Source organism: uncultured Ruminococcus sp., from assembly GCF_937915125.1.
Lineage (GTDB): Bacteria > Bacillota > Clostridia > Oscillospirales > Ruminococcaceae > Ruminococcus_C.
On the sequence record NZ_CALDMP010000086.1, the window covers coordinates 1 to 43,639 of the forward strand.

A 43,639-nucleotide genomic window follows, 5' to 3' on the forward strand; every position below is an offset into this window, starting at 1 on the left:
GATTCTGCTCTACTACGCACGTGTTTCTGTCGGGTCTGACGTGACCTGGGAGGATTTGATGCAGTAACTGTCATAATTGCATAACAACGACACCCTCTGTCTGCGCAGATTTGCAGGCAGAGGGTGTTTGTCCACCCCATCGATGACAGCAATAAAAATGAGTTCAGACTGCTTTGCAGCTGCAAAGCAGAGATGAAGGTGGAGTTATTCGATATCAGAGCGAATCGGTGCAGATACTTTTGTATTGTTTGACTGGATGCTCTGATATCGGAGAAGCTTTTCAAACGTTTTTTTCTGTATATGTACCTGATCCTGCTCCCATTTTTTCAGCGTGCCAAGAGGCGTGTCTAAATATTTTGCGAGCTAAGACTGCGTGAGCTGCAAAGACTTGCGCAGTCTTTTTATTTGCTGTCCCTGCCCATGATAGAGAAATAAATTGTAGTTATCCAGCAGAGCGGTTATCTCAATGTAAAACAGTTCTGCCGCATTTGCAAGCTTGTCCAGCGGATAGGCTTCCAGAACATTTTCCTCATATCGGGCATAGGTAGTTCTGTCCACACCCATAGCAATTGCCACATCACGCTGTAAAAGTCCACTATTTGCCCGATACCATTTTAATTTGTCTGATACAGTGACAAGTTTTTCGGAATTGGGATTCTCATATAAGAAAATCTGAGACTTCGTCAAATGCCGATTGGTAATGAATCGGAAAGAGTGAATATACAAAGGCGCATAAGTCACTCCGCCACGCTGAGAACGGTAGAGAATATAGAAACCATCGCCGACCTTCCGATAAACTTTCCATGGATTAGAATAAGGCTTTTGTTTTACCTCCTGAGGTATCATAAAAGCCGCATTGATATAGTTGTATTTTCAATACATCTGCTTGCATATGTGGCAAATCGTGCCCCTTTGCTGTTGTCAAAGGAGTCCACAGCTTTTACCAGTCCCACCGTGCCAATGGAAATGAGTTCTTCCTGTTCCGGCTGGGGCACACCGTATTTTTTCGTGATATGCGCCACAAGCCGCATGTTATGCAGGATCAGTTTTTCTCTGGCTTTACGGTCGCCCTGTGCCATTGCTTCGAAACAGTCCGCTTCTTCCTGCTTGCTCAGGGGTTTCCGAAACGAGCCGGCATCGCCTACATGCAGAAAGAAAAAGAAAATGTGTTGGAAAAATTGTAAAAACATCGAATCACCTCATGAAAAAATATGCAATGTCGCTTGTACGGTATGCGGTGACAATGGCAAAAGAAAAGGATCCGGATCAAATCAATGCCCCGAATCCCTTAAGGCAACACCGCACAAAGAGCGCCTGGCGGCTTTGCAAGTCATATGCTTGCATATTTTCCGTCATATTTTACAGAAATGCTCGTGAATACACAAAGTATTCACTGCACTTTTTGCTTCATCTGACGCACAATCTTTGTGCGGTATTGCCTTTAGTTTTTTCGAAGAACAATTGCGATAAAATTCAGATAGGTTCCGCCGCCTGCCTCTATGGTTTTCCGGTCACCCCGGGCATACTCGTTGTCCTGTTTCAGCCAGTCTGCCCAGACTTCTTCGTTGCTCTCCATTTCATGCACGGAAATGACCTGCGCCGAGCTTGCACTGACAATAGCGTCCCAATACTTCACATTGTGAATATAGTCCAGCTGTTCTGGCGTCCAGGAGAGCAGAAGCTCCGGCGGAAGATGATCATGGCAATCCTGTTTCATGCCCGGAATGGCAATATAGATGTATCCGCCGCTTTTCACAAAGGGCAGCAGGCACTTGTCCAGATAGTGTTTGTCTCGTCCGAAGTAGTTGTAAGAATCCGTGCTCACAACTGCATCAAAAAAATCGTGCGCAAAGGGGAGTTCTGCCGCGTCTGCCTTTACGGGGGTGATTTGCGTATCGGAAAGACCCATGCTGTGGAAAAACTTGCGGTTTTCCTCCGGGTCACTCCAGAGGTCGGCGGCATAAACCTGGAATCCATATTCTTTTGCCAGAAAGACAGAGGTCAGTCCCTGACCGCTGCCCAGATCCAGAACGACTGCATGTTCCGGGATTTTGTGTAATTCCAGAAGTTCTTCTGTCAGCTTTATGGGATTTGGTCCCATGATTTTTTCCATGAGTGCGGGCGTACAGTATTTTTGGCTTTTGCTGTAATTCATTGTGCTTTTTCCTCCAGTTCAAATATGTGGATATGCTGTTCCAGCATATGGTTGATGTCCGTTTTCTCTTTTGCCGTGTCGTACAGCTGTATGAGCAGAAACATAGGTGCATAAAACCGCAGTGCCTGTTGCTTCGGATGCGTGCAGCCCATTTCACGAAGAAGATCTTCTACATAAGCCAAAGGTCCTGCGGAAAGATACTGCTCATAAAGCTGCACCATTTTTGCATTGCGGTATTGTTCCAGGGTCAGTAGTTTCCGGAAAGATGACGCAAAGGGATCCTGTGTCCAGTAGCGGAACATGGCACATGCAAACTGTTTGAGATTTTTGAGCGCTGTGTTTTGATATGCGGCAGGTGTGTCCTGGAATGTCTGTTCCGGCAGATTGTGGCTCTGAGCTTGTGCGGCGTCCTGTTCTTCCATGCGGCGTAGAATACTGTCGAAAATATCCTGCTTGTTTTTGTAGTGCTTGTACAGTGCCGCCTGGGTAATGCCCAGTTCACCTGAAATATCCCGGACGGAAACAGCGTCAAATCCACGCCGTGCAAACAATCGCAGCGCTGTCTGTAGAATCTTCTCCTTTGTATGGATATATCCGGCGTTTTTGACAACAGCTGTCACATAGTGAATATGCTCAAAGGCAGTGATATCGGCATCGTTCAGGAGCTGATAGTCGATCTCATCGGGTGTCAGTTCCTCGTATATGAGAAAATGGCAGTCCTCCAGTAGTTTTGTCAAGGTCATGCCATCACAGCAGAACTGCATGGGCTCGCCGCAAGCCTGTGCCATGGCGAGCATATTTCTGACACGCAGAATGTCAGAGCAGAAAAGCCCATCGTCAGCATAGTCAAATACAATGGTACTGCCTTCTGCGGCGAAGCCTGCAATTTCTGTCAGCATGTTTCGTATCTGCGGCTCTGTGAGATAATAACTCACCCCGAGCCAGCTGAAAAAGGTCTTCTTCGTGGCATCAAAACCGTTGGCAGTAAGTGCGTCTTTTAAGCTGTCCGTTGTAAAGTCCACAGGGACAAAGTGCAGATTGGACGGTGATTCCAGCCCGGCACGGGAAAGCCGCTGTTTTTTGTCAGCCTGGGTGAGAGGGTGGTCTGTTTCGAATACTGTCAGCTGTTCTGCCAGTTCCGGTTCACGCCATGCAAAAGTGTCATAGCCTGCGCCAAGGATGACATACTGTTTTGTGCCAGTCTGAACGGCAGTTTTCAGACAATCCTCGCAGTATCTTGCCCGGGCAATGGGCGTGGGAGCAAGCTGTGTGTTGACGATAAAATCCAGAAGAGCTTCCTTTGTAATATCCTTGCCCTTCAGCTTTGGCGCAAAGAAATCCTTTCCGCTGACAATATATTCTGCCATCTGTGCATATTCCGTGTCGGTGAAGAGATTTCTCGCCACATGATCTGAAAATACAGGGGATTCCGCATGCTTCGTATGGTATGCACGTACGAATGCGGACATTTTTGCGGTAATGCTTGCGTTTTGTTCCATAGGGCCTCCTTTTTGGGTAAACGATTGTTTACTGCTATAATTCTATTATAGTAAACAATCGTTCACTTGTCAAGTGGTTTTTGAAAAAAAGACAAAAAAATCCGCACACAATGGTGCGGATAGGAAATTGTCATGTAGTATCAATAAATTCCAGGTTGGCAAGACCTTGCTGTATGATTTGTTCTGTTTTGGATGTTTCTACCATAGGTGTCTCACTTTCTGTTCGTTGTGCTACTTTATTGATTGTATGCGCTCTTGCTTGTAGAGACGTTATTATTATAGGGCACCTCTAAATACCCCGAATCCGTCAGATGTGGTGCAGATTTGCGACAGATTCACTTGCGGAAAAATGCAGGAATACTTGGTGTATTTCAAGTTTTTCCGCAAGTGAAGATGGCACAAAGATGCGCTGCAGATGGCGGGTGAGCGGGTTTTTAGAGGTGATCTATAGCATAAAATACCTTTCCGCAAGGAAAATGCTGAAAACAGCATTGATTCTGGTTAGATTTTATGGTATACTGAAACAGAGAATATAATCCTTCAAAGGCAATAAAACAAATTTCAACCATAATTGAAAAGGAGCAAACCTATGGCACTGCCTGATTTTAAACAATTAGAACAAAACAAGACCGCTATACCAGAATGGGCAAAATATCTGAAAGACGGAGAATTTATCAGCTATTCCAATACGTTTAAAAGCAAAATTTACTTTGACCTGTTTGACCGATATGTTTACCCCTGTGCGGAGACAGGAGATATCCGGTACTATGTCTATGATCCAGTGAAGCACGGAGCCGACCCTGCCGGGAAATATCCCGTTCTCATGTGGCTTCACGGTGCAAGCAACTCCCTCATGGAGGAAGGCTGCATCATGTGCTGCGGTGCGGAACAGTTTGCCTCGCCGAATTATCAGAATGCCATGGGCGGTGCATATCTCATCGTGCCCCTTGCCAACGAGAAACGGCTCGCTGACGGCACCCTCACAGGAACTTGGGAAAAGGCATACTCCGCACCGGTTCAGGCGATCTTTGACCGTGTCTGTGCAGAACATGCCCGGAATGTGGGGAAGAAATTCGTCATGGGTGCATCTGCCGGCGGTTATTTCACCTGGCAGTTGCTGGAGGATCATGCCGGATATTATGACGGAGCCATTCCCATTGCATCCCCGTACATTCCCGATGATGCGGTGCTGGAGCGGATTTCCAGAGACGGCACCCGCCTCATTGTTGCTCACGGAAAGCGTGATGAACTGGTAAATTTCCAGGAATGCGTGGCACCTCGTGTGGAAAAGCTCATGCAGATGGAACATTGTCTCTGCTTCTTCCCGGAGTGGGTATATAACGGTGACGGCGGCATTTCTTCTGTGTTCTACGGCATAGAAATGGGGCAGCACTGCATGATCAACTGGTTCCAGCATGATCTTATTTTTGATAATGGCACACCTGCGGACGAAAGGCTGCCCGATGGAGTGACTGGCTGGATTCGGGAAGTATGCAGAACGTGATGCAGGAGTGGCTTACATATGAAAATCGACCGTCTCATTGGCATTCTCTCCATTCTTCTGCAAAAAGACAAGGTGACAGCCAGGGAGCTTGCAGAGACCTTTGAGGTATCCCGGCGCACCATTGTCCGGGATATTGAGGATATCAGCAAAGCCGGAATTCCCATTGTCACGACCCAGGGACAGGGCGGCGGCATTTCCATTATGGAGGGATTTCGGCTTGACCGTACTCTGCTTTCCTCTGCGGATATGAAGTCCATTCTTGCCGGACTGCAAAGTCTGGACAGCGTCAGCGGCACCAACCGCTATCGTCAGCTCATGGACAAGCTGTCAGTAGGACGATCTGGCGTCAGAAATGCCGACAACCATTTGATCATTGATCTCTCTTCGTGGGACAAATCTGCTGTTTCAGATAAGATCGAACTGATACAGACCGCTATGGAACAGGGCGAAAAGATCAGTTTCTCCTATTATGCACCTGGCGGTGACAGCCAGCGGGAAATGGAACCGTATCACCTGATTTTTCAGTGGTCCAGCTGGTATGTGTGGGGCTACTGCACCTTGCGGCAGGATTACCGCATGTTCAAGCTTACGAGAATGGCAGATCTGAAATGCACCGGTGAGCCATGCGAAAGCCGGGATGTTCCGGAATATGTCTGTGATAAGCTGCTGCACACCAAGGGAGAAATTGAAGCAGTCGTGTGGTTTGATAAATCGGTGAAATGGCGTGTCATTGACGAGTTCGGCACAGAACTCCCTCAGTTTGATGAAGATGGTAATGCGCTGCTTCGCTTTACCTGGTCGGATGTGCCATCGTTTTATCAGTATATTCTGACCTTTGGGGCGCATGCGGAGATCATTTCGCCGGAGGTATACCGGAAGGAATTTGGAGCACTATTGCATCGGATGACGGAAAAATATCGGGTGGAGAAACATGGAGTTTCGCAGGGTGGACAGGGATGAGATAGACAAGCTGGTTACTATGAGAATGCTGTATCCGAGAGAGGATTTCAGCAATGCACCAGATGCATATTTTTGCAGAATTGAAAAAGAAATGATTTCAAATATGACATACAGATGTCACATTATCTATGGTATCCTTAAGGCATCAAAATGAAATGAGGGATCTACTATGAACTATGAAATTGTACATCTGGATGAAAAGATCGTTGCAGGCTGCTGTGCCCGCACCAGTAACACTGCGCCCGACATGGGTCAGGTCATCGGCGGACTCTGGCAGAAATTCTATTCTCCGGACGGGCATCCGGCCATTCCTGGTAGGATCGGAGACAAAGCACTGGGAATTTACACCGATTATGCTGATGCGGAAAAGGGTGAGTATACGGTGATGGTTGCCTGTGAAGTCAGTGGTGCAGACGTGCCGGGATTTTTCGTGCGAAAAATCCCGGCAGGGACTTATGCGAAATTCATTGTCAAAGGTCACACGGTAACAGCGGTGCAGCAGTTCTGGCAGGAACTATGGCAGATGAAACTGAACCGTTCTTTTGTCTGTGATTTTGAAGAGTACCAGAACGCCGACTTTGAAAATGCGGAGATTCATATATACATCGGGTTGCAACAATGAATTTGCCAGACAATACGGCACAGAACATCTTCTGGACTGTCTGGAGCGGAATGACGCAAAAAGGATCATGTATCACCGCACCAGTATCGTCGGCGATTATGACGATTTTGAAAGCGTGGAACAGCTAATGGAGTTTTTAGAGGTGCCCTTTATAGAAACAGGGGAACGCTGACAGCTTGTTTTGGCTGGTGTCCCCCCCCCAGTGAGAAAAAACAGGAAGCAGGTGTGCATGTGCCTGCTTTTTGTTTTGCTTGTGCGGTATTGCTCTTGCATATCTTGCGGAAATGTGTTAAAATAAAATGAACCGATATAAACGCACACAAAGGAGGCGCCCATGCACTTTGTTAATGCCAAAGGCATTCTCTCCGCTCAGAATGGCATGAACCTGTACCGCGGCTGTACCCACGGCTGCATCTACTGCGACAGCCGCAGCAGCTGTTACGGATTCACCCATGCTTTCGAGGATATCGAAGTCAAGCGAAATGCGCCGGAATTGTTGGAAAAAGCGCTGCGTTCCAAACGAAAAAAGTGCATGATCGGCACAGGCGCTATGTGCGATCCGTATATGCACTGTGAGGAACATCTTCGCCTCACAAGGAAGTGCCTGGAGATCATTGATCGTTATGGTTTTGGTGTTTCGATCCTCACAAAATCGACCCGGATTCTCCGGGATCTGGACTTACTCAGGAGTATTCAGGAAAAGGCAAAGTGCGTGGTACAGATGACGCTGACTACCTATGACGAGAACCTTTGCCGGATTCTGGAACCCAATGTCAGCACGACCAGAGAGCGCTTTGATGCCCTGCGTATTTTTCACGAAAACGGTATCCCTACCATTGTCTGGCTGTCACCCATTCTGCCGTATATCAACGACACCAGAGAAAACCTGGAGGGCATTCTGGACTATTGTATTCAAGCTAAGGTCTATGGCATCATTTGCTTCGGCATGGGCATGACTTTGCGTGAAGGGGATAGGGAGTATTTCTATGCAGCCCTTGACCGGCATTTTCCCGGCATGAAGGAACAATACCGCAGGAGGTATGGCAATGCTTATCAATTGCAAAGCGACCAGTGGCGGGAACTGACGGCGCTTTTTCAGGAGAAGTGCCGTGCGAATGGTATTGTATATGATATGGATGCATGTTTTCAGTATCTGCATGAACTGCCGGAAAGGTATATGCAGATGTCGTTGTTTTGAATCGCTTTTTGTATAAGGTCACCTCTAAAAACCCGCTCACCCGTCATCTGCGGCGCATCTTTACGCCATCTTCCCTTTCGAAAAAACTTGAAATACATCGAGTATTCCTGCGTTTTTTCGAAAGGGAATCTGTCGCAAATCTGCACCACATCTGACGGATTCGGGGTTTTTAGAGATGCCCATAAGAAATAGATTTGGAGGTACTATGTCTAATATCGTTGAAATCACCGACTTCGCCGTTCCCGAACTGGATGTCTACGCCCGGTGTACCGAATCCCAACTGCGTCATTATTACGAACCGGAAGGCGGTATGTTTATTGCCGAAAGTCCTAAGGTTATTTTGCGTGCCCTGAACGCCGGATATGCGCCGGTTTCTCTGCTGCTGGAGCGAAAGCATATCGCAGGAGAAGCGCAGGAAATTATCTCCCGCTGCGGTGATATCCCTGTATTTACTGCCGAGCCGGAGGTACTGACTACGTTGACCGGCTTTCAGCTGACCCGTGGTGCACTTTGTGCCATGCGGCGTTCTGATATGCCAACAGTGGAGACAGTCTGCAAAGACGCACGCCGGATTGCCGTTCTGGAAAACGTGGTAAATCCCACCAATGTGGGAGCCATTTTCCGTTCCGCAGCGGCACTGCATATGGATGCTGTCCTGCTGACGCCCGGGTGCAGCGATCCCTTGTACCGGCGTGCCGCAAGGGTGAGCATGGGCACGGTGTTCCAGATTCCGTGGACATACCTGGAAAAGGATACGGACATCGAATCATTGCACAAGCTGGATTTCCGTACCGCAGCAATGGCATTGAGTGATAATTCCATTTCTATAGACGACCCAAGGCTTATGGCAGAGGAAAAGCTTGCCGTTGTGCTGGGAACGGAGGGGGATGGACTTGCTGCCCATACTATTGCCCATTGTGATTATACCGTGCGCATCCCCATGTCCCATGGAGTGGATTCCCTGAATGTTGCGGCTGCCAGTGCAGTGGCGTTCTGGCAGCTGGGAAAATAAAAGTACGGGAGAAAAACCATGAAATACAAACAAATCATTAGCGGCATTTTTCTGGAACGTCCCAACCGTTTCATTGCCCATGTGGAAATAGACGGCGTGCCGGAGATTGTTCACGTCAAAAATACAGGGCGATGCAAGGAGCTTCTTCTGTCCGGCAGTACGGTGTATCTCTCCGTTGCAGACAATCCCAGCCGCAAAACAAAATATGACCTGATTGCCGTGGAAAAACAGCGAGACGGTGCGCCGCCGCTGCTCATCAATATGGATTCCCAGATTCCCAATGCAGCTGCCGAGGAGTGGCTCAGAACGGGCACGCTCTTTTCTCCCCATGCCGTGATTCGCCGGGAAGTGACATACGGCAATTCCCGCTTTGACTTTTTTGTTACGGATGGGGAGAGAAAGGCATTTCTGGAAGTAAAGGGCGTTACGCTGGAGGAAAAGGGTATCGCCATGTTCCCCGATGCACCGACGGAGCGTGGTGTGAAGCATCTCCGTGAACTGATACAGTGCAGGCAGGACGGCTATGAAGCCTATGTCCTGTTTGTGATCCAGATGAAAGAAATGACGGCATTTCGTCCCAATGATATGACCCATTCGGCATTCGGCGATGCACTCCGGGAGGCAGATCGGACAGGGGTGAAGATTCTTGCAATGGACTGTGCAGTAACACCGGATAGCATTGTATTGGATGAAGCGGTGCCCGTGCAGCTAGACTGAAAAAAATTATGCCCTTGCTTTATTTTCAATAATGTGGTATAATACCCTATGCCGGAGAAATCTGGCTTGATGGAATGTCATTGCTGAAAGGAGTTTATGATATGGCAGAATGTAATCATCAGTGCAGTTCCTGTTCTTCCAGCGAAGGATGTCAGGAAAAGGAACAGAACGAACGTGCTATACAAAATACCAAAGGAATCCGCAGGGTTATCGGCGTTGTGGGCGGAAAAGGCGGCGTGGGAAAATCCCTCGTGACCAGTCTCCTTGCTATCCAGACACGCCGTCTGGGCTATGAGACAGCTGTGCTGGACGCAGATATCACCGGCCCGTCTATTCCGAAGATTTTCGGCATCCATGACCATGCCCAGACAGAGGACGAGTGCCTGCTGCCGCACCTGGCGCAGGACGGCACAAAGATCATGTCCCTGAACCTGCTGCTGGAAAATGAGACCGACCCCGTGTTCTGGCGCGGCCCTGTGATCTCCGGCGTGGTAAAGCAATTCTGGGAAGATGTCAAGTGGGGCAATGTGGACTTTATGTTTGTGGACATGCCGCCGGGGACCGGCGATGTGCCGCTGACGGTGTTCCAGAGTCTGCCGCTGGACGGCATTATTATCGTGTCCACACCCCAGTCTCTTGTCTCCATGATCGTGCAGAAAGCCGTTGCCATGGCGCAGCGTATGGATATTCCGGTGCTGGGCATGGTGGAGAATATGCGCTTCCTGAAATGTCCTGACTGCGGAAGGGAGATCCCGCTGTTTGGTTCTGATGATGCCGTAGACAGCACCAATGTGCCGGTGCTGGAGCGTGTCCCTCTGGATCCGAAGGTTGCCGCAGCCTGTGATGCCGGAAAGCTAGCGGAGACAGATGTACCCTATCTGGCAAAGACAGCACAACTGCTTGCCGACTCTTTCGGTGGAACGAAATCGTGACGAATTTTTTGCCGTGCTTTTTTTGTACAGCGATTTGGAACATGATTTCGTTTTATGAAAAGTGAATCCGCAAAAATGATTTGCTTTTGAAGAAACTGGTATCTATGGCGGTGAAAATCTGCAAAAACCGCTTGACAAAAGCAGAAAAATCCGTTATACTAATAACACGAACAGCAAAGGTGCTGGAGCGTTTGACGCCCAAAGCCTTTGCTGTTTTTTGTTTTGCATACCCGGCAGCAGAAAGGTACCGCTGTTCGCTGAGGAAATAACATCATGGAGAGGTGCATTATCATGGATGAAACAACAATTCTGGAAATGATAGGCGGCGAAGTATACGGCGTCTGGTTCTTAGTCGGTGCGGCACTGGTATTCTTTATGCAGTGCGGCTTTGCAATGGTAGAGGCTGGATTTACCAGAGCAAAAAATACCGGTAATATCATTATGAAAAACCTCATGGATTTCTGTCTCGGTACAGTGGTATTTATCCTGATCGGTTTCGGACTTCTGTGTGGCGAAGATCTGGTTGGTTTTATTGGCAAGCCAGGATTTGACATTTTCTCGGATTATGCTAATTTTGACTGGTCAAGCTTCGTATTTAACCTGGTATTCTGTGCAACAACGGCAACGATCGTTTCCGGTTCTATGGCAGAACGTACCAAGTTTGCATCCTATTGTATTTATTCCGTTGTCCTGTCTGCGGTTATTTATCCGGTGGAAGCGCACTGGGTATGGGGCGGCGGCTGGCTGTCTCAGCTGGCAACACCGTTCCACGACTTTGCAGGTTCCGGCGTCATCCACATGGTCGGCGGTCTGTCTGCATTGATCGGTGCTGCGATCCTCGGACCCCGTATTGGTAAATTTACCAAGACAAAGGACGGCAAGGTAAAAGTAAACGCAATTCCGGGTCACTCTATTACCATTGGTGCGCTGGGCTGCTTCATTCTGTGGTTCGGCTGGTACGGCTTCAACGGTGCTGCTGCTACTTCTGTAGATCAGCTGGGCTCCATCTTCCTGACCACAACCATTGCACCGGCAGTTGCAACTGTTGTCTGCATGATCTTCACTTGGGTAAAGTACGGAAAGCCGGATGTTTCCATGTGTCTGAATGCTTCGCTGGCTGGTCTGGTTGCAATCACCGCAGGATGCGATGTACTGGATGGACTTGGCGCAGTTATCGTTGGTGTTGTTTCCGGTTTCTTGGTATGCTTCGGTGTATGGTTCCTGGATTATGTGCTGCACATTGATGACCCGGTAGGTGCTGTTGCAGTACATTTCTTCAACGGTCTGTGGGGTGTCATTGCAGTAGGTCTCTTCGCAACCACATCTGCACCTCAGAGCGCTTGCTCCGGTCTGTTCTATGGCGGCGGCTTCGCACTCCTGGGAACACAGCTGCTGGGTGTTCTGTGCATCCTGGCATGGACGGCGGTCATGATCACCATCACATTCCTGATCATTAAGCACACCATGGGACTTCGTGCTTCTGCGGAAGAGGAGGTTCTGGGTCTGGATATCACCGAGCACGACCTTCAGTCCGCTTATGCAGACTTCATGCCGTCTACTGCTGCAGTTGCTTCTGAGGCTGCCGATGCAGCTGCAACCGGTGTTACCATTCCGGAATCCGAAATGATCGTAAAGCCGGCAAACGGCGGCAAGGCAAAGCTCACCAAGATCTCCATCATGTGCAATCCGGAGAAACTGGATGCACTCCAGGCAACACTGGCTTCTATGGGCGTCAATGGTGTAACTGTGACACATGTTATGGGCTATGGCTCCCAGAAGGGCAACTCGTCCTATTATCGTGGCGTCAAGACCGAGGGTACAAAGCTTCTCAAGAAGGTCAAGGTAGAAGCAGTTGTGGCAAAGATCCCGCCGCAGAAGATCATCGATGCTGTGAAGAAGGTTCTGTATACCGGTCAGATCGGCGACGGCAAGATCTTTGTATACGATGTAGAGGATGTTGTAAAGATCCGTACCGGCGAAACCGGATACGATGCTTTGCAGGATATCTGAGATTTGTTGAAATAATCAGAAAAAGAGAGAAAAGGATACTTTGATGAAAAACAGACGGTGCAGTACGGTGATTCCGTGCAGTACCGTCTGTTTTTCTGTATTGTCAATTTGACAAAAACAATCTGTATTTTCTGGCAGTTTTGCCGAAATCTACGAGAATTTCCTGTGCACTATTTACATTATCAACGGGATATGGTACAATATGAACAGCAATTAGAATGGAAAGGATGTGGTGACTGCGCATGAAGAAAGAACGACAGGAGACAGACCAGGAAGCATTGTTCGAAGCGGTTCTGGCACTTCGCACAGCGGACGAATGCTATGCTTTTTTTAAGGACCTCTGTACCTATCAGGAACTGAACGCCATGGCACAGCGGCTTCAGGTGGCAAAAATGCTGCATAACGGTCATGTATTTCACGACATTGTGGAGGAGACCGGTGCCAGTACAGCAACCATCAGCCGGGTGAACCGTGCCATCAAAGACGGATGCAACGGATATCAGATCATTTTCGACCGAATCCAGAATGAAACAGAAAGGAAAGAACCATGAAGAAAATCTCAAAACTGATCCGGCGTATCTCTGCCGGACTTCTCAGTGGTGTAATGCTGGTGTCGTCGGCAGCATTATCGGTCAATGCGGCATATATTGATGAGGAAAATCCTAACAACTATGACAATTTTGCCGAGGCACTTCAGCTTGCACTCTGTTTTTATGATGCCAACAAGTGCGGCGATGAGGTGACAGACGACGGCTATTATTCCTGGCGCGGAAACTGTCACGTAAAGGATGGCATGATCCCTCTAGTACCTATGGTAAGCCTTGACGACGGAAAGGCAAGCGAGGACAGCGGCAAAGGTGACGGCGGTGCAAGTGCCGCAGAGGGTCTCTATGTGGGAACCAACATGAGCGAGGAATTCATTGATACCAATCGGGAATATCTTGACCCGGACGGTGACGGCTGTGTGGATCTGACTGGCGGATGGCACGATGCCGGTGACCATGTCAAGTTTGGTCTGCCGGGCAGCTATTCTGCCTCCACTGTAGGCTGGGGCTATTATGAATTTCGTGATGCCTACATTGAAACCGGTTTGCAGCAGCATGTCGAGGATGAGCTGCGCTGGATCAACGATTACTTCATGAAAGCAACCTTCCTGGACGATGAAGGCAATGTTGTGGCATATTGTTACCAGGTGGGCGAAGGTAACAATGACCACAACTATTGGTGCGCTCCGGAATTGCAAGTGGACGATACTTACGTTGCGACTTCTTCCTGCGCCGTAAAGCGTCCGGCATACTTTGCCACCACAGAGACTCCGGCTTCGGACCAGACCGCAGGTGCTGCCGCTTCTCTGGCAGTCAATTACCTGAATTTTAAGGACACTGACCCGGAATATGCACAGAAGTGTCTGGATTATGCACTTGCACTCTATGATTTTTCCGTGCAGACCCACCACGAGACAGGGGATTCCACACTTGTGGTAGACAGCCTTGGCTATGACGGTGGTTTCTACACCTCCAGCTATGACTATGATGAACTGTCCTGGGCAGCCGTATGGCTCTATTACTGCACCGAGGATTATGACTATATCAACGATATCATTGCCGTGGACGAATCTGTCACCGGCGAAATGGGTGCGCATCCATACACCGGTTATATGAAGCGTATTATCTCCGACACCGGAAATTGCTGGCAGAATATCTGGGTACACTGCTGGGATACCGTCTGGGGCGGCGTTTTTGCAAAGCTTGCGCCTGTAACCAATATCTCTAGAGACTGGTATATCTTCCGCTGGAATCTGGAATTCTGGTCAGGTATGGGCGAAGCAGATGCAGCAGAAGCTGCTTTTGATGTTCCGGTGACAAAACATAAGTATTTTGGTATGGACGATCAGCTGTGGAATTCGACAATTACAGCTTCGGAAATTAAGGATCTGCCGGAAACAGACGGTGCATGGATCGCGAAATCTCCGGCTGGCTTTGCGGTTGTCTCCGACTACGGCAGCGCACGATATAACACAGCTGCCGGTCTCTGCGCTATGGTATATGCCAAGGAAACAGGAGATCTGACATTTGCGGAGTGGGCAAAGGATCAGATGGAATACATCCTCGGGGACAATCCCATGGGATATTCCTTTGAGGTCGGCTATGAAAACAGCTATGCGACACATCCCCACCACAGAGCGGCTTCCTGTTCTTCCAGCCAGAGCATGGACGAACCGGATCCCCAGACTCATACCCTCTGGGGTGCACTGGTGGGCGGTCCGGATCTGAAGGACTATCATAACGATGTCACAAGCGATTATATTTACAACGAAGTTACGGACGACTATAACGCTGGATTCTGCGGTGATCTTGCCGGATTGTATCATTTCTATGGTGCCGAAGGCAAGGAACTGGCGGATAAAAATGCTGTGATCGAAGATTTTGATATGTCGCAGAATGCCAAGAATGGTTATGATGTGGACGAAAGTACGCCTACCGGTTTCTATGTCACTGCCGGAAAGGCACAGGAAAATGATGCAGGACTCCAGATCAAGATCGTGATCCACAACCGCACCATCGACCCGCCACAGTTCTGTAATGATCTGCGGGTACGGTATTACTTCAACATTGACGAGCTGACTGCAATTGGTGAGGATATTTCCATGGTAGAGACACGAGTGGACTACGATGCAGAAAGCGCTATGACCAATAACCAGACTCACGCCACCATTTCAGAGCCGGTGCAGTACGATGACAACGGCATGTACTACATCGAAATTGCATGGGAAAACTGCAATTTCTATGGCAGTCGTGTATATCAGTTCGGTCTGTTGAACAAAATGAATCCTGAGACTTACGACACCACCTGGGATTCTACCAATGACTATAGCTATGGTGATCTGATCAGCTTCGAGGACGACAATGACGCGGCGGCAATCACCAAGAAGATCACTGCCTATTCCAACGGCGAACTTGTCTGGGGGGAGGAACCCGACGGCACAACGCCTTCGGAAACAACAGGCACAACGTCCGCTACCACAACAGGTAAAACTACAACCACCACAACTTCTACCACAGCCATTTCTTCGGGCAGCACAGATGCATCAACGGTGTTGTATGGGGATGTGAATCTGGATGGAAGAGTGGATATTACAGATGCAGTTCTTCTGAACCGTGCAGTAAGCGGATCGGTCAATTTGAGTGAACAGGCAGGACGCAATGCAGACTGTGATGCAACAGGCGACCTGTCGTCCGATGATGCAATGGCATTGCTGAAATTCCTGGTGCATCTAGAGAGTGTACTTCCTGTTTCGGCATAAACGATTGTAATTGCTAAGTAATACTAATCTCTGACCAAACCCATGAAAATCTTCACCGCCATCCACTCGCTGCTCGTCGTCAAACGCCCTTGCCAGGCGACAGCCTGCCTGCGGACGTTTTCCTTGATCAGCGAATGCCTGTCGGCGAATCTTTTCATGGAACTGATCAGAGATTAGTATAAAAATAAACGTGCATTTCTTTGCCGGATCTCGGTGAGAAATGCACGTTTTTCTGTTCAGCTTATGCTTTGTAGGATTCCGACTGTCCGTTTTTCTGTTTCGACAGTTCTCTCCGCAGATATCCCTCCCGGATACCATACTTGCTGATATAGATAGACTCGCACTTTGTCAGCTGTACCAGTGCATCCAGGATCAGCATACCGGTATAAATCGTGTGCAGGCGATCAGGGCAGTTTTGCAGCAGCAGTTCCCGTGCCACTGCATCTTTTTTCCAGAGCGCCTTTTCCAGCGTGCGCAGCTGTGAAGTCGTCAGAATGCGCTGTGTCTCCGGCAATTCCTGCTGTACCTGAGCAAGCTTCAGCACAGTGCGTGCCGTACCGCCCACACCACAGAGATTGGGGAACGCCGGCAGATGATGCAGCTTTCGCTTTTTCAGTTCTTTCCGGATCCGTTCCTGAACGGCGTCCCGTTCTTTTTGCCTGGGAAATACCTTTTCCACATATTCTTTGGAAAGGGTCAGAGAACCGATGGGCAGACTTTCGATGATACCGGGACCATCGTGTGCCACTGTGACAATTTCCGTACTGCCGCCTCCAATATCGAAGAGCAGCCCTTTTTCCATGGGTGCCTCATAGTGGACGCCGTAGTAGTCCAGATAGGCCTCTGCCTGTCCTGACAGAACATCAACGGAATAGCCGGTCATCAGAAAAATCTGATCCACCGCCTCCCGTGTATTCTGGATATTGCGCAGAGAAGCCGTCGCAAATACAAATGTCTGTTCCAATTGAAATTGCTCCAGGAGATTGCGGCAGTTCAGAAGCACGCTACATGCTTTCTGGATGCCTTCCTGGGTCAGAATGCCGTCCTGGACATATCCGGCGAGACTGGCAGTATATTTCTGGGCAAACAAAGGGTGAAAGGTCTTTCCGTCTGCGGTGTAAACTGCCAGACGGACGGTATTGGATCCGATATCAATAACTGCGTATTTCATAAGCAAGCTCCTGGTCCCTAATTCGATTCTTATCCTTATTATACAGCATTTTCCTCTGGTTATGCAAGTGCAGATATTCGAACGGCATGTAAAGTTCTGGTTAAATGTAATGATATACGGATTAACAAAAACATAACATATATTTTACAACAATAAGATGTCAAAAAGAGGATGAATCTTTTATAATATAATTAGCATAGTATGAGAATGCCCATGCTCTGCCGTATTCGATGTGCATAAAAGATTCATTACATAGGAATGATTAGAATATAAATGATTGGAATGTATTTGGAGGGATTGACATGAAGTCAAAATGCTATGATAATCGGGAATTGTCCTGGTTGAAGTTCAATCAGCGTGTTCTGGAGGAGGCAAAGGACGAACGGAATCCGCTCTGTGAACGGCTGTCCTTTTTGTCCATTTTTCAGAGCAATCTGGACGAATTTTTCATGGTGCGCTGCGGATCCATTTATGATCAGATGTGTGAAGATCCGGAGTTCCGGGAAAACAAAACCAACATGACCTGCAAGGAACAGCTGACAGCCATCTATGCACGTGTGCGGGAACTGCTGCGTGACAAAGATGATGTATATGAGGATCTTCGTGCAGAACTGAGTATGCAGGGCGTGGACATTGTGGACTTCCATACCATTACCATGGAAGAAGCTGCCTGGCTGGAGGCGTATTTTAAGACAGAGATCGAACCGCTGCTCTCGCCCCAGATCATCAGCAAAAAGCAGCCTTTCCCGTTTTTGCAGAACAAGTCGATTTATGCAGTAGTGGTATTGGAGAAAAAGGGTACCCAAAAGCTGGGCATTGTGCCTTGCAGCAGCGGTGTATTTCCAAAGATCGTTTCTCTTCCCACAGGAAAGAACCGTTTCATTCTGGCAGAAGAACTGATCCTGCATTTTGTACCGGAGATCTTCTCCCGGCATACCATTAAGAGTAAGTCACTCATTCGCATTATTCGTAACGCTGATATCGAACCAGACGAGCGCACGGAGGAAGAGTGTGACTATCGTGAGGCAATGGAACAGCTGATTCGGGAACGGAAGAAGCTCTGTCCCATTAAGCTGGAATTTTCACGGCTGATGGATACCACAGTGATCCAGACCTTGTGTGGCTATCTGAATCTGACAGAGGGACAGGTGTTCTATTCAGAAGCGCCGCTGAATTTGTCTGTACTCTCCGTGGTACGGGATATGCTGCGCCATAACAAGTGCTTGTTCTATCAGCGCCGTGTGCCTCAGGAACCGGCATGGCGTGATCCGTCCAAACGGATGATTGAACAGGTAGAGGAGCAGGATCGTTTCCTGGCGTTCCCCTATGAGAGCATCCGGCCATTCCTGACGCTCCTGAACGAAGCTGGAAGTGATCCGCAGGTAGTTTCCATTAAGATGACTCTGTATCGTGTGGCATCTAACAGTAAAATCGTAGAAGCGCTTATCGAAGCGGCAGAGAACGGCAAGGATGTCGTGGTACTGGTGGAACTCCGTGCCCGGTTTGATGAGGAAAACAATATTGAGTGGTCCCGCCGTCTGGAGGATGCTGGATGCCGGATCATTTACGGTCTGGATAACCTCAAGGTACACAGCAAGCTGTGCCTGATTACCAAGAAGGTGGGCACGGAAATATCCTACATCACCCAGGTGGGTACAGGTAATTATAACGAAAAGACCTCAGCAATTTATACGGACTATTCTCTGATGACAGCGAATCACGACATTGGTCTGGAGGCAAATCGGGTATTCCATGCCCTGTGCCTGGGACAGACTGTGGAACATACAGAGCATCTGCTGGTTGCGCCGAAGTGCCTGCAAAATAAGCTGGCGGATATGATCGACGAACAGACAGAGCTGGCAAAGGCTGGCGAACCGGCATACATCGGCATCAAAATCAACTCCCTGACAGATAAGTATCTTATTGAAAAGCTGATCGAAGCATCCAAGGCAGGGGTAAAGATTGAGATGATTATCCGTGGCATCAGCTGTCTCATAGCCGGTGTATCGGAAGAAACCGAAAATGTAACCATTCGCAGTATTGTAGGACGATTCCTGGAGCACACCCGGATCTATATTTTCGGTGCTCATGAGAATTGCAAGGTATATATTGCATCGGCAGACTGGATGACCCGAAATACACGCCGTCGTGTGGAAGTTGCCGCACCCATTTATGATACATCCATCAAGCAGCGGATTCTGGATATGTTTGATTTGATGATGACGGATAACGTGAAGGCACGTGTACAGCAGCCGGACGGTTCATATTGCCGTGAGCCGGCGGAGGAACCGCTGATCAATGCACAGGAATATTTCTATGAGCAGGCGTACGAACGGCTGGCGCATGTGGCAGATACTTCCGAGGAGTCAGTTGTGCCGGCGGAGCAAAATTGACAAAAAAGTAGGAATGTGATATGATAAAAGCGTTGGTATATTTCATACCAGCGCTTTTTGATTGGAAAATGACAAAGTTGGAGATGAAAAAACATGGATCATGCAGCAAAAGCAAGAGAATTGTTTCAGCAGGGATATAATTGTTCCCAATCCGTAGCCGGAGCATTTCATGAAGAAATGGGGCTGCCGCTGGAAACCACAATGCGGTTGGCATCCTCATTCGGCGGCGGTATGGGCGGTCTGCGGGGTACCTGTGGCGCAGTGACGGGAATGTTTCTGGTGGCAGGGATGCTGCTGGGGTATGATTCCCCGAAGGATGATGCCGCAAAAAAGGCGCATTACGCCAGAATACGCCATCTTGCGGCAGAGTTCGAGGCATGTCACGAGACAACTGTTTGCCGTGAACTGTTGAAAGCGTTGCCCGGGAAATTGCAGCAGGATCCTTTGCCGAGAACAGAGGAATACTACAAAGTACGTCCCTGTGTGCGGTTTGTGGAGACGGCGGCGAAGCTTCTGGAACAGCTGCTTGCGGAAGAACAAGAAAAAGCGGATTTTTCGGCGAACGAGTAATCATCAAAGTGGAGAACGGCATGGATGCAGAAGTGCAGACCATGCCGTTTTTGTGAGATATCAAGTTATTCACCCATCTGTCACCTGGAAGAATTTCATCCGTTCCCAGACCGAATGGGCATAAGCCTGTAACCGTTCTTCCGGTGAGCCGCCAGGAATGCCCACAGAATCCATCACTTCGTCAAACTGTGTCGGGAAAGAAAAATCGGAACTGTGTTCTTCCATCGTTTCATCTGGTGCATACAGCGGCATATATGCCCCGATGCAGGGAATGCCGATGTCGTAGTTATACAGTTTCCGGATGGCACCCTTTGCCATTCCCAGCAGATGTCCGGTTTTCAGCATACCAATGGAAACAGTCAGATCAGACCGGACGCAGAATCCCTCGCCGGTGTCGCCATTCATGCCGCTGTTGATGTCCACGCTGATGACGAAAGCATGGGAAGCGTTGATTTGTTTCACCACTTGCCGCAGATTGGGACGCAATTCGCCTTGGAATCCTGTCCCCAGCAGGCAGTCCACGATAATATCCGTGTGGGAAAAGTCGATCTTTCTTGTGACCGGAATACAAGCACTCCGGCACTTTTCAAAGTAGTAAGCACCATCCGGGGAAAATTTATCGCTGGTCAGCACGATACGGCAGGGGATACCGGCGTCATGGAGCAACAGTGCCAGCACATAGCCATCTCCAGCATTGTTGCCGCTGCCTGCCACAATGTCAATATTGCCGTGCCAATCGCAGCTGCGGAACAGTCCCAGTCCGGCACGGTACATAAGGGTTTTACTGTCCGTACCGCCGGCGATTTCAGCGGTATCGCTGGCACGCATGGTGGCAACAGAGATGATTTTTTGCATGAGGAATACCTCCTTTGAAAAAGACGATACAGCGCATAGTGCGGCAGTATCGTCTTTTCAGGTTGTATGGAAATTGCGATGAAATGCGATATTGCAAAATTACGCCAACTCAGCCAGTTTCCCGAACTGTGCCTTGAGTGCCGGATAGATTTCCCGGTACAGCTGATAGTACGACTCATATACCGGTACATTTTCCGCCTGAGGATTCTGTGTCTTGTCTGTCTTGACGATCGCCTCGCAAGCCTGGGGTACACTGTCGTAGATGCCGGCACCCACAGAAGCCAGAATCGCCACGCCCAGAGACGGGCCTTCCTTAGAAGCCACTGTCTTTACCGGGCAGTTGTACAGATCTGCCAGCATACTGCGCCACAGGGGAGAAGTACCGCCGCCGCCGCATGCCATCATATCGTCTACGGAGATGCCCATTTCCCGGAATACTTCCACGCAGTCACGCAGGGAATAAGTCACGCCTTCCAGTACAGCACGGAGCATATCCCGCTTGGTGTGCATTGCCGACAGACCGAAGAACACGCCACGTGCATTGGGATCCAGATGAGGGGTGCGCTCGCCCATAAGGTAGGGCAGATAGAGCAGACGGTTTGTGCCAACCGGCACCTGTTCTGCCTCCTTGTCCATGAGATAATACTCGTCCACACCCATGAGAGAAGCGGTCTGCTTTTCCGCTGCACAGAAGTTGTCCCGGAACCATTTCAGAGACAGACCAGCGCCCTGGGTAACGCCCATGACATGCCAGCTGTCCGGAACTGCTGCGCAGCAGGTGTGTACACGTCCTTTGGGATCCATTGCCATTGCGGATGTGTGGGCAAATACCACGCCGGAAGTACCAATGGTTGTGAATGCCTTGCCGTCCTTGACTACGCCGGTTCCCACAGCCGCAGCTGCATTGTCTCCAGCACCGCCCACAACAACAGTACCCTCGCACAGTCCCAGCAGGTCTGCCATTTCCTTTGTCAGCTTACCGGTAACCTCGCAGGACTCGTAGACCTTGCCCAGCAGGCTCTTATCAATTTGCAGCAGTTTCAGAAGTTCATCCGACCAGCAGCGGTTTGCCACGTCCAGAAGCTGCATACCGGATGCATCTGAAACTTCGGTAGCATACTCGCCGGTGAGAATCAGACGGAGATAGTCCTTGGGCAGCAGAATGTGTCTGCACTTCTCATAGATATCCGGTTCGTTGTTGCGTACCCAGAGAATTTTTGCAGCAGTCCAGCCTGTCAGCGCCGGATTTGCGGTGATCTCCATGAGCTTGTCCTGTCCGACCACACGGTTCATCTCGTCCACTTCCGCAGCGGTACGCTGGTCGCACCAGATAATGGACTTCCGCAGGACATTGTTGTCACCGTCCAGCATGACCAGACCGTGCATCTGTCCGGAAATACCGATGCCCTTGACATCCTCTTTCTGAACGCCGCTCTTTGTTACAACTGTCTGAATGGTCTGGATCATGGCATTTTTCCAGTCCATGGGGTCTTGTTCAGCATAGCCGTTCTGGGGCTGATACATGGGATATTCCACGGTAGCGCTCGCCATTACCGTGCCATCTTCCCGGAATAATACAGTTTTGGTACCGCTGGTACCGCAGTCAACGCCAATTACATAAGCCATAGTGTTTCGTTCCTTTCCGAGCTGTCCGATTTGTCAGAGTCTGTTCAGTGCCTGGTCATGCGAAAAGATGCTGAACAGGCTCTCAAGATGCAGCTCCGGTTCTTGTTTTATTTTATCAAAATTTACCGTGCTTGTCAAGCAGAAGTCCAGGCGAATCAGAATGTTTTTCCTGCATTCCTTACAACTTGTCTTGGTAAAAAAATGCGCTGGTCTGTCAATTAGTCACTTGCTTTTTCGTCCATACTGTGTTATACTATAGAAAAGCCGCACTGGCGGCAAATCCAAAAAACGGAGCGTGAAAGACATGCAGTATACATACACACCCCACGGTGTCTGTTCCAGAATGATTCAGATCGACGTAGAGGACGGCATCGTGGAAAAGGTACAGTTCATCGGCGGATGCAGCGGCAACACCCAGGGCATCAGCGCATTGGTGCAGGGAATGCCGGTGGACGAGGTTATCAAGCGTTTGGAAAATATCAAATGCGGCAGCCGCCCCACATCCTGCCCGGATCAGCTGGCGAAAGCCCTGAAAAAGGTCGCTGCGGAGCAGTAAACTATTTTATGATAATGCGTACAGAAAACGGGACGATGGTTTGTCGTCCCGTTTTTGCGTTATTCTACGAGCGTATCAGTAACTTCCAACTCAAACCAACGACCGATACAACTCCATATACTTCTCCGCCGAAACATTCCAGCTGTAATCACACTTCATAGCATGGCGCACTAGGGCATTCCACTTGCGCTTGTCATCAAAGAGCGCACAAGCACGCTTCACTGCATTCAGCATGTCATAGGCATCATATGTCTTAAAGGTAAAGCCATTGCCGTTTTCGCCGCCTGCGTCAAAGACGGAATCCTTCAGACCGCCGGTTTCCCGGACAATGGGAATGGTACCATACCGCATTGCCACCATCTGCGCCAGACCGCAGGGCTCGTTCTGGGATGGCATAAGGAACATGTCTGCACCGGCATAGATCCGCCGAGCCATTTCCGGAACAAATCCCAGGGTCACGTGTACCTGTTCCGGATAGGTGTCCTGCATCTCCCGGAAGAAGTCCTCATACAGCTTTTCGCCGCTGCCCAGAACCACAAAGCGGCAGCCCAGCTGGAGCATTTCCTGGAAGCTTTGCTGTACCAGCTGAATGCCCTTGTGTGCCACAAATCGTGTTACAATACCAATGACTGGTGCATCACCTGCCGTAAGACCGCATTCTTCCAGTAGCTTCTTCCGGCATTCCTTTTTGCCAGCCATTTTAGAAACGGTGTAGTTCTTCGGAATATTCGGGTCTGTTTCCGGATTGTAGGTTTCCACATCAATGCCATTGAGAATGCCCACAATGGGATCCTGCCGCCGTATCAGTGCGCGATCCATACCATAGGAATACCACGGGTCGAGAATCTCTTTTGCATATGTGGGGCTGACGGTGGTAATGCGATCCGCTGTTTCAAATGCGCCCTTCATGAGATTTACCATGCCGTCAAATTCCAGCAGATTGGTGTGATAGGTGGGAATGCCCATCAGCTCCGTAATGACTTCCTTGCCGTAGACACCCTGATACTGAATGTTGTGGATGGTGTAGATGATGCGGATATTTTCGTATTCCTGGTGGTATTTGTACAGCACCTGGTAGAATACTGGCACCATGGCGGTCTGCCAGTCGTTGCAGTGGATAATATCCGGCTTGAAGTCAATGGCAGGGAGGATCTCCAGAATGGCACGGCTGAAAAAGACAAACCGTTCGCAGTCGTCGTAGAAGCCATACATGCCGTCACGCATATAATAATAGGGATTGTCAAGCAGATAATAGGTCACCTTTCCGACTTTGATGGTATAGATGCCGCAGTATTGTTTCCGCCAGCCCACTTCTACAGTAATATCTTTCAGAAATGTCATCTGGTTGCGTACGTCCGGCTGGATGGAACGGTAAAGGGGCATAACCACCCGGCAGTCCATTTCCTCGTTCTGACTGATAGCAGCTGGCAGAGAACCCGCAACATCGGCGAGTCCGCCGGAAGCCGCAAAGGGAAGTGCCTCACTGGCAGCGAAAAGTATTTTCAATGGTACGATCTTCCTTTCATAGCAAACTGCCGCAAGAACCGTGCACAGATTGTTTGAGATCTGTGGAGGGCGGCTCTGTACGGCAGCACACTTTATTTAAATCATGTTAGATTTTTGCCTTCTTGCCCAGATACAGCGGATAATCCGCAGAACCGGTCAGCACACGATTATCGGAAATGGTTACATTTTTGTCAGCTACAATGGAATCAATATTGCAGCCTTCGCCGATCTCCGTGCTCTGCATCAGAACGCAGTTGCGGACAACAGCCCCCTTTCCGATCTTTACGCCGCGGAACAGAACGCAGTTTTCCACTGTTCCCTCGATCATACAGCCGTCAGCCACCAGAGAATTCTTTACAGTGGATTCCAGACCATATTTTACCGGTGCGTTGTCACCAACCTTGGTATAAATGGGAGCTTCACTGGAGAAAATGCTGTTTCTTGTTTTGGTATCCAGCAGCGCCAGGTTTGCCTTGTAATATGCTTCCAGGCTGTCGATCTTATAGAAGCTGCCCTTGTGCTCATATGCCTTGAACAGGAATTCATCCTTCCGTGCCTGGAGCACATTGCGGATGAGACTCTTCTGGTTTTTGCTGATTGCTTCCAGAACCACCTGTTTCAGGAACTCCGTGTTTACGATAAACATATCCAGGGAGATGTTGCATTCACCGGACATCATAGGATTGATGAGCACTTCCTTAATGGTGTTCTCCTCATCGATCTGAAGAATACAGCCGCTTGCGCTCTTCTCACGGTTGTACAGTCCCTTTGCATAGATGACTGTGATATCTGCCTCTGTTTCCTGGTGCTGTTTCAGCGCACTGTTGAAATCAATTGTCGTGATCACATCGCTGTTTGCTAGGATCACATATTTTGCACGGGTGTGTTCTACAAAGCTCCAGATATTGCTCAGTGCTTCCAGACGTCCCTGGTATGTACCGCCGTTGGACTGGCTGAAGGGAGGGAGCAGATGCAGACCGCCTTTTTTCCGCGCCAGATCCCACTCACGACCGGAACCCAGATGATCCAGCAGAGAGCCGTAATTGGATTTCGTAATGACACCCACTTCGGAAATGCCGGAGTTTACCATATTGGAAAGCGGGAAGTCTACCAGACGATAGCGGCCGCCGTAGGGGATAGAGCCCATGGTACGCAGCTTTGTCAGATCGATCACTGCGGAATCGTTGATGCTTGCGAAGATTAATCCTAATACATTCTGATTGATACTCATTGTTGCCACCGCCTTTACAGATTTTCGGAAATAATTTCCTTCGGAAGTACGCGCTTGCCGGAAGAAATGGTGATGTTGTGTCCGGTAACGGCGATGCCCCAGTCGTCACGGTTCGGAACAGATTCCGGACTCATGCCGATGACTGCATCCGATTCGATAACGCAGTTTTCACCGATGATGGCATATTCCACCACAGCGCCCTTTTTGATAATACTGCCGGGCATAACGATGCTGTACTTGACGGATGCGCCTTCTTCAATGGTGACGCCGGAGGAAATGATAGAGAAGTCAACTGTTCCGTCTACTACGCTGCCCTCTGTGATCATAGAGTTTTCGATATGGGCATTTTCGCCGATATACTGGGGCGGCATGTTGTTGTGACGGGAGTATACTTTCCAATCCGGATCGTACAGATCCAGAGGAACATTGGGGCTGAGCAGATCCATATTTGCTTCCCACAAGCTGTCCAGAGTTCCGACATCCTTCCAGTAGCCCTCGAATTCATAAGCGAAAAGACGCTCATTATTCCCCAGCATTGCCGGAATAATATCCTTGCCGAAATCTTTGGATCCGGTGTTTGCATTTTCGTTTTCGATGAGATATTTGCGGAGCTTGCTCCAGGTAAAGACATAGATACCCATAGAAGCCAGCGTAGACTTAGGCTCCTTCGGCTTTTCAGCAAAATCAACAACTCTGCCCTTTTCGTCGCAGGTCATGATGCCAAAACGAGAAGCCTCAGAACGAGGTACGTCAATTACCGCAATGGTGCTGTCTGCCTCGTTTGCAATATGATATTCCAGCATCTTGGAATAATCCATTTTATAGATGTGGTCACCGCCGAGGACAATGACATATTCCGGATCATACCGTTCAATGAATGCCATGTTCTGATAAATCGCATTTGCAGTACCTTCATACCAGGAAGCACCGGCAGCGGTCTGATACGGCGGAAGTACATGGACACCGCCATGCATTTTGTCCAGATCCCAGGGCTGACCATTTCCGATATACTCGTTGAGCACCAGGGGCTGGTACTGTGTCAGTACGCCGACGGTATCAATACCGGAGTTGATGCAGTTGGACAGCGGAAAGTCGATAAAACGATTTTTACCGCCGTAGGGGATCGCAGGCTTTGCTACTTTTTGTGTCAGCGCATACAAACGACTGCCCTGACCGCCCGCCAGCAGCATGGCGACGCATTTTTTCTTGATCTTCATGATACTCCTCCTAAATTCAATTCAAATTCCGAATGAATGAGAAAATCTGATTTTATGATGAAGCGGTGCCGTTTGCAGGACGTGTTGCTGCTTTCTTTGCTGTTCCGGTTCTTTTTGATTTTGCCGGTGTTTTTGCAGCTGCCGCCTTGCGGGGTGCACGCTTTTTCACGGGAACATATTTCAGATAAATGACAGACAAAGGTGCCAGCGTCATAGAGATGCACTGTTCAAAACCGTGCATAGCAATGGGGAGTGACTCGAATTTCTTTTCCGTCACGCCGCTGCCGCCGTAGCTTGCTGCGTCTGTATTGAATACAACCTGATAGCGTCCTTCTTTGGGAACGCCGATTTTATAGTCATTGCGCTGTACCGGGCAGAAGTTGCAGACGGCGATGAGTTCATTTTCATCATCGTCGATCCGGCGGAATGCAATGACGCTCTGCTGATAGTCATCATGGGAAATCCAGCTGAAGCCCTGCCACGAATCGTCATCCTGCCACAGAGGTGAATTTTCCAGATAGAACTTGTTCAGATCCTGGGAGAACAGCTCCATCTGCTGATGGGCAGGCTGTTCCAGAAGATCCCAATCCAGCTGTGTTTCAAAATTCCACTCATTTCTCTGTGCAAATTCCTGCCCCATAAAGAGCAGTTTCTTTCCGGGATGTGCCATCATATATCCCAGGAATGCACGGTAGGAAGAGAATTTTTCCGGATCGTTCTGACCGCTCATTTTCTGGAGCATCGAGCATTTGCCATAGACGATCTCATCGTGGGAAATGGGCAGTATGTAATTCTCTGAGAAACAATAGAAGAAAGAGAACGTCAGCTTGTCATGGTTGAAAGCACGATAAATGGGATCCAGCGAAATGTAGCTGAGCATATCGTTCATCCAGCCCATGTTCCACTTGAAGTTGAAGCCCAGACCCCCGATATCCGTAGGCTTTGTGACAAGAGGCCACGCCGTGGATTCTTCTGCGATCATAAGAATGTCCGGATTGCGGGAGAATGCGGCTTCGTTCAGATGCCGCAGGAAGTCAACTGCCTCCAGATTCTCGTGGCCGCCATAGACATTGGGACGCCATTCGCCGTCACGCCGGTCGTAATCCAGATAGAGCATAGATGCTACTGCATCCACACGGAGACCATCCAGATGGAAGTCCTCCAGCCAGCAGCAGGCACTGGAGATCAGGAACGAGCAGACCTCGCCCTTGCCGTAGTCAAAAACGCGTGTGCCCCAGCCCTTGTGCTCCATTTTCAGGGGATCTGCATATTCATAGCAATAAGAGCCGTCGAATTCGCAAAGTCCCATAGGATCCTTCGGGAAGTGTGCCGGTACCCAGTCGAGAATGACACCGATGCCAGCCTGATGGAACATGTCGATCATCTGGCGGAAGTCATCGGGTGTGCCGTGTCTGGATGTTGGCGCAAAATAACCCGTGACCTGATATCCCCAGGAGCCGTCAAAAGGATATTCCGTCAGCGGCATGAATTCGATATGGGTATAGGACAACTTCTTGAGATAAGGAATGATCTCCTGTGCGAAGCCGATATAGCTGGGGAATTCCTCTTCTGGCTTGCGCTTCCAGGAAGAAATATTGACCTCATAGATGTTCATGGGGCTTTTATAGGGGCTGTGTTTCTTTTTTTCAGCGTACCACGCCTGGTCCTGCCACGTGTACGTACTTTCAAACAGTTTCGAGGCTGTTCCCGGACGTCTTTCATAATGTGATGCGTAAGGGTCAGCCTTATCCAGAATTTGTCCGTCTTCTGTCTCAATACTATACTTATAGCTGTCGAATTGTTTCAGACGCGGTATCTCTGCTTCCCATACGGTATCCGAGATCTTCTCCATAGGATTGCAGGTGCGGTCCCAGTTGTTGAACGAGCCGATGACAGAGATGCTTTTCGCCTTGGGTGCCCAAACACGAAAACGATAAAACTGTCCCCGGCCGCGCCGGAATGGGTGTGCACCGAAGAATTTATGTGCTTCAAAATTTTTCCCTTGGTGGAATAGGTAAAGGGGAAAATCATTTGCGGTGGATTTCTGCGTTGAAAGCATAGCATACCCTCCTTTTGTTTTCTATTCATATTTTAACATAAATAGGAATACAATGCAAGTTTTTTTTGTACCGTCCAGTAAAATTCATATAAACGCCCAGTTTCAAGTCTTAGATTTGTGCATTTTGCACAATATAAAAAAGAGGATCGCAACAACATCTCTTCGCTTACGAGGGGAGAAGCCTTGCGGCACATACAGTGACATCATCACGCCGGTTGCCGCCTGCAAAAATATCCGCTTTCTGGCATATCTCAGTGACGATCTGTTCCAGATCGCTGCTGTTTTCCAACAGCTGCCGGATCAGAGGATAGGCATCCTCACTGACGCCATCGGACAGCATGAGGATAATGTCATCGGGATAAAGTGACACATGGCGGACGGCAGTTTCTCCCTCCGGCTCCAGTCCCAGGGGAAAGGTCTGGGCGCTGATACGGGAGACCTTTCCGGCGTGGCGGATGAGGGTAGCGGCAGCGCCGGATTTCATCATGGTCAGCTCGCCGGCATCCAAGTCGAACTGTGCCACATCCAGGGTGGCGAAGGTCTCCTGGGGTGATTTCGTCAGCAGAAGCCCGTTCATCATGCGGACAGCCGCCGTGCCGGAAACGCCGCCGCTGATGAACTTGCGGAACATTTCCGTTGTCATGCGGGATTCCACCGCAGCATTTTTTCCGGTGCCCATACCATCGGACAGCACAAGATAGGGATTCCCGGCATTGTCCGTAAAGGCAATGGCAGTGTCGCCGGAGATGGTCTCCTGGTGGGCGTGGAGTGCAGAGGAATAGTGCTCCAGACGGTATTTCGGGCGCTGGCACAGCCGATACCGGACGCAGTCTCCGGAATAAATGGGGTCCAGTTCCTCCAGAGTCAGATTCAGGGCTTCCGAAAGAATATGCCGGATAGTGGGTAGACAACCGTCCAGCCCATGATCCCGGCAGCACATTTCGATGATCATTCGCTCCGATCCGGTGTAGTACACGGCAGCGGAATCGCAGGGATAACCATAGCGGATGAGACGGCGGCGGACAGATTCGCTCAGTTCACTGCTATAGCGGACATGCAGCTGGCTGCTGGTTGCTGTTAGTAAGTCCTCAGCGGCAGCCAGCTGTTCCAGAAGCACCGTGCGGCTCTCGGCGGTACGTGCTGCCAGAAAACGTGCCTTGCGGCGGTCTGCGGCGTGCCGGGAGAACAGGGCACGGAGTCGTTCCGTGCGGCTGCAATGTGCAAGCTCCGGCGGAACTGGAGGCATCTCCGCACCAGTGTGGGATTCCATCTTCCGGAATCCGGCAAGGGTCTCCTCATATTCCGATTCCCAGCATCGCAGCTTGCTCCGGCAGCTGCCGCAGACGGTTTCGCAGACTTCTCTGGTGACATCCCGTGTCAGCTCTTCCTGGGGGAGCAGTGCGGCAATGGCATTGGTATCTTCCCGGACACTGTGGATAGCGCTTGCCATATATTGCAGACGAGAAGAAAGGGGCTGCGTGGAATCTGTGCTGTCAGGCAGATCGGTAACCAGCCATTTGTCCAGACAGGCGGCATCCAAAAACAAAAATGCCACACTCCCCAGAAACAGGTTGAGTACAGCGGAAAACTGGAGCAGATCCGTGCCGAAGGTAATGAGTGCCATGAGGGAAAAGAGGAAAAAAACGCAGGCAATGGCAAACCGGTTTCTGTCAGAAAGATAGCCCACCAGCAGACCTGCTACCGGCAGGATGAGCATGGGCATTCCTGCATCTGGTGCGCCGAGAATAGTGCCGCAGGCAGTCAGTGCGCCGCAGATCACACCGCCGGCACAGCGGAATTTCCGCGCACCGATGAGGGTGACAGCGGCACTGATAACGCATCCGGCATTCATGGAGGGAATGCCGTAGCAACTCAGTGCAGCGATAGTGAGAATCAGCACCACGGCGGCAGCACAGCCGTCAGTGGAACGCAGCGGAATTTTCCCCGTTTTGCGCATACTATGAAATACAGCGTGCATGAAATAGGAGGCACATCCTGTGAGACCGGCAGTCATGGTATAGCCAATGACTTCTGCGCCGCTGGCGTGAAAGATCAGGGAGACGGCGAAACCTGAGAGGAATACGCAAAGTCCCGTGCTGCACGCCATACCGGCGGCAGTTTTCGGGGGACGTTTCAGCATTCGCAGGCAGACCACGACGACCAGGGCAAACACCAGGGGCAGATTATCCAGCATGGTGCCGGAGAGCATGTATGAAATAAGACTGCCCACCAGTACGGCGGCGGCACCTACAGAACTGAGATTGGCGGCAATGGCAATGGGGAGTGGTGATGTCATTGTGCCCACAAATGTACCGGCGAGGAGCAGACCGGAGAGAAATCCGCCGCCTCCTTCCAGGGCAAAATGCGGAATACGAGGGCGGCGGAGAAGCTGGGGATTTTGGTTGCGCATGGCAGAGACGTCCTTTCTGTTGAAAATCCATGTGTGATGATTTGGTATCCTCCATTATAACGGATGGGCAAAAAAATATCTGTCAGAATCCACCGTGGATTTTTAGGACTTGTTTGGAAAATCTGCGGTGAGAGGACGGGCAATCAAAGGAAGGTTCGTTTCCGGTCAAATGGTCGGCGAATGTAACCGGATTTCCCCTTTCCGGGCGATGCTTGACATTTCGAGGAAGTCTGTTATAATGGAAAGTAATAAGGCAACACCGCACAAGGAGCGCTTGTCGGCTTTGTATGGTATTGACATAAGAAAGGCGGTGCAGTAGTGGGGAAACAGCGTATTTTATGTTTGGTAATTGCAGTTGTCATTCTTGCAGGTGCCGGAGGCTGGACCATCTGGCGGCAGATACAACAGAAGAAAAGTGACGTTGGCATTGCGGAAATATCCGTGGACGGCGAAGTGCTGTACACCTACGATCTGGGGCAGACCTATGCTGTACCGGTGCAGATCTCCATATCAGAGGGAACGAAGGATAATGTCATTGAGATCGGAACAGGCTATATTCAGATGGTATCCGCATCCTGTCCGGATCATCTTTGCATGAAAACGGGACAGATCTCGAAGCCAGGAGAGACGATCATCTGCCTGCCGCACCGTGTTGTGATCACCATTGTAGAAAGAGGAACGGAAAATGCAGATGCAATCGACGCTCAGACGTAATATCCGCTGCGGATTATATGCCTGTATGGCGCTGACGCTGTTTCTGGTGGAGGCGCAGATTCCGCTGCCGATACCGCTGCCGGGGGTGAAGCTAGGGCTTGCCAATGCGGTGACGCTGCTGGTCATGGAGTTGGATCGTCCCAGAGATGCTCTGGCGGTGCTGTTGACACGGATCGTATTGAGCGGACTTTTTTGCGGTCAGCCGGTGATGCTGCTGTATTCCCTATGCGGCGGTCTTCTGAGTTTCTGTGGCATGGCATTGCTGCATCGGGTGCTGTCCCGGAATCTGTGGTTTGTGAGTATGGTGGGGTCGATCCTGCACATTGTGGGGCAGTTGGTCATGGCGGCACATTTGATGGGGACGACGCTTGTGGCGAACTATTTTCCGATACTGGTGCTGTTTGCAGTACCGGCAGGGGTGTTCAATGGATGGGTGGTGACGTATGTGGCAGGACATGCGAGGAAACTGTTGTCAAATGGGTGATTGACATAGGTGGAAAAATATGCTACTATAAAACATATTGTCACATGTGACGTGCTTTGAAAAAATGATATAGGAGGTATTAAAATGAGAACGATGAAAAAGCGGATAATGACTATGTTAATGGCAGTGATTTTCACTCTTGCAGTGTTCGTTGGACAACCATTCCTGTATACCGATCTTATTGCATCTGCTTTGCAGGAAACAGATGGTTGGATGTGGGAGGATGCCAGTGATGGTTCGGCTGTCATTCGTGATTATGTAGGAACTGATGAGAGTGTCACAATTCCGACACAGATTTCCACAAGCGACGCATATGGTGGAACTCTTAAGACAAAACCGGTTCATACAATCGGCGTAATTGGCGGTTATTTTCAGCCCAATAGTACGGTGACCAGCGTAAGAATAAGAAAAACTCTTACCGGTATGGTATGCAGTCCATTTTGCACCTGGAAACGACTTACTCGATTTACCGTGGATGATGACAATGAAGTATACTCTGATATAGACGGCGTGCTGTTCAATAAAACAAAAACGGAACTTGTTTGTTATCCTGCTGGCAGGCAGGGGGCTTATACGATCCCTGATGGTGTTACTTCTATTGGCTATGGAGCGTTCAGAGGCTGTACTGGTCTTACTGCCGTTTCGATACCGGATAGCGTAACGCATATAGATATGAATGCTTTTATGAACTGTTCTTCTTTGCAGGAAGTGATGATCCCCGACACTGTAACAGAAATAGAGGACGATGCGTTTGATGGGTGTTCAGCCCTGTCCTCGGTAAAGATCGGCAGAGGTATCACCGAACTGATAGGAATATTTAAGAATTGCACCGCTTTGACTGCTGTGACAATTCCGGATAATGTTGTGACGATCGGCAGCGCATTCGAGGGCTGCGAGAATCTTGTTTCAGTACAACTGCCAAAGAATATCACTGAACTTCTCGGCACTTTTAACGGATGCACTAAGCTGTCTTCCATTGCACTGCCAGACAGCCTTACGAAAATCGGCGAGGATACATTTTGTAACTGCAAAAGTCTTCGATCTGTGGACATTCCGGCTAGTGTTACGGAAATCCAAAATTCAGCATTTTTAAGCTGCTCAAATTTGACTTCGGTGAAAACGCAGGATGGATTGAAATACATCGGACGGTATGCTTTTCGTCAATGCAGCAGTCTGACAGATATCATAATCCCAAAAAGTGTATATGGTATTGATATTGAAGCTTTTTCGCTATGTACCAGTCTGAATTCAGTGACGATATATAATCCTGGCTGTACCATAATCGAAGGATACCGAACGATCAATAATGGCTACTCAGACGCACTTATTCGATTCGATTATAGCGGTACGATTTATGGCTATGCCAATTCTACAGCACAGAAGTATGCCAAACAATGCAGGTACAAATTTGTTTCCCTGGGAAATGATTGTGACTATAAATACAAAGTTAATTCAGACGGACAGAGCGTAACGCTTACGGGCTACACCGGCTCCGATACGGAAATTGTAATACCTTCCACTCTTTTTGGAACGCCTGTAACTGTAATAGGAGAGTATCTTTTCGATGGGAATAAAAATTTGGTTTCTGTTACGATACCGGATGGAGTCACCAGTATTGAAGATAGCGCCTTCAGAAGTTGTACGAATCTCCAGGTGTTGTCTATGCCGAAAAGTCTTGAAACTATTGGGAGTAGTGCTTTTTCAGGTTGTTCAGGTCTGACCAATATCACTATCCCAGATGGTGTCACAAAAATTGAAACGTATGCTTTTTCAGGTTGTTCAGGTCTGACCAATATATCTATACCGGAAAGTACTGAAAGTATCGGATGTGGTGCTTTCAGCTGTGAAAAACTTAGTTCTGCAACAATATACAACCGGGACTGTAAAATTGATGAAAGACTGTGGGGCGCAATACGCAATGGCGTGAATACAGAGGGTGTATTTTTTACCGGGACGATCTTCGGACACGCTAACTCTACTGCACAATCATACGCTGAAAAATTTGGATTTCCATTTGAAGAAATCAGTGAAACAGATACTACTACAACTGTAACAGAATCTACAACAACGCAACTTACTACAAATACAACAAGTGTTTTTTCTGTTACCTCTATTTCTGCCAACCCCGACACCTTCTACGGTGACACCAACCTGGATGGCAGAGTAGACATCACCGATGCCGTACTCCTGAACAAAGCCGCCGCCGGTTCTGTGACCCTGAACGATAAGGCAGCCGCAAATGCCGACTGCAACGGAAATGGCGAATTGGGCAACGATGATGCCCTCATTCTCCTGAAATTCCTGGTGCACCTCGTAAGCACCCTGCCTTGTATAGAATAACCTATAAAAAACGGCATACCGCCTTTCCCCGACGGTATGCCGTTTTGCTGTTTGCTTAGATTTTCGTCCCCTGATATTCCTCCAAAACCTGCCGCAGCTCCTGAATATACATCTGCGCTGCCCGGCTGGACTGGGTTTTCGGGTTGGAGATCCACCCGATCTCCATGCGTTCGGCAGTGTCAAGGGGCACGGAAACAATGTCGCCGCCGTTCAGTTCCGCACTGACCATGCCGCTGCAAATGGTATATCCCTGCACGCCCCGGAGCAGGTTGAACAGCGTTGCCCGGTCGCTGACCCGGATGCATTTCCGGTGGGGCATGGTGCTGAGCAGTTCCTCTGCAAAATAGAACGAATTGTGCACGCCCTGTTCAAAGCAGAGGAATGGATAGGGCTCCAGGTCGGCTGTGGTAACCGCAGCCTGTCCCGCAAGGGGATGGCTTGCACGGAGAAACACATGAGGTTCCGCTGTCACCAGGGAGTGGAACTCCAGCCCGTACTCTTCCAGCATGGCACGGATGACCTTTTCGTTGAAGCTGCTGAGATAGAGGATTCCGATCTCGCTGTCGAAATTCCGCACATCCTCCATGATCTCATGGGTACGTGTTTCCCGGAGCGTAAACTCGTATGCCTCCGGCGAAAGCCGCTGTACCAGCCGCACAAAAGCATCCACGGCAAAGGCATAATGCTGGGTGGAAATGGCACAGCGCTGGCTGGTTTTCCGCACGGCACCATAGTGCTGGTGGAGCAGGTCTGCCTGTTCCACCACCTGCCGGGCATAGGACAAAAATTCCCTGCCGTCTTCCGTCAGGGTGATGCCCCGTGGAGAACGGTGGAAAATGGTAATGCCGAATTCCTCCTCCAGCGTCCGGACGGCGCTGGATAGGGTGGGCTGGGCAATGTAAAGCTGTTTCGCTGTCTCGCTGATGGAACCGTGTTCCGCAATGGCAATGATGTATTGGAGCTGTTGTAGGGTCATTGGGGTCACCTCGGTTTCTCCGAATGCTTATGAAAATACAGAATCGTCAGCATAACGTTGTATAGAATCAATGTGAATATCAGTAACATTGCAAGAAATCCAAACAAACAGAGTGCTATTGGAATAGATGCAAAAAGAATGCTTCCGATAGAGGCAAGGACAAATTGCACAGATCTCTTTTTCTTGGAAAAATACAGACAAATATCCGTGACAATACAGGCAATCGCAAGTGCAATGCACAGCACGAGAAATGCCAGAAGATAGGAAAGCGATAATTCCATTTCAGGCTTCTCCTTTACGACTCCACCGCTGCTGCCTGCAAAGTGGAAAGTTCCTGCTTTAATCTTTCCAGTTCCTCTTCATATTCCAATGTCGCAAGCGAAAAGGCAGAGTATGATTCCATTTCTTTCTGATGGTAAGAAATGCAGATTTCCGGAGAATGGGAATACCAAAGCAGGGGATACCATCCAAGGTCAATGTCCGGCTCGAGGAGAACAGGCTGATTTTCCATTGCTTTCATAATAAAATCCAGCGCAGGTGCCAGGTCATCTTCTCCAGTTACCGATATCACAGCGTTTGTATCATACATACCGCAGTCGAACGGTGTGAGATGTACCTGATATTCCTCACATATTTCCTGTATGTGGTGATTCACAAATGCTGTGCGATAATTTTCTTTGACAGCAGGACAACTCCCCACCATTTGTTTTGTTCTGTAGGTAACCGCAGTAAATGAAATGCTGTTTTCATCTTCAAATACAAATGCAGATACAGCAGAATCCTCGCCTTTGTCCCAAACCCAGTTTTCTTTGTCAATATCAGCTATGGAAATATAAGTAAAATCAGAGGAATATGCCTGTTCCAGATAAGATTCTATGGCTTCTGGAGAAGGAGACCATTCCGATTCGCTCACAAAAGGGTTGCAACCAGTTAGCAAAATGCCACAGGAAATCAGCAGTGGAACAAACATAAAGCGTTTATCTGGCTTCAAAATATCTCCACCATTCGCAGCACAATATCCGCCACACGCTTTGCCGCAATCTTCTCAAACTGGTCAAAGGACATAGCGCCTTCATCATCCGCATTATCCGAAATGCAGCGGATGCTCACAAAGGGCACCTGATTCAGATATGCACAGTGTCCTACAGCCGAGCTTTCCATGTCAACTGCATAGGGATTCAGCCGATTGAGGATGTCTGCCTTGACGGCATTGTCGGAGATAAATGCCTCGCCGGAGACAATGCGCCCGGTAAATGCTTTTACCTCAAATTCCGCACAGGTTTTCAGCGCCAGATCCATGAGGGCTTTGTCAGCGGGATAAATGCCGCAGTAGGGCGGATAGTCCTGCAAAAAGTGCAGATCCAGGTCGTGGGGGAGTACTTCGTTGGAAACTACCACGTCGCAGACATGGACATCCCGGTTCATTCCCCCGGCAATACCGGCATTAATGATGGCATCCGGCGCAAATGTGTCGATGAGCGCCTGGGTGCAGACTGCCGCATTGACTTTGGCAATGCCGCTGCAGACATGTACCACACGGGTATCTCCCACCTGGTTCACATAGTAGTCGAAACCTGCCTTTTTCTGAATGTCTGAATCCGGCAATCCTGCACGGATATCCACGAGTTCTGACGGCATTGCGCCGATAATTCCAATCGTTTTCATATTTCAGTTCCTCTTTTCACTTATTTGTCTGCCGGTGCGAACTGCGCCTGCATCTGAATGGGCTTGGCACGATAAAATGCCGAGCTGACCAGTCCGTCTACGCCGGTAGCCGCATATTCCGCCGCGTTTTCTTCAGTGAGATTTCCAGCGGCAACAATGGTGCAGTGGGGATATTTCGCTTTGACCTGCTGCACTGCCTGTTCCAGTTCCGGCGGGTCCATCTGGAAGAACTGGATGGCGTCCACGCCTACCGCCAGACATTGCAGCGCCACCTGAGCAGAGGTTGTCTCCACAAAAACCTTCTTTTCACAGAAGTGGTTGCGCAGCTTCGGATAGCGTTCCAGAAAGACATCCAGACCGCCCATGCAGGCGATGTGAGTTTCGTAGATCAGTACTGTCTCCGACAGCCCCATCCGGTGGGGAATCACGCCGCCGGCAACCACCGCCTTTGTGACAAGGGCTTTTGTTCCCGGAAAATGTGCACGTGCTGCCGTCAGGGAAATGGTCGGGGAGATCTCCTGCACCTGGCTCAGCATATTTCTCGCCTTGGTCGCCACGCCGGAGCAGTGGGAGAGCAGAGACTGGCAGATTTTCCAGGCACGATGCAGATCACAGACACTGCCTTCGGCAGTGAAGAATAATTCACCTGCGCCGATTTGTGTGCCTGTGGGCAGGGAATAGGCGGTGGATAGTCCCAGCTTCGTCAGAATCCGGGATACCTCTTCGGTACAGCACAGAACACAAGGTTCTCTCGTATAAAAGGAAAGAGTACCCGGTTCATCGCCGATATCCAGTCCCATGGTAGTTAGATCCAGATAAGGAGTGTCCTGCTGAATCAGGGCATCCAGCTCGCTGTCCGGAATGTAAATCAAATCACTTCGCATAGAGAAGGCTCCTTTCGGAATTTGTAGCGGATCGCAGCGCATCCGTTTGTAATTATTATATCACAAATTGTCTGGGATGTCTACTTGTTTTTGCGTGTATCGTGCAAATCAAATTTACGAAATGCCGAGCTTCGTGCAAAAAAATCCCATGCAATTGACAAATTCTGTGCAGTTTGCTATAATGGAATAGAATTCAACGAAAGGCGGAAGGTTCATGCGGTACAGAAAACTCACAGAACTCAACCAGGCAATGACGGCTTCAGAGATTGCCATGCAGGAGGCGGATGCAGCATTTTTGCAGGAGATACGGAAAGTTGCAGAGGCAATTCATGAAAGCGCAGTGGAGTGTCCCATCATCCTACTCTCCGGACCGTCCGGCTCTGGAAAAACAAGTACAGCATTTCTTTTGGAACGCTTTTTAGACAGCTGGGGCGTGGAGACCCACACTGTCTCCATGGATAATTTTTTTCGTACTATGACCCCGGAGCAGCAGATCCTGGCAGCAAAAGGAAAGCTAGATCTGGAGTCGCCTGATCGGGTAGATGTGCCATACTTGAACCAGCAACTAAAAAAAATCATCGTAGGTGAACCCACCTGGCTGCCGAGATATGACTTTCGTACTACGACCAGGCAGGATCAGGATTGGCTTCTGACCCGGAAACCGGGGGAACTGCTGATTTTAGAAGGAATTCATGCACTGAATCCCGATGTGATTACTGTGCCGGACGAAAAAACCATCCGGATCTATGTCAGCGTCCGGACACGTGTGACCCATGGTGATACCGTACTGCACCCATCCCGGCTGCGGCTCATGCGGCGAATGCTTCGTGACCGGAATTTCCGCCACCGCAGTCTGCCGGAGACCATTGCCATGTTTGAACGTGTGCAGGCAGGGGAACACAAATATATTGCACCCTATAAAAAACGGGCGACATACTCCATTGACACATTCCTGCCCTATGAGTTGGGAATCTATAAGACCCTGCTGGACGGAGAAATCGACAGCTGCATGTCTCACCCTATGCTGAAAGAACTGCACGAAATGTGGGAAGAGATTGCACCGCTTCCGTTAGAACAGGTACCGGCAGATTCCTTGGTACGTGAATTTGCGGGGGATAGTGCATTCCAATATTAAAAATACAATGAAAGAAGAAAAAAAGAAACGCCTGAAAGCGCATGATACTCGCCGGAAAATGGCTGCGGACAATCAAGTGACTGCAAGAACACAAATGCAGATATCTCATCTCACAATAAAAATTCGAATTACTTGCTTTATTGCGGCTCTGCTATTTTTGATAATGGGGATTTCCGGCATCAATGCAGCAAGTCATCTGGTAAACGTTTTTCTTCGTAAGGACATAATTTCTTATTCTTTCTGCAATTATGTCCAGGGAAAACATGGATATCGTAATTACCAATCTGATTATTTCATTATTATAGATGAAACGCAGGAAAAGTGGAGAATCTCTCCAGCCGAAAATTTGGATGTGAATTTTTTTACAAACGTCAGATCAGGCGAACGGTTGGAAGTAACGTATCTTCCAGGTCGTTTTTCAGACAATGAGGTTGTGGTATTGACTTCCGATACAGAGAATGCCGCCATCTTTGTAGACGTAACTAGAGAATTTCATAAGATTGGAATTGTGTATGCTGGAGTGACAGTTGTTGTCATATTTTTTGTTGTTCTAACTGTGAGAACGCTGGTTTTAGATTGGCGAAAAAGAAAAAATATTTTGAGCGGTTAGGGCTTATTTGAAGTGGTTTGGAGTTATCGGGCAAAGAAGGGGGCAAATTGATTTGCGTAAAAACACAAAAGACGTATATCATCTAAATCCTGTAATTACACTTCCTTCTTATAAAAATGAAAATGGCTTTTTGTATCGTTATTTGCATCGGTATGAAAATATAATTCTCATGATGGATATTAACACATACAAGTGTCAGACGGTGGTGTCTTTGATTTTTTATGATACCCATAAATCAAAAATCGTGACTTTACCTGACTGGGCGGCATATGAGAAAAGCTCTCGAATTTTTGAGATATATCCTGTGAAATCATGTATTTTTTCACTTGCTCTTTTAGACGAAAAATGTATTCTTTCTTGTTTTGAGATGAAATATCACACGTGGCAGAAATGTTATATTCCTGTCGAATGGTCATGCAATCATTTTTCAAACCCAAGAATACGAATGGAATATGACGGAACAACTCTTTATGTAGGAATCTTGAATACGAAAACTGAGCTGTGGAAATATTTTAAAATTATTCGAACAAAAACAAAATTATATCTTGAACCGCTGTCTTTTCTGCGTGGAGACTTAACGTTATTTCATTCGATTCAATCTTCTCAAAATGAAATTGTGTTTCGTGCGTCAGGAAATTCTATTGAAATTCAAAATATGCATGAAAAGATGTTTCAAAAGGTGAATGCACATGATGCAATTATTCGATACAACTATAGTGGGTTTGATGTAATTGCATCTAATTCGGAATATTTCTCTTTAGAATATGATGCATTGATTGATAATTGTATTTATTATGAAATTATTGAAGAATCAAAATCGATATTACTGAAATATGATTTGGCGCTGGCTAACAATTATGTTGTTCCAATTAATCAGGAACAATCTATTGCACTTTCTTCTGGAAAAGATTTGTATATTTATAGTGATACAGCATTTCAGCGTATATCAGATGGTAAAATATTTTCTATTGATGCAATTATGCACGCTTTTCAAAAGTTGAATGTTCCGTTAATCAATGAAATAGACCCTTTTCCCTCTATGTGTTTCTTTCATGATCATTGGCTAGAGATTGAAATAAGCGATTTTCGATTTTTTCTAATTCATCTGGATACGATGCATCCTTATTTTTTTGAAGGCATGATTGATGTGGATGGTAACTATCTGTATCGCTATGAATAATTTATTTGCTAAGAGCAACTGGGATTTTGGTAAATTTTTTAAACAAGCCCTAGGAATACTATTGGAAAGAAATAGAACCAAAATGAAAAAAGGCTATTACAGAAAGAAAATCAAACAAAAATCCAACATTTTGGTATGGTATTGCGCTTGATCTCGTTGCACTGTAATAGTCTTATTTTACATTTACGACAATTTATGTATTCCCGAAAACGCCAGCACCAGATTTGTACCGAGAAAAACAATCATCCCGATTGCTGTAAATGCATCACGGTAGCATTTCTTTTCCGTCCGGTTTCCCCGCAGATAAGCCAGCACTGCTTCCCGATGCTTCAGCAGAAAGAACGAACCCACGGCGAAAAATGCAATGTTGATGCCACGGTACAGGTAGTCCTGTACCATTGGAGAAACTTCAGAAAACAGCCACCCCAGCAGTTCACCAAATACAAAATTATTGATGATATGCAGCAGAATGGACCAGCGGATGGAATATTCCAACGCAGTATATCCCAGCACGATTCCCACAAGAAAGGCAAAGATCATTTGGAACAGATTCCCATGCATAATGCTGAATAAAGTTGCCGACAGGAGAATGGCGAATACCTTTCCGTATTTCTGGAAACTGCGCAGGACGAATCCACGGTAGATCAGTTCCTCTGCAACGGGTGCAAAAAAAGCAGAGTACAGGAACATGGAGAGGGTAGTGCTCTGAGAAGAAGCCGCCGTCAGCTGTCCCATTGCTGTATAGCCGCAGAGATTGAGCAGCGCCTCTATGCCGTTCCCAAACAGAGAGAAGATTAGCTGACCGGACATGAACACGCAAAGCAGAAAGGGAAATCGTCTGGCTGCCAGTTTCTTTTCCTTGTGAAACAGCCGGCTGGGCGGTACTGTTTTCCGGAACAGAAACAGCAGAAGCAGTACGCCCAGTATGACGATCACAATACTGGAGACGCCGCTGTGATAAGCATTGGCTTCCAACGTCTCCAGAAGCTGCTGCCGTGCTGTGAGATCACTTTCCTGAATCTGGACATAAAACTTCCGGCACAGGGGTTCTACTGCAAAAATGAGATAGCGGAGAAGGGTGTAGACAATCAGACAGACGGAAACGTAGTTGGCACATTTCCGGACTGTGTTTTTTTTCATGGAACAGCTCCTTTCTGGGTTGCAATGACCTTGTCTTTATGGTAGAATAGGTGAGAGGTGAGGGAAAATGATACCAATGGAGGATCAGATGCTGCGTGCTACAGCACCCTATATGCGTGCGGATGAACGAATTTTGTGGATGGGTAGTTTTCAGAAAGGCGGCGGTAAAAAGGCTGACCGCTGGATCAAAAAAGAAGGAATCCAGTTGTTTTTTTGTATTATGGGATATTGTTATTCTTCTTTTGATGTATTTCATAGGGAGACATGTTATCGGTGAAAATACTGTGATGCAAAGAATATGGCTGGGAATGATCTTTGTCTTTCTTATTGCGTCTGTTTTGATGGATTATATGATATATCGTTCCAGAACAAGCGGTTCGAAAAACTGGTATATGATTACCGAACGGCAATTGTTCATCTGGCGCAGTGCCACACGACAGATAATTGCTGACCAACTGGTGGAATTGACAGATATTACCGTAACTATGGGAGAAAATCATATTGGCAGGATTGATTATCGAATCAATGGAAAAATTGTGTATGACAAAGTAAGAGGCAGTCTTGTTGCAGGAAAACAGGATGAATTCTGGGTGAAATGGCAGCTCTATGCGCCAAAATGCAACTTTCATAATCTATGCGGCATTGAAAACCCGGAAGAAGTTGCCGCAATCCTGGGGCGTGCAATCCGAGAGGCAAAGAGAAACTCGAAATACGATTCCTGATTGAGGAAATACATAATAAAAAACAGGTAAACCATGTATCACACCATGATTTACCTGTTTTTGGTGCGGATAAGAGGACTTGAACCTCCACCCCCTTGCGAGGACTAGCACCTGAAGCTAGCGCGTCTGCCAATTCCGCCATATCCGCATATGCAATTGAATCGTTGCACCGATCCAATTGATTTTTTAAGTGCCTTCCAAATGCACACTTGATAAATCAGAAAACGTGTGGTGCGGATAAGAGGACTTGAACCTCCACCCCCTTGCGAGGACTAGCACCTG

General features: G+C 48.5%; 37 protein-coding genes and 1 tRNA gene. 20 read left to right on the top strand and 18 right to left on the bottom strand.

Annotation, left to right across the window (positions count from 1 at the left end; translation table 11 throughout):
- Positions 1-363 precede the first annotated feature (363 nt).
- The 4 genes from Q0418_RS08535 to Q0418_RS08550 form a co-directional block, all read right to left on the bottom strand.
- Positions 364-846, bottom strand: a complete 483-nt coding sequence (locus Q0418_RS08535) for a helix-turn-helix domain-containing protein (RefSeq protein WP_298483713.1) — start codon at positions 844-846, stop codon at positions 364-366.
- On the bottom strand, positions 843-1,190 hold the full coding sequence (locus Q0418_RS08540) for a sigma-70 family RNA polymerase sigma factor (protein ID WP_298483714.1): 348 nt from the start codon (positions 1,188-1,190) through the stop codon (positions 843-845). The genes Q0418_RS08535 and Q0418_RS08540 overlap by 4 nt, the downstream gene beginning before the upstream one ends.
- A gap of 251 nt (positions 1,191-1,441) precedes the next feature.
- Positions 1,442-2,155 carry a cyclopropane-fatty-acyl-phospholipid synthase family protein gene (locus Q0418_RS08545; RefSeq protein ID WP_298483715.1) on the bottom strand — a complete coding sequence of 238 codons (714 nt, stop codon included), beginning with the start codon at positions 2,153-2,155 and terminating at the stop codon, positions 1,442-1,444.
- A complete protein-coding gene (locus tag Q0418_RS08550) occupies positions 2,152-3,654 on the bottom strand; it encodes an SAM-dependent methyltransferase (protein WP_298483716.1) in 1,503 nt (500 codons plus the stop codon). The genes Q0418_RS08545 and Q0418_RS08550 overlap by 4 nt, the downstream gene beginning before the upstream one ends.
- Positions 3,655-4,243: 589 nt before the next feature.
- Between Q0418_RS08550 and Q0418_RS08555 the strand changes: the two genes are divergently transcribed.
- From Q0418_RS08555 to Q0418_RS08600, 10 genes are all read left to right on the top strand, one after another.
- Positions 4,244-5,158 carry a hypothetical protein gene (locus Q0418_RS08555; protein WP_298483717.1) on the top strand — a complete coding sequence of 305 codons (915 nt, stop codon included), beginning with the start codon at positions 4,244-4,246 and terminating at the stop codon, positions 5,156-5,158.
- Positions 5,159-5,176: 18 nt separating this feature from the next.
- Complete coding sequence (locus Q0418_RS08560) at positions 5,177-6,118, top strand: YafY family protein (RefSeq protein ID WP_298483718.1); 942 nt, start codon at positions 5,177-5,179, stop codon at positions 6,116-6,118.
- A gap of 169 nt (positions 6,119-6,287) precedes the next feature.
- Entirely contained in the window at positions 6,288-6,740 is a 453-nt protein-coding gene (locus tag Q0418_RS08565; RefSeq protein ID WP_298483719.1) for a GyrI-like domain-containing protein, read from the top strand.
- A gap of 334 nt (positions 6,741-7,074) precedes the next feature.
- Entirely contained in the window at positions 7,075-7,938 is an 864-nt protein-coding gene (locus tag Q0418_RS08570; RefSeq protein WP_298483720.1) for a radical SAM protein, read from the top strand.
- Positions 7,939-8,143: 205 nt separating this feature from the next.
- Positions 8,144-8,950, top strand: coding sequence for an RNA methyltransferase (locus tag Q0418_RS08575; protein WP_298483721.1), 807 nt, complete (start codon positions 8,144-8,146; stop codon positions 8,948-8,950).
- Between the two features lie 18 nt (positions 8,951-8,968).
- Positions 8,969-9,667: a DNA/RNA nuclease SfsA gene (gene sfsA, locus Q0418_RS08580; protein WP_298483722.1), complete on the top strand. Its 699-nt coding sequence runs from the start codon at positions 8,969-8,971 to the stop codon at positions 9,665-9,667.
- A gap of 101 nt (positions 9,668-9,768) precedes the next feature.
- Positions 9,769-10,599, top strand: a complete 831-nt coding sequence (locus Q0418_RS08585; RefSeq protein ID WP_298483723.1) for an Mrp/NBP35 family ATP-binding protein — start codon at positions 9,769-9,771, stop codon at positions 10,597-10,599.
- 291 nt (positions 10,600-10,890) lie between these two features.
- Complete coding sequence (locus Q0418_RS08590; RefSeq protein WP_298483724.1) at positions 10,891-12,609, top strand: ammonium transporter; 1,719 nt, start codon at positions 10,891-10,893, stop codon at positions 12,607-12,609.
- A gap of 242 nt (positions 12,610-12,851) precedes the next feature.
- Positions 12,852-13,160 carry a YerC/YecD family TrpR-related protein gene (locus tag Q0418_RS08595; protein WP_298483725.1) on the top strand — a complete coding sequence of 103 codons (309 nt, stop codon included), beginning with the start codon at positions 12,852-12,854 and terminating at the stop codon, positions 13,158-13,160.
- Complete coding sequence (locus Q0418_RS08600) at positions 13,157-15,913, top strand: glycoside hydrolase family 9 protein (protein WP_298483726.1); 2,757 nt, start codon at positions 13,157-13,159, stop codon at positions 15,911-15,913. Before Q0418_RS08595 ends, Q0418_RS08600 begins: the two co-directional genes overlap by 4 nt.
- A gap of 241 nt (positions 15,914-16,154) precedes the next feature.
- Here the strand turns inward: Q0418_RS08600 and Q0418_RS08605 are convergent, their stop codons facing one another.
- Entirely contained in the window at positions 16,155-17,084 is a 930-nt protein-coding gene (locus tag Q0418_RS08605; RefSeq protein ID WP_298483727.1) for a phosphatase, read from the bottom strand.
- A 302-nt stretch (positions 17,085-17,386) separates the two neighbouring features.
- Here Q0418_RS08605 and ppk1 point away from each other — a divergent pair, with 302 nt between their 5' ends.
- Both ppk1 and Q0418_RS08615 read left to right on the top strand, forming a co-directional pair.
- A complete protein-coding gene (gene ppk1 / locus Q0418_RS08610) occupies positions 17,387-19,477 on the top strand; it encodes a polyphosphate kinase 1 (protein ID WP_298483728.1) in 2,091 nt (696 codons plus the stop codon).
- A gap of 93 nt (positions 19,478-19,570) precedes the next feature.
- Complete coding sequence (locus tag Q0418_RS08615; protein ID WP_298483729.1) at positions 19,571-20,047, top strand: C-GCAxxG-C-C family protein; 477 nt, start codon at positions 19,571-19,573, stop codon at positions 20,045-20,047.
- Between the two features lie 69 nt (positions 20,048-20,116).
- Here Q0418_RS08615 and Q0418_RS08620 read toward each other — a convergent pair whose 3' ends face one another.
- Positions 20,117-20,902, bottom strand: a complete 786-nt coding sequence (locus Q0418_RS08620; protein ID WP_298483730.1) for an NAD(P)H-hydrate epimerase — start codon at positions 20,900-20,902, stop codon at positions 20,117-20,119.
- Between the two features lie 99 nt (positions 20,903-21,001).
- Positions 21,002-22,528, bottom strand: coding sequence for a xylulokinase (xylB, locus tag Q0418_RS08625; RefSeq protein WP_298483731.1), 1,527 nt, complete (start codon positions 22,526-22,528; stop codon positions 21,002-21,004).
- Positions 22,529-22,832: 304 nt separating this feature from the next.
- Between xylB and Q0418_RS08630 the strand changes: the two genes are divergently transcribed.
- Entirely contained in the window at positions 22,833-23,084 is a 252-nt protein-coding gene (locus Q0418_RS08630; protein ID WP_298483732.1) for a TIGR03905 family TSCPD domain-containing protein, read from the top strand.
- Positions 23,085-23,174: 90 nt separating this feature from the next.
- Here Q0418_RS08630 and glgA read toward each other — a convergent pair whose 3' ends face one another.
- The 5 genes from glgA to Q0418_RS08655 all read right to left on the bottom strand — a co-directional run bounded on the left by glgA (position 23,175) and on the right by Q0418_RS08655 (position 31,507).
- Positions 23,175-24,590, bottom strand: coding sequence for a glycogen synthase GlgA (glgA, locus tag Q0418_RS08635; RefSeq protein WP_298483733.1), 1,416 nt, complete (start codon positions 24,588-24,590; stop codon positions 23,175-23,177).
- 106 nt (positions 24,591-24,696) lie between these two features.
- Entirely contained in the window at positions 24,697-25,821 is a 1,125-nt protein-coding gene (glgD, locus tag Q0418_RS08640; protein WP_298483734.1) for a glucose-1-phosphate adenylyltransferase subunit GlgD, read from the bottom strand.
- A gap of 14 nt (positions 25,822-25,835) precedes the next feature.
- Entirely contained in the window at positions 25,836-27,038 is a 1,203-nt protein-coding gene (locus Q0418_RS08645; RefSeq protein ID WP_298483735.1) for a glucose-1-phosphate adenylyltransferase, read from the bottom strand.
- 52 nt (positions 27,039-27,090) lie between these two features.
- On the bottom strand, positions 27,091-29,097 hold the full coding sequence (glgB, locus tag Q0418_RS08650) for a 1,4-alpha-glucan branching protein GlgB (RefSeq protein ID WP_298483736.1): 2,007 nt from the start codon (positions 29,095-29,097) through the stop codon (positions 27,091-27,093).
- Between the two features lie 166 nt (positions 29,098-29,263).
- Positions 29,264-31,507 carry a SpoIIE family protein phosphatase gene (locus tag Q0418_RS08655; RefSeq protein WP_298483737.1) on the bottom strand — a complete coding sequence of 748 codons (2,244 nt, stop codon included), beginning with the start codon at positions 31,505-31,507 and terminating at the stop codon, positions 29,264-29,266.
- A gap of 318 nt (positions 31,508-31,825) precedes the next feature.
- Between Q0418_RS08655 and Q0418_RS08660 the strand changes: the two genes are divergently transcribed.
- From Q0418_RS08660 to Q0418_RS08670, 3 genes are all read left to right on the top strand, one after another.
- Entirely contained in the window at positions 31,826-32,221 is a 396-nt protein-coding gene (locus Q0418_RS08660) for a NusG domain II-containing protein (RefSeq protein ID WP_298483738.1), read from the top strand.
- Entirely contained in the window at positions 32,193-32,705 is a 513-nt protein-coding gene (locus Q0418_RS08665) for a Gx transporter family protein (protein WP_298483739.1), read from the top strand. The genes Q0418_RS08660 and Q0418_RS08665 overlap by 29 nt, the downstream gene beginning before the upstream one ends.
- 84 nt (positions 32,706-32,789) lie before the next feature.
- A complete protein-coding gene (locus Q0418_RS08670) occupies positions 32,790-35,045 on the top strand; it encodes a leucine-rich repeat protein (RefSeq protein ID WP_298483740.1) in 2,256 nt (751 codons plus the stop codon).
- A 55-nt stretch (positions 35,046-35,100) separates the two neighbouring features.
- Here the strand turns inward: Q0418_RS08670 and Q0418_RS08675 are convergent, their stop codons facing one another.
- The 4 genes from Q0418_RS08675 to modD all read right to left on the bottom strand — a co-directional run bounded on the left by Q0418_RS08675 (position 35,101) and on the right by modD (position 38,570).
- On the bottom strand, positions 35,101-36,021 hold the full coding sequence (locus Q0418_RS08675; RefSeq protein WP_298483741.1) for a LysR family transcriptional regulator: 921 nt from the start codon (positions 36,019-36,021) through the stop codon (positions 35,101-35,103).
- A 295-nt stretch (positions 36,022-36,316) separates the two neighbouring features.
- Positions 36,317-37,012: a hypothetical protein gene (locus Q0418_RS08680; protein ID WP_298483742.1), complete on the bottom strand. Its 696-nt coding sequence runs from the start codon at positions 37,010-37,012 to the stop codon at positions 36,317-36,319.
- Positions 37,009-37,686, bottom strand: a complete 678-nt coding sequence (locus Q0418_RS08685) for a 5'-methylthioadenosine/adenosylhomocysteine nucleosidase (protein WP_298483743.1) — start codon at positions 37,684-37,686, stop codon at positions 37,009-37,011. The genes Q0418_RS08680 and Q0418_RS08685 overlap by 4 nt, the downstream gene beginning before the upstream one ends.
- 20 nt (positions 37,687-37,706) lie before the next feature.
- A complete protein-coding gene (gene modD, locus Q0418_RS08690; RefSeq protein WP_298483744.1) occupies positions 37,707-38,570 on the bottom strand; it encodes a ModD protein in 864 nt (287 codons plus the stop codon).
- A 214-nt stretch (positions 38,571-38,784) separates the two neighbouring features.
- On the opposite strand from modD, the gene Q0418_RS08695 reads away from it, so the two are divergent.
- From Q0418_RS08695 to Q0418_RS08705, 3 genes are read left to right on the top strand one after another with little or no spacing between them, the layout of a single operon-like run.
- The gene (locus Q0418_RS08695) at positions 38,785-39,705 is read left to right on the top strand and encodes a uridine kinase (protein ID WP_298483745.1); all 921 of its coding nucleotides are present in this window, start codon (positions 38,785-38,787) and stop codon (positions 39,703-39,705) included.
- 7 nt (positions 39,706-39,712) lie between these two features.
- Complete coding sequence (locus tag Q0418_RS08700; protein ID WP_298483746.1) at positions 39,713-40,315, top strand: hypothetical protein; 603 nt, start codon at positions 39,713-39,715, stop codon at positions 40,313-40,315.
- Positions 40,316-40,322: 7 nt separating this feature from the next.
- A complete protein-coding gene (locus Q0418_RS08705) occupies positions 40,323-41,495 on the top strand; it encodes a hypothetical protein (protein ID WP_298483747.1) in 1,173 nt (390 codons plus the stop codon).
- A 183-nt stretch (positions 41,496-41,678) separates the two neighbouring features.
- Here Q0418_RS08705 and Q0418_RS08710 read toward each other — a convergent pair whose 3' ends face one another.
- Positions 41,679-42,635, bottom strand: a complete 957-nt coding sequence (locus Q0418_RS08710; RefSeq protein ID WP_298483748.1) for a CPBP family intramembrane glutamic endopeptidase — start codon at positions 42,633-42,635, stop codon at positions 41,679-41,681.
- Between the two features lie 95 nt (positions 42,636-42,730).
- Between Q0418_RS08710 and Q0418_RS08715 the strand changes: the two genes are divergently transcribed.
- Positions 42,731-43,357 (top strand): hypothetical protein, encoded by a 627-nt coding sequence (locus Q0418_RS08715; protein WP_298483749.1) that lies wholly within the window; start codon positions 42,731-42,733, stop codon positions 43,355-43,357.
- A gap of 61 nt (positions 43,358-43,418) precedes the next feature.
- On the opposite strand, the gene Q0418_RS08720 is transcribed toward Q0418_RS08715, so the two are convergent.
- Positions 43,419-43,505: transfer RNA gene (locus tag Q0418_RS08720), tRNA-Leu, on the bottom strand.
- Between the last annotated feature and the right edge of the window lie 134 nt (positions 43,506-43,639).

What these genes read in the sequence shown, in the direction of transcription:
- Q0418_RS08570 (WP_298483720.1), top strand. Translation starts at nt 7,075, where the DNA reads ATGCACTTTGTTAATGCCAAAGGCATTCTCTCCGCTCAGAATGGCATG.
- ppk1 (WP_298483728.1), top strand. Translation starts at nt 17,387, where the DNA reads ATGAAGTCAAAATGCTATGATAATCGGGAATTGTCCTGGTTGAAGTTC.
- Q0418_RS08630 (WP_298483732.1), top strand. Translation starts at nt 22,833, where the DNA reads ATGCAGTATACATACACACCCCACGGTGTCTGTTCCAGAATGATTCAG.
- Q0418_RS08550 (WP_298483716.1), bottom strand. Translation starts at nt 3,654, where the DNA reads ATGGAACAAAACGCAAGCATTACCGCAAAAATGTCCGCATTCGTACGT.
- glgB (WP_298483736.1), bottom strand. Translation starts at nt 29,097, where the DNA reads ATGCTTTCAACGCAGAAATCCACCGCAAATGATTTTCCCCTTTACCTA.
- Q0418_RS08615 (WP_298483729.1), top strand. Translation starts at nt 19,571, where the DNA reads ATGGATCATGCAGCAAAAGCAAGAGAATTGTTTCAGCAGGGATATAAT.
- Q0418_RS08555 (WP_298483717.1), top strand. Translation starts at nt 4,244, where the DNA reads ATGGCACTGCCTGATTTTAAACAATTAGAACAAAACAAGACCGCTATA.
- Q0418_RS08670 (WP_298483740.1), top strand. Translation starts at nt 32,790, where the DNA reads ATGAGAACGATGAAAAAGCGGATAATGACTATGTTAATGGCAGTGATT.
- modD (WP_298483744.1), bottom strand. Translation starts at nt 38,570, where the DNA reads ATGCGAAGTGATTTGATTTACATTCCGGACAGCGAGCTGGATGCCCTG.
- Q0418_RS08540 (WP_298483714.1), bottom strand. Translation starts at nt 1,190, where the DNA reads ATGTTTTTACAATTTTTCCAACACATTTTCTTTTTCTTTCTGCATGTA.
- Q0418_RS08535 (WP_298483713.1), bottom strand. Translation starts at nt 846, where the DNA reads ATGATACCTCAGGAGGTAAAACAAAAGCCTTATTCTAATCCATGGAAA.
- Q0418_RS08575 (WP_298483721.1), top strand. Translation starts at nt 8,144, where the DNA reads ATGTCTAATATCGTTGAAATCACCGACTTCGCCGTTCCCGAACTGGAT.
- Q0418_RS08600 (WP_298483726.1), top strand. Translation starts at nt 13,157, where the DNA reads ATGAAGAAAATCTCAAAACTGATCCGGCGTATCTCTGCCGGACTTCTC.
- glgD (WP_298483734.1), bottom strand. Translation starts at nt 25,821, where the DNA reads ATGAGTATCAATCAGAATGTATTAGGATTAATCTTCGCAAGCATCAAC.
- Q0418_RS08545 (WP_298483715.1), bottom strand. Translation starts at nt 2,155, where the DNA reads ATGAATTACAGCAAAAGCCAAAAATACTGTACGCCCGCACTCATGGAA.
- Q0418_RS08620 (WP_298483730.1), bottom strand. Translation starts at nt 20,902, where the DNA reads ATGCAAAAAATCATCTCTGTTGCCACCATGCGTGCCAGCGATACCGCT.
- Q0418_RS08590 (WP_298483724.1), top strand. Translation starts at nt 10,891, where the DNA reads ATGGATGAAACAACAATTCTGGAAATGATAGGCGGCGAAGTATACGGC.
- Q0418_RS08665 (WP_298483739.1), top strand. Translation starts at nt 32,193, where the DNA reads ATGCAGATGCAATCGACGCTCAGACGTAATATCCGCTGCGGATTATAT.
- Q0418_RS08560 (WP_298483718.1), top strand. Translation starts at nt 5,177, where the DNA reads ATGAAAATCGACCGTCTCATTGGCATTCTCTCCATTCTTCTGCAAAAA.
- Q0418_RS08595 (WP_298483725.1), top strand. Translation starts at nt 12,852, where the DNA reads ATGAAGAAAGAACGACAGGAGACAGACCAGGAAGCATTGTTCGAAGCG.
- xylB (WP_298483731.1), bottom strand. Translation starts at nt 22,528, where the DNA reads ATGGCTTATGTAATTGGCGTTGACTGCGGTACCAGCGGTACCAAAACT.
- Q0418_RS08585 (WP_298483723.1), top strand. Translation starts at nt 9,769, where the DNA reads ATGGCAGAATGTAATCATCAGTGCAGTTCCTGTTCTTCCAGCGAAGGA.
- Q0418_RS08675 (WP_298483741.1), bottom strand. Translation starts at nt 36,021, where the DNA reads ATGACCCTACAACAGCTCCAATACATCATTGCCATTGCGGAACACGGT.
- Q0418_RS08695 (WP_298483745.1), top strand. Translation starts at nt 38,785, where the DNA reads ATGCGGTACAGAAAACTCACAGAACTCAACCAGGCAATGACGGCTTCA.
- Q0418_RS08685 (WP_298483743.1), bottom strand. Translation starts at nt 37,686, where the DNA reads ATGAAAACGATTGGAATTATCGGCGCAATGCCGTCAGAACTCGTGGAT.
- Q0418_RS08565 (WP_298483719.1), top strand. Translation starts at nt 6,288, where the DNA reads ATGAACTATGAAATTGTACATCTGGATGAAAAGATCGTTGCAGGCTGC.
- Q0418_RS08700 (WP_298483746.1), top strand. Translation starts at nt 39,713, where the DNA reads ATGAAAGAAGAAAAAAAGAAACGCCTGAAAGCGCATGATACTCGCCGG.
- Q0418_RS08655 (WP_298483737.1), bottom strand. Translation starts at nt 31,507, where the DNA reads ATGCGCAACCAAAATCCCCAGCTTCTCCGCCGCCCTCGTATTCCGCAT.
- Q0418_RS08605 (WP_298483727.1), bottom strand. Translation starts at nt 17,084, where the DNA reads ATGAAATACGCAGTTATTGATATCGGATCCAATACCGTCCGTCTGGCA.
- Q0418_RS08645 (WP_298483735.1), bottom strand. Translation starts at nt 27,038, where the DNA reads ATGAAGATCAAGAAAAAATGCGTCGCCATGCTGCTGGCGGGCGGTCAG.
- Q0418_RS08710 (WP_298483748.1), bottom strand. Translation starts at nt 42,635, where the DNA reads ATGAAAAAAAACACAGTCCGGAAATGTGCCAACTACGTTTCCGTCTGT.
- sfsA (WP_298483722.1), top strand. Translation starts at nt 8,969, where the DNA reads ATGAAATACAAACAAATCATTAGCGGCATTTTTCTGGAACGTCCCAAC.